Genomic DNA, 56,752 nt, shown 5'->3' with positions numbered 1-56,752 from the left:
TCTGCATCAAAAAGCGGTGTGCCGTTGACGGTAATCCGGCCGGATACCGGGCGGATGAGACCGGCGATCATGTTGGTCAAGCTGGTTTTTCCAGCCCCCGACTGACCAAACAGGGAGGTCACCCCACCCTCGCTCTTGAATCGTGCAGTCAGCGGCAGCGCACCGACCTGGCCCTTGATATCAACGTCAAGCATCCGCGCCTCCAAGACGGTTCCGGAGCCGGCGGGCGAGCAATTCAGAAGCAATCAAGGCGGCAAAGGCAACGACCGTTGCGATAATCGTCAGGCGAAAGGCTGCCAAGTCACCGCTTGGGCTTTGGGTGGCTGTGTAGAGCGCCAAGGCGAGCGTTCGTGTCTCCCCCGGAATGTTGGAGACGAAAGTGATGGTCGCGCCAAATTCACCCATGGCCTTGGCGAACCCCAGAATGGCACCTCCGAGGATGCCCGGGAGAGCAAGCGGCAGTGTCACTGTCAAAAAACTGACCAGCCGCCGCGCACCCAAGGACCGGGCAGCATCCTCCAGTTTGGGATCCACCGCTTCAAAAGAAAGGCGGATCGGTCGGACCATCAGCGGGAACGCCATGACCCCGGCGGCCAGCGCAGCCCCAGTCCAGTTAAAGGCAAACGTGATACCGAAGGTGTCGTATAACACGGACCCGATGGGCCCATTCCGGCCAAAGGCAAGCAATAGAACATAACCGGTGACGACCGGTGGCAGGACCAGCGGCAAATGCACCAGTGCGTTGAGAACACCGTGACCCGGAAATCTGTACCGGGCCAGGCCATAGGCGACCATTACCGCAAGCGGCAGCGCGACAAGCAAGGCCGCCGCTGCAACCCTTAAGGTCAGAAGAAGCGCCTGCCATTCGGCGGGCTGAAGGGTGAGAAATTCCACGCGCGCTCAGATCGGTTTGCCGTTGGACCTTCCTCCGGGAAGGCTATTCTTCCTTATGGGTCACAAAGCCAAAGGAACGCAAGATCTTCACAGCTTCTGGGCCACTCAAGAAGTCCAGAAATGCCACCGCCTGCGGATGATTGGCGTCCGTCGTCAGCGCGGCCGGATATTCAATTCTTGGATGACTGTCTGCCGGTAGTTCCGCCAGCACCCGAACATTCGGCTCAATTGCAGCATCGGTTGCATAGACCAGCGCAAGGGGCGTATCACCGCGCGCTGCCGCGGCCAAGGCAACGCGAACGTTTTCCATCGGCGCTAACCGGCTTTCCACCCCAGGCCAAAGCCCAAGTGCTGTCAGCGCGGCTTTACCATAACGCCCGGCAGGAACAGTATCCGGATCCGCAATTGCCAGCCGTCCGTCGCCCAACCGTGCCGCAATTGCGTCAGCGGACAGATCCAATGGGGCGCTGTCCAGCGCGCCAGCCAGAATTATCCGGTTAGAAGCGATAACCGTTTCGCTTTCTGGCAGAACGGCGCCTCGATCCTTCAAGTAGTCCATCCAGAGCGTGTCGGCAGAGACGAAGACATCAGCGGGCGCGCCGGCCTCAATCTGACGCGCAAGCGTACCGGTCCCTGCAAAGGAAAATGTCACCGCCACGCCGCCCTCAGCTTCAAATGCCGCACCGATCGCACCCATCGCCTCGCTCATGCTCGAGGCAGCAAATACGGTCAGTGGTCTTTCCGCAGCAGCAACAACAGTCTGAGCGAGAACAAAAACGGCAGCCAAAATGAGGCTCAAGCGCACAGCAACGTCCTTTCGCTTTACGGCCTTTGCTATGTACGTTGCCAACCGGTTAGATCATGAAACAGATCATCCCGTCCGCCGGTCGGCCTTGATGAGATCGGCACCCTTTTCCGCAATCATGACGGTCGGGGCATTTGTGTTGCCGGAGGTGATCGTCGGCATCACAGACGCATCAATCACCCGGATATTTTCAAAACCACGCAAACGAAGGCGGTCATCAACTACAGATCTCTCATCGACACCCATCCGGCACGTGCTGACGGGGTGGAAAATCGTAGTGCCGATGTCTCCGGCTGCTTTGATCAACTCGTCTTCGCTGGTGAGATCGGGACCCGGCAGATATTCCTCAGGCTCGAACCGCGCCATAGCCGGGGATGCCATGAGCTTGCGCGTGAGCCGGATACTGTCGGCAGCCACCCGGCGATCGGCTTCTGCCGAGAGGTAATTCGGTTGGATTTCCGGCTGTGCACCTTTATCGGGTGACGTGATGTGAACATGACCCCGGCTTTCAGGGCGCAGATTACAGACACTCGCAGTCATCGCCGGGAAATCATGCAACGGTTCGCCAAACTTGGGCAAAGACAGCGGCTGGACGTGATATTCCACGTTCGCCGTCTCGAACGATGGATCGGTCTTGGCGAACACACCGAGCTGGCTCGGCGCGGACGACATCGGCCCGGATCGCTTGAGGAGATATTCCAGACCAATCTTGGCTTTGCCGGTCCAGGTCTTTGCCATCTTGTTCAGGGATTTTGCGTTCTTCACCTTGAACACGGGACGAAGCTGCAGATGATCCTGCAGGTTTTCTCCAATGGATGGCAACGCGTGCCGTGTTTCAATCCCTGCGTTCGACAGGACCTCCGGATTGCCGATCCCGGAGAGCTCCAGAAGCTGTGGTGATCCAATTGCGCCAGCAGCCACCAAGAGCTCTCCAGAAATCGCAACCGTCGCCGGTTCACCCGCGATCTCCAGATCCAGACCGGAGGCCCGGCCGTTCTCGAAGCGGATCTGGGCCACATGGGCCTCCGTAACGATATTGAGGTTCGGCCGGTTTTGGGCGGGCTTCAAAAACGCTTTTACCCCGTTCCAGCGCATGCCGGATTTCTGGGTCACCTGAAAATAGGCAGACCCGAAATTATCGCCCTTGTTGAAGTCCCGGATCTTGGGAATGCCGTTTTCTTCGCAGGCATCCCGGAAGGCATCTAGCAACTCCCAGGAGATGCGCTGCTCCTCGACCCGCAAATTGCCGCCCTGACCATGAAGTTCATCGTTCCAGGCATAATGATCTTCAGATTTCCGGAAATAGGGCAGAACATCATCCCAGCCCCAACCGGCAAGTCCGAGCTGGCGCCAATGATCATAGTCCCAAGCCTGGCCGCGCATGTAAATCATGCCGTTTATGGACGAACTGCCACCGAGCACCTTGCCGCGCGGATAGACCAGCGACCGGCCGTTCAGCCCCTTGTCGGGCGCGGTCTTGAAGCCCCAATCAACACGCGGATTGCCAATGCAATAAAGATAGCCAACGGGAATGTGGACCCAGATGTAATTGTCGCGCTTTCCCGCTTCCAGAAGCAGAACCTTGACGCTTGGATCCTCTGACAATCGGTTGGCCAGAACACACCCGGCCGTTCCGGCGCCAACAATTACATAATCCCAATCACCCAGGTCGCGCATCGTTCCTCCCACACTTTTATTTGAGCATGATGGAGACACGGTCTGACCAACTGGTCAAGCCAGCCAGAGGGTATAAGTAGCGCCTGACTGCGGAACGGCCGCAAACCTTACGTTTACGTATTTCTCACAAGTCCGACCTAAGCTGCAGGCTGCTTTCATCTGAAGGGGCCCTGCGTGTCTAATCCTGCTCAACGCCTTTTGGAACAGAGCTTTCTGTTTTGTTTCAAAAAATCCAATGCGCTCTATCGACCAGTGCGTCAGTCGATTGGCGCTTTGGTCCTTGTGGTCTTTATCGCCATGACCACGGCTGTTGTGCATGTTTTTCCGGGCTCCAATTGGGACATGTTCGCTTACACCGCCAGTGTTCTGGAACCGTCCATTGACGACACTGCGGAATTGCACCGGCAAAGCTATGATTTCGTTGAAAAGAATGTTTCGCCTGGCGAATATCTGATCCTGACACAAGACCGGGATTACCGGATCCATCAGGCAGAAAACCCTGACGCCTTCATGACCATGCTTGGGTTCTATCGTCTAAAGATCCTTTACATCGAAACAGCAAGACTACTGACCGGCTTCATGGATCCGGTCCAGGCGCTGCGGCTTATTTCCAAGGCATCCATACTTGCCATTGGGGGGCTCTTGCTCGTCTGGATGGCCCGCAATCAGGCACTGGCGTATGGTTTGCCGGTCGCGGTGCTGCTGACCCTCTCCGGTTTCACGGAGGCGGCACAATTGGTGACACCAGACCTTTATTGCACCGTCTTCCTGCTTCTTGCAGCCATGAGCTATCTGGAGAAGCTCGATTGGTTGGCAGCTATTAGCCTTTTATGTGCCTTTCTGGTCCGCCCGGATCACCTGGCCTTCATCGGCGTCTTTTTCGTATTCGCAGCGATCTACGGCCCGGGACGATGGTGGATGACCGGCTGTTTTGCAGTGTGCTTCAGTCTTTATATCTGGCTGACGAAAGGCGCAAACCACCCCGGCTGGTGGGTGCATATGTGGTTTTCGCACATTGAATTCGTTCCAACGCTCGAAGGCTTTGACCCGCCGTTTTCAATAACCGCTTATGTCCAGATGCTCGTTCGCGCGACGGTGCGGTCACTGATGGGAGAAACCTGGCTCGCAGTCTTGATCGCGCAGGTTCTGTTTTTTGCAAAACTCATTCGGGTGACAGAGACGGCAGAACGGACCCGTGTGTTGCTCTATGCGGTTTTCGTATCAATATGCGCCAAGTATCTCGTGTTCCCACACTATGAGACACGGTTCTATGTGCCGTACCTCATCATTATGGGAATGATCCTGCTGATCTCCTGGCACAAGCAAAGCCAGAGCGATTCTCTCGTTGGCGCAGGTCGAACGTGACACCACTGAACACAGCTTAAGTGCTCCAGATTTGAGTGTTCTGGCCTGATCTCAACCTTTGTTGATGTCGCCTGAGCCCATTGCGCCTTGCTGTTAGACCATCATGAGACCCATTCTTCAGACATAAACGCATGATTCCCGGGGTATATTTTGACATTTGAGATTAAGAACCAAGTCCCAGAGCCCGAGACCTATTTGCTACTTCGCAAAAACTGCGGCCTTGGTGGTTATGAATTGAAAGCCGCAGAACTCGGACTGAAGAACAGCCTGCATGCCGTGATGGTGTTTGATGGTGATGATCCAATCGGCATGGGGCGTCTTGTCGGAGATGGCGGACTGTTTGTTCAGGTTACAGATATCGCCGTGTTGCCTGCATACCAGGGCAAAGGCTTGGGCCGATTGATCTTGGAAAGTCTGATGTCCTGGGCTGAGGCAGAACTGCCCGTATCGGCTTATATGAGCCTGATCGCGGATGTGCCGGCAAACAAGCTCTATGAGAAATTCGGCTTTGACGAGACAGCGCCGCGGTCTGTGGGAATGGCGCGCCGTGTTGGAACGTATCCCTGATACTGTTTCTCCAGTCTAGGGATGCCGGTTTCGCATTCTCGCAAATCGGGTCGTCTCCGGTAGCACCGCCGCCTATCGTCCTTCCAACAACAACGGAGGACGAGGTCCATGTTTCAAATCCATCCACTACAAGCTGAACATTTCTCCGGCCTGAATGGTCTTTCTGACGCAGAATTGTCGAAGCGCGGCGTTCAGGTTCATATCTCAGATGGCGGCTTTCCCTGCCGTGTGTCCCTTGAAGACGTTACGGCGGGCGAGCGTGTGTTTCTTCTGAATTTCGAGCACCAGCCGGGAAACTCACCCTATCGATCCCGGCACGCGATCTTCGTGAAAGAAGGCGCTGAAGAAGCGCATCCGGACCAAGGCGACATCCCGGCCTCAATCACAAGCCGGCTTTTGTCCGTCCGCGCCTTTAACGAAGCGCACGAAATCGTGGATGCGGAAATCATCGAGGGAACCGAGGTGCAAGATCTGATCGCGAAGTTCTTTGAAAATACCGCTGTAGACTACATCCATCTGCATTATGCACGCCGCGGATGTTTCGCGGCCCGCGTTGTCCGCCCAGAACCAAAGGCATAGGCCCTCAATGACCGGCGTTGCGTTTAGATAATCCGGCAGATGTCACGTTCGTTTTTTCGATGTTGGGCTATACTCAGAATCAAAATGCTTTGGGAGAACACTGATGGTCACTGCTGCGCAACGCCGGTCCGCCTTCAAGGCCCTTCATGTGAAGGGCAAAGCCTTTTTGATGCCCAACCCATTCGACATTGGTTCCGCCCGAATTCTGGACGGCATGCGCTTCGATGCGTTGGCAACCTCCAGTGCCGGGTTCGCCTGGGCCCGGGGGGTTCGGGATGCTGAAGGTCTGATTGGGCGGGATGATGCGTTGGCTCATGCTGCTGATATCATTTCGGTGACCAGCCTGCCGGTCAATGGCGACCTTGAAAACGGGTTTGGCGACAGCCCCGAAGACGTGGTTGAAACAATCAAGGGTGCAATCGAAGTTGGTCTTGCCGGATGCTCCATCGAGGATTATTCGCAGGACCCCAAAATCCCTTTTTACCCGCTGGACTTGGCCGTTGAACGGATCAAGGCGGCCAGCGCCTACGTCAAGGAAAACGCGCCTGAGTTTGTCCTGACTGCCCGCAGTGAAGGCCCGGTAAAATCGGAGCATGAGTTGGAACAGACAATCAAACGCCTCAATGCCTTCAAAGACGCAGGCGCTGATTGCGTTTACGCCCCGATGCTAAAAGACAAGACAAAAATTACCAAAGTTCTGGAGACAGTCGATGCCCCATTGAACATCCTGGCCGGCCGCCCGAATTTCCATCTCACGCGCAAGGAACTCGGTGATCTCGGTGTTGCCCGGATCTCGATTGGCGCAGGCTTGGCGCGCCTTGCTTACGGCGCCTTCACGGCCGCGGCAGAAGACATGAAGGATGGCGGCTCGTTCGGTTGCTTCGATCGGGACCCAAGTGCGGAAATGCCGGTCGATTTCGAAGACTTCATGAAGGCAAAGCCCTGATCTTTCCGCTCATGCTGCCCAATAGGTCAGTACAAGCGGCAGCGTGAGCAATGTCATCAGCGTTGACAGGAAAATGAACCCTGCAACAGCGGCTGCGTCGTCAGGACGATGTTGCGAAACCGCCAGATAGGTCGCAACGGATGGCGGCATGAAGCAGAGCAGAATGATTGCGTTTTGCTGTGCTCCGCTGAACGGAAATACGCTGGTGAGTGCCAAAGCGGCAATCACGGAAAAGCAGATATGGATCACGGATAGTGTGGCTGCGCGGCCGAGATTGCCGAATTTCAGCGTCGCAAGACTGTGGCCCAGCGTCAGCAGCATGATGGGAACGGCAAGCCCGGCGAGAATGCTGAGGCTCTGATCCACCGGGCCTGGCAAGCTCCAACCCGTCTCCATGAGAACCAAAGCCACCATGACGGCATAAATCACCGGTTGCTTGGCAAGGGTTTTGAAGTCGGGTTTGCCGATCGGTAGTGCAACCCCAATGGTGAAGATCGCAGCCAGCACCACGACCACGAAACCCAGTGCGACCGCCGCACCTTCGGCCCCGAAGGCCAGCGTCGTAACCGGCAAACCGATGTTCCCGACATTCGACAGCATCATGGGAGACAAATAGGCCTGAACCGGCAAACGCAACAGCTTCAGGACCCCAAACCCCAAAACACCGAAAATCAATATCATGCAGGCGGCGGCCAGCAGCACATTCAAAAAGGCGCCGAGCTCGATGTGGTCTTTGGCAAGATGAGACAGGATCAAAGCCGGGTAGCCGACATTGGCGACAAGGCCGCCAAACATTTTCCGGTCAAACGGTGCTTTCAGAGCCGCCAGGCCATATCCGAGCAGCACGCACAAAAGCACGGGCAGCATTACGGTGACGACATGTCCGAAGATTACGTCCAAGACAGCACCCGTTCCGGCGAATCCAACAATTTCGCGAGCTTAGCCGTGGAAGCCGTAGCTATACAATCGAATAGCCATCAGCTATCGCGAATTCCAACATAGGTTGCGCGAGGCCGGATCTGTTCTTGCGCGCCGTATTGTTCCAGCGCATGCGCAATCCAACCCGCCATCCGTCCGGCGCAAAAAATGATCTTCCCGCTGTCTTTCGGCAGATCATAGGTCTTCTGCATGGCAGCGAGCGCAAAGTCGATGTTTGGAAAAAGTCCAAAGAGATCATGGCCTGCCTTCAGGATTACCGGCAATTTCTGGACGAAGGGATGATCCGGTTCTGAAGCCATCAGGTTGGTGATCAGCCAGTGGCCGCGCGGATCCTTGTCGACATAGATCTTATGGCCGAACCCTGGAAGAGTTTCACCGCGCCCCAGCCGGTCGGCAATCAAGGCCTCAACATCCGTATCCGCATCGATTTCGGCCATCCATGCATTCGCCCGGCCGGACGCCGCACCATGGCGAGGACCTGTGAACGCCCCCAGGCCGGACAAGAGCGCTGCATGCAAAGGCGCCCGCGTGGACGCTGCGCAGCGCGCCGCGAAGGTGCTTGTGTTCAGCTCGTGATCCGCGGAAAGAACAAGCGCTGCCCGGATCAGGTTCTTCGCCCGCGATGAAACGTCAAAGGCTTGTGCGATCTGGATGTGAACGGGGATGGTTTGCGGTTCGGTTTCAAGAAGAGCGGCAACGCCGTAGCGCAGCAGCGCTGCCCCTTTTGTCCGCAGCAGTTTCACGGCCTGCGTATGGGCAGCCCGGTCCTGCAGAGGCCAGGCTGCCAGCGCCATCATAACCCTGTCCAGCGGCCCGAGCCCGTTGGGGAGTTCGGGCGGCGCAAAGGGCGCAAGTTCCGCAAAGGGATCATCATCGCAATCCCAAAGAAGTGTGGCGACGCTTTCCAAAGTAGCATTTTCGGCTAGATCAACAGCCGGACGCCCGCGGTAGATAGCGCCCTCCTGAGAAATCATCGTGAGCTCGGTTTCCAGCACCGGGTCACCGGTTAACGGGCGGCTTCCGGAGACCTCCTCCGTTGTTCTCCGGCCCTTAAGACGGCGCACGTCAGCGGCATCGTAGCGCCTTTGTTTTCCCGGCCCGGCGACAGACTCAATCAACCCTCGGCTGACATAGGCATAAAGGGTGGCCGGCTGAACGCCGAGTTCAGCGGCAGCTTCTTTCGCGGAGAGATAGATCGGCGTGTTCATATATTGATTGTATTTATCAAGATTGATCAATGCAATGACTTCTTCTTAGGTGCTTTCGAGAAAAAGGAGATGATAATGACAAAAGCGCCCGATCCCGGAACCCTGACCGCAGACCCGGCCTCAGGTCTGGAAGGTGTTGTCGCGGCCCACACAGGCCTGAGCGATGTGGATGGTCAGAACGGCCAGCTGGTTCTGCGCGGCAAACGGATCGAAGGCCTCGCCGGCAATGTCTGGTTCGAGGACGCCATCCTTCATCTCTGGCACAGTTATGTCTTTTGCGATGCCGATGAAATCAAAAAGGCATTGGGCGCGGCACGTTCAGCTGCTTATTCCAGTGTGCCGTTGATCGAGGCATCTTCCGGAAAGTTGAGTATCTATGAACGGATACAACTCGGCCTTGCCGCTTTGCCGCTTGATCCGGACCACCCGCAAGCCATAACAATTAGCGGTGCCCTGCCGGTGTTTCTTGCAGCCGCCTTCCGTGTTTCTGAAGGTGAACACCCGATCGCACCAGATCCGAACCTCACGACAGCGGAAGATCTGTTGCGCATGATGGGAGACGAGGAGCCGGACGCAGAGCACATTGCTGCGCTTGACCGGTATCTGGTCACCATTTTGGATCACGGATTGAACGCGTCAACATTCACCGCCCGGGTCATAGGCTCGACGGAAGCCGACATGAAACAAGCCGTGCTTGGCGCTATGGGGGCCTTGAGCGGCCCGCTTCATGGCGGCGCACCGGGACCGGTGCTCGATATGATTGATGCCATTGGAGCCCCGGAAAACGCAGCAGATTGGATTTCCGAAGCCTTGAAACGCAAGGAGCGCCTGATGGGGTTTGGACACCGGATCTACCGGACACGGGACCCACGTGCAGATGTCTTGAAGGCGGGTCTCAAAACACTTCAGGCTAGAAATCCAAAAGTTAGCCTTGCCGAAAAGATCGAGGAAGCCGCCTTGACCGCTCTGCGCAAGGCCAAGCCGGACCGGGCGCTGGATACCAATGTTGAGTTTTATACAGCAGTCCTGCTTGATGCGATTGGAATAGACCGCAAGCTGTTCACGCCACTCTTTGCCGTTGGACGCACGCCGGGCTGGTGCGCCCATGTCATGGAACAGCAGGCAACCGGAAAACTGATCCGGCCTGCGTCCCTGTACGTTGGTCCGAAGCCAGCGTGACGTAAGCCCGCCAGGCACTGCCGGACGGTTCGTCAGATCAGTTAAGCCAAGCCTGCAATTGCCGAGGAAAAATCCTTGGCCGAGAATGGCTCGAGATCCTCAACGCCTTCACCAACCCCGATGAAGTGGACCGGCAGGCCATGCTTGGCGGCAATGGCCACCAGAATGCCGCCGCGGGCCGTGCCGTCCAGCTTGGTCATGACAAGGCCGGTGACGCCTGCGACCTTGCCGAAGATCTCGACCTGATTGAGCGCATTTTGCCCGGTTGTCGCATCCAGGGTAAGGAGACAGGTGTGCGGGGCGTCCGGGTCATGCTTCTTGATCACGCGGATGACCTTTTCCAGTTCATCCATCAGCTCGGCCTTGTTCTGAAGGCGACCGGCGGTGTCGATCAGAAGGACATCGACTTGTTTTTCGGTCGCTTCCTTCATGGCGTCAAAGGCAAGGCCGGCGGCATCCGCTCCGGTATCGCGGGCAATGACTTCAGCGCCGGTGCGCTCACCCCAGATCTTGAGCTGTTCGACAGCAGCCGCGCGGAATGTATCGCCAGCGGCCAGCATGACCGTCTTGCCCTCTTCGCGCAGCTTCTTGGAGAGTTTGCCGATGGTGGTTGTCTTGCCGGTGCCGTTGACGCCGACCATCAAGACCACGTGCGGTTTCTTGCCCGAATTCAGATCCAGCGGCTCGGCAACAGATGCCAGAACCTTCTCGACTTCCTCTGAGAGGATCTCGCGAACCTCTTCCGGTGAAATTTCCTTGTCGTAACGGCCATCGGACAGGCGCTCTGTGATCGCCATCGCCGTATCAACACCGAGATCCGCCTGGATCAAGATGTCTTCCAGCTCTTCGAGCATCGCCGCATCAAGCTTGCGCTTGGTGAAGATTGACGAGATGCCGTCCGTGAGCGCGGACGATGAGCGCGAGAGACCCTTTTTCAGCCGCTGGAACCAGGAGAGTTTTTCTTCTTCAACTGGCGCTGGAGCAGGCGTTGCCGCGATCGGCACGGTAGGTGCAGATGTCTCTGCTTCCGGTTCAATCTCCGCCGGTTCTTCGACCGTCTCGACTGGTTCCTGAACTTCCGATGCCTTTTCGGCCGCTGTTTCGTCCGAGGAGCTTTCAAACGGCGCGTCTGGGAGGTCGGGCTCTATTTTATCTGTGCCAAGGTCGGCCGAAATATCGACCTCAGGCAGGACCGGCGGAACGGTTGGAGCGATCTGCGGCGACAAATCCGGGCCGGTCTGTGCAGACAGGACACTTGGCTCGCTGCCCATTGCGGCAACGGGCGCAACTTCCATCTCAACCGGGGTCGGCGTGTCGTCTGGCGTTTCCGCGTCCGGAGACGTGTCCTCCGGAGCCTCTACAGCTGGGGTTTCAGGCGCGTCCGGCGCATCCTTGCCACCAAAGAGCCGTCCAAAAAACCCGCGCTTTTTCTCGCTCATAAATCCGCCTTAAAAACTCGGCCGCCGCTCAAGCCGCCTTGGAAAGGGCTTCGCCCAACAGATGGCGTCCGGTATGGCCGATAATTCTCGTTTCGACAATGTCTCCGGCCGTTCCGCCTGCAAGTTCGACCTGGGTGAACTGTTCCGTGCGGCCAAGGCCTTCCTTCTCGATGAGAACGGGCCGGACCTTACCGACTTCCATCGCCAAGTGCTGGGCAAGGACTTGCGCGCCCTTTTCACGCAAACGCGCACCACGTTCCTTGATGATGCTCCGGTCAAGCTGCGGCATACGCGCTGCCGGTGTGCCCGGACGCGGCGAAAACGGGAAGACGTGAAGGTGTGTCAAACCGCACTCATCGACGATCTTGAGTGAATTCAAGAACATCTCTTCGGTTTCTGTCGGAAACCCGGCGATGATATCGGCGCCAAACACGACATCCGGGCGCATCTTGCGGACATCTTCGCAAAACTTGATCGTATCCCCGCGCAAATGGCGGCGCTTCATCCGCTTCAGGATCATGTCATCGCCCGCCTGAAGGGACAGATGAAAATGCGGCATCAAGCGGTGATCATCGGCAATCACCTGCATCAGATCCTCATCCGCCTCGATGGAGTCGATCGAGGACAGGCGCAACCGCTTGAGATCCGGCACCATCTTCAGGATCTTTGCCGTCAAGGTGCCGAGCTTGGGTTCACCCGGCAGATCCGCGCCGTAAGACGTGATATCGACGCCGGTGAGAACGATTTCATTGTAGCCGTTGTCAACCAGCCGCTTGATCTGGTCGATCACAACGCCCATCGGCACGGAGCGGGAATTGCCGCGGCCATAGGGGATGATGCAGAAGGTGCAGCGGTGATCGCAGCCGTTCTGGACCTGAACAAACGCCCGGGCCCGGCCCGTCAGACCGTCGATCAGGTGGCCAGCCGTTTCCTCGACACTCATGATGTCGTTGACGCGCACCTTCTCAGTCTCGGAGATGCCAAACGCTGCTACATCAGCGTAGGACTTGCGCTCCAGCTTCTCGGTGTTGCCGAGCACCAGATCGACCTCGTCCATCTCCGAAAACGTATCGGTTTCGGTTTGGGCCGCGCAGCCAGTGACAATGACCTTGGCGTCCGGATTGTCACGCTTGGCCTTGCGCACAGCCTGGCGCGCCTGACGCACGGCTTCGTTCGTCACGGCGCAGGTGTTAATGAGGATGGCGTCCTTGAGACCTGCAGCCTCGGCTTCACGCTTCATCACCTCCGACTCATAGGAATTGAGCCGGCAGCCAAAGGTTACAACGTCGATGGTCATGACGCGGCCCCAGCTTCCAGGGGAGCGTCGCCGCCTGCCGTCTTGCGCCACGTAAGCGTCTCAATATCGACTTCGCCTTCGAATTCGACTTCCGTCAGGCCCGTCATCAGCACATGACCATCACCTTCCCGCCACTCAATGCCGATCGGACCGCCAGGCAAGTGAATAGTAGTTTTGCGGCCAGTCTTGTCGTCCCGCGCGGCTGCAACCCCGACAGCACACGCGGCTGTGCCGCAGGCCAGTGTCAGACCGGCACCGCGTTCCCAGACCTTCACACGGATCTGGTTGTCATCGAAGATATGCGCCAAAGAGATGTTCGCGCCTTCCGGAAAGACCGGATGACGCTCCAAAAGTGGACCAACCCGCGCCAGGTCATAGGCTTCGACATCCTTGACCCAGAAGATCGCGTGCGGATTGCCCATGTTGACGACGGCCGGCGTGTGCAGGATCGGCTCATCAATCGGGCCGATCTGCAGCTCAATCGCCCGTGTATCGGCGAATTCTTCAGCCAACGGGATCTGGTCCCAATTGAGGCGCGGCTTGCCCATGTCGACGGTCACATTCCGCAGACCGGCAGCGTCAAAGGCATGCAAAAGGCCGGCATTGGTCTCGATGGTGACGAGATCCTTCGCGTTTTCCTCCATCAGGAGGCGGCCAATGCAACGCGTGGCGTTGCCGCAGGCGTCGACCTGACCGCCATCACTGTTGTGAATGCGCATGAAGGCATCGACACCGCAGGTGGAGCGCTCAACCGTGATCATCTGATCAAAGCCTATGCCATGCTCCCGATCGCCCAGTTTGGCAATCTGATCCTTGGTCAGGCGCAGCGGTTTTTCCCGCGCGTCCCAGACCACGAAATCATTGCCAAGGCCGTTCATCTTCAAAAAGGGTCTGGTTTCAGACGCCATACCGGGTGCACTTTATCTTTTGGGTGTTGAAATCCAGGCGCATTTCATCGCCATAATGAGCCTTATATGGCGGATTTGTGAAGAAATTACCAGATCTCTCCACCCAAAGGGTTCGCAGTACAGACGTGCAATGACGGCATGGCAGTGCTGAAACGTTAAGCCTTCCTAATGCGCCTCATCCCAGTTGTCCGCGGCGCGGGCGTCGACCTGGAGCGGCACCGAAAATTTCAGCGCGGGATCGCAGGCGTTTTCCATGACGTCCTTGATGAGGGGTATTGTCGCCTCAACCTGATCCTCCGGTACTTCGAAAATCAGTTCGTCATGTACCTGAAGCAACATTTGCGCGTCCAGCTTTGAGGCGGTCAGACGGTCTTCCATGCGCACCATGGCCCGGCGCAGGATATCTGCCGCCGAGCCCTGGATCGGCGCATTGATCGCGGCGCGCTCATAGAACGCCCGCATGTTCGGGTTCTTGGTGTTCACCTCCGGATAATGCGCCTTGCGGCCAAAGATCGTGGTGACATAGCCGTCCGCGTGCACCTGTTTCTTGACCGCTTCCATGTAGTCCTTGATACCCGGGAAACGCTGGAAATAGGTCTTGATATAGTCGCCCGCCTCGCCGCGTGAGATGCCCAGCTGATTGGCAAGACCAAATGCCGAAATGCCATAGATGATGCCGAAGTTGATGGCCTTGGCCTGACGGCGGACCATCGGGTCCATGCCCTCAATCGGCGTACCGAACATTTCACTTGCCGTCATCGCGTGAATGTCGAGCCCGTCCTCAAATGCCTTTTTCAGCTGCGGAATGTCCGCCATATGGGCCAGCACACGCAGCTCGATCTGGCTGTAGTCGGCCGAAATCAGCTTCTGACCCTTTTCAGCAATAAAGGCCTGGCGGATCTTGCGGCCAGCCTCTGTTCTGACCGGTATGTTTTGAAGGTTCGGCTCTGAGGAGGACAGCCGTCCGGTGGTTGTCGCCGCGAGCGAATAGGACGTGTGCACGCGTTTCGTTTCCGGGTTGATATAACCCGGCAAGGCATCCGTATACGTCGATTTCAGCTTCGACAGCTGCCGCCATTCAACGATTTTCGACGGCAGCGGGTGGCCTTCGGCTGCAAGATCTTCCAGAACCTGGGCAGAGGTCGACCAGGCCCCGGTCTTGGTCTTCTTGCCGCCGGGAAGACCCATCTTGCCGAACAGAATATCGCCGAGCTGTTTTGGCGAACCGACATTGAAGGTTTCACCGGCGAGTTCATAGATCTCGCTTTCCAGAGCCGCCGCGCCTTGGGCAAAATCACCGGACAGGCGGGACAGCATTTGACGATCGACGGAAATGCCGCGCTTTTCCATTCGGGCCAGCACCGGCACCATCGGCCGTTCTAGCGTTTCATAGACAGTTGCCATGTGATCGCTGGCAAGACGCGGCTTCAGGGTCAGCCACAGGCGCAGGGTGACATCAGCATCCTCGGCGGCATAAGCGGTTGCCTTGTCGATCGCGACCTTGTCGAAGGTGATCATCGACTTGCCCGAGCCGCAGACCTCCTTGAACGGGATCGGCTTGTGGCCGAGCCAGCGCTCCGACAGCTCGTCCATGCCGTTGCCACCCTTGCCCGCATCCACGGTGTAAGAGAGCAGCATGGTGTCGTCATAAGGGTCGACGTCAACGCCATGGCGTGTCATCACCAGCCAGTCATATTTGAGGTTTTGCGCGATCTTCAGGATGCCGCGGTCCTCCAGCATCGGTTTCAGCGCTTTCAGCGCATCGTCCAGCGGGATCTGGTCCGGCAAAAGTCCGCCACCGCCGAGAAGATCGCCTTCGCCGTCCTTGTGGGTCAGCGGAATGTAGCAGGCCTTGCCCGGTTTGCAGCTTAGGGAAATGCCGACAAGCTCGGCCTGCATGGCATCGAGCGAGGTGGTTTCCGTATCAAAGGCGACATAGCCCTTTTCATAGGCCGCATCGATCCAGGGCTGAAGCTGTTCCAGCGTTGTTACGGTCTCATAGGCACTGGAATCGACCGGGATTGCGCCGATCCTGGCCGCACGCTCATCAGCCACGGTCTGCGGCACCATCAGTCCATCAGGCGCAGGACTGTCTCCGCTGTTGTTGTCAGCATCAGGCGCGGCCATGCCGCCCGGGCGGTCCATCATCCGGCCCTTGTGGTCCGGCACATCCCAGCCCGGAACCTCAAGGTCCGTCGCCTCTACATTGGCAACGTCCGCGCCGGTGGTCTCCGCAACGCGCTTTGTCAGCGTCGTAAAGCCCATGGCTTTCAGGAAGCCGACCGCTTTTGGCCCATCAATCTCGCAGACCGAGAGATCTCCAACCGGTATTACCACCGGCACATCCTGCTTCAAAGTCACCAGCTCTTTGGAGATGCGCGCCTGGTCGGCAAACTCGATCAGGTTTTCCCGGCGCTTCTTCTGCTTGATGGTGGCGGCTTGGGCGAGCAGTGTTTCCAGATCGCTGAACTCATTGATCAAAAGGGCAGCAGTTTTCAGACCGATGCCCGGCACGCCCGGCACGTTGTCGACGCTGTCGCCGGCGAGGGATTGCACCTCGATGACCTTATCCGGGCCGACACCAAACTTTTCAAAGACTTCCGGCTCTCCGAAGGTCTTGTTCTTCATGGTGTCGATCATGCCGATCTTCGGCCCGATCAGCTGCATCAGATCCTTGTCGCCGGAGACAATGGTGACGCGCGCACCCTGTTCAGCGGCTTGCCGGGCATAGGTCGCGATCAGATCGTCGGCTTCAAAGCCTTCCTGCTCGATGCAATGGGTGGAAAACGCGCGGGTAGCTTCCCGGATCAGGCCGAACTGCGGCACCAGATCTTCCGGCGGGGGCGGGCGCTGCGCCTTGTATTCCGGATAAATCTCGGACCGGAACGTTTGTGCGGAATGATCGAAAATCACCGCAAAATGGGTCGGCTCATCGCCTTCTTCCGGGGTTAGCCCTTCCTGCAGCAGCTTCCACAGCATGTTGCAGAACCCGGAAACAGCGCCGACCGGCAAGCCGTCGGGCTTGCGCGTCAAGGGTGGCAGCGCGTGATAGGCGCGAAAAATAAAGGTCGAGCCATCAACCAGAATGAGATGGTCGTCAGCGGTGAGGGCGGCGGAATTTTCTTGTGTCGACATGGCGCGGACGATGCCCTTGAACGCGCTGTTGAGCAATAGCCTATTTTAAATTTCCAGAATGGGTGTATGTTTCAAATATACAATTAAAGATCGAAGTTCGATGGATAAAACTGCATCAATTCCCGCGCCTTTATCAAAGAGCGATTTTGGATTTTCTATTCTAGTTGCTTCGGGCGTCTATGTTTTCTTGTTTGACATAAAAGCGTTTGAATTCACCACAGCATTTAGCGTTCTCCTCCTATCCCTTTTATGGGTTGCGATACTTCGCGTGTTGAACAGGTACGCGGTTATGATCGAAAAACTCGAAGAAGCTAGGTCTGACCGGGAATGGATATCTCTCCTTAAAGCGTATTCATACCGCGCTTTAACGGCTGCATTTTTGGCAATTTCGATCTTAATGTTCATGGCAATCAAGAGCGATAGCTATGATCTCATTAGTAAGATCGGCCCTGCGGCTTTGCTTCTTTTTGTTTGCTTGTTTTTTCTAGACCACTTTTTGTTCGGTCCATATCGCAAGGCACCTAGGCTTGAAAGGGCCAAGGCCTCTAAGCCTAAGAATTGAAGGGTGCGAAAATTCTCCTGTCACTCCGCCGCTTGGGGTGCCGTTTTCCGGCCGTAGGTGCCGCCGAGATAGGCCCATTCCGGCCGTTTGAACAAGAACCAGCCAATGCCGGTTTTCTCGATGACCCACAACAGGATCACCGGCGCAATGACGGCGACGATATTCACGATCAGCGACACGGTGCCGATGTCAAGAATATCGAGTTTCAGCAGGATCACCCGCGTGAGACCCATCGGGAAGAAGAACGCCAGATAGATCACGATAGAGTTTGCGCCGAAGTGGCGCAGGAAATCCATGCTGCCGGCTTTGACGATGAGCGCGCTGGTGAGAATGATCGCACACGCGCCGGCTGCTCCGAGTGCCAGCGACACGAGTGGCAATTCAGACCAGCCAATAAAGACCAGACCACCGTTGATGACGCCCCAGACGAGTAGCAGCGCGAGGCTCAGGCTGACCCGGTCCCGCGCCCACTCTGCAAGCTCAAAGATTTTTGGCGCGAAAATGTAGCCAGCATAAAAATAAACGAAGCGCGATGCGAACTCATCAACCAAAAGCCAGCCGGTATGGATCGGCGCGATCTGCAAAAGAGCCGCGATACCCAGCATGATTTGCCAGGGCACCCCTTTGTCATACGCAAATTTGCAGACAACAAAGAAGATCGGAAGCATGTAAATGAACCACAACGTGCCAAAGGGCTGAAAGAAGCTAACCAGATAGAACTGAAACGCCCCGGCCCAGCCCATTTCACCGGCAAAGACCGGCGCCTTCACGGCGAACTGAATGGTCATCCAGAGCACATAAAAGTAAGCGAAATGAACGACTTTCCGGTCGAGATAGAGCTTCCAGTCCCGGGTGATGACGTTAGCCAGAAAGAGCCCGGAGATCAGAAAGAAATCCGGCATCCGGAAGGGGGCGGCAAAGGCGATGACCGCATGCATCCAACCGGTTTCTCCCGCCGCAGCCTCAACACCCAGAACGGCATGCATCATGACGACAAAGACAATGCAAATGCCTTTAGCCGTATCAACCCAATCGACGCGCGGAGCCTGTACCATATCCGTTACCTGCTGCGGAAATCCCCAATTCGGGCAGGTCTAGCGCGCAACCGGTAAAAATTACGCATAAAGCAAAGTCACGTTTCGGTGATTTCTTGCGGAATTGGCAAACAATCTATGAGTTCGGTTTTTCCGACCCATCGTTCCAAGGACTGATGCGCGGCTGACCGGGCGTTTGGCTTCCGGCGTCCGGACCATGATCGGTCTCTTTCCAGTCGTCCGCATCCAGATCCACAACACCGTCCTCGTTCCGCGGACGCATGGTTCCGCCCTCCATGATCACAACGTTGGAGCGCGCAATTATGAACTTCGCAAGACTTTCGCGGACCGGCGGAATAAACAGCAGCAAACCGATGGCGTCCGTGACAAACCCCGGGATCAAAAGCAGGATACTCGCCAGCACAATCATAGCGCCTTGCATAACCTCGTTGCCCGGTGCCCGCCCGCCATCGAGTTCCTTTTGCATACGCATCAAGAGCGACAGCCCCTGCTGACGCAGCATGAGTGTGCCGGCCATGGCCGTCAGCACGGTCAAAAGGATCGTCGGCAGAACCCCAAGAAGCTCGCCAACCCAAATGAAAACCGAGATTTCGATCAGAGGCAGGAGTATTATGCCTGCTATGATATAAAGTCCCACGGAGGCTCCATCGTCTGGTAGGGTGAAAATCTGTACTATCTGATCCAAGATGTAGACACTCTGTCACAAAAATGCGAGCGGCCGGTCGCAAGGAATGTGCACTTCGATCAAATTCAGTCTTGCTCTTGGGTCTGGATGCTGGTTGAAGAACCCACTAAATAGAACATATCTGACCTAAACGTGCATCGCACGGGCCTTGCAAAACAAGTCAGGGGCAGCCTACCAGCCTCTGAAAGGGTAGCCGGAATAGAAGATGAATGAAATTTTTGATCCCCTAAATCTGCTGCTTCTTGGACTGGCGGTGTTCATTTTGTTCCGGTTGCGCTCTGTTCTCGGCAAACGCACCGGCGAGGAACGCCCACCGTTTGACCCCTATTCAAAGCCAGAGCAGCAAAATGGTCAGGCCAACGGCCAGGACAACGTCATTCCGCTGCCACATCAAGGGCAACAATCGCCGGAAGGTTACGACGACATGGCTCCGGCGCGTCAGGAAGAAGATGGTGAAGTTGTCATCGACAAGGTTGCACCGGCCGGGTCTGCGCTGAACAATGCGCTGAAGCAAATTCTGTCGGTTGACCGCAGCTTTGAGCCGGAGCCGTTCATCCAAGGCGCCAAAGCGGCTTACGAAATGATCGTGATGGCGTTTGCCGATGGCGACAAGAAGGCTCTCAAAAATCTTCTGTCCCGTGATGTGTTCGAAGGCTTTAGCGCGGCGATCGACGATCGTGAAAAACGCGGTGAGACGATCGAGTCCACGTTCGTTGGCATCGACAAAGCGGAAATCGTGGAAGCGGCTCTTAAAGACACCACTGCGCAAGTCACTGTACGGATCCACAGCCAGCTGATCTCTGCAACGCGCGACAAGGGCGGTGAAGTTGTTGATGGTGATCCGGCCAAGGTTACGGAAGTCATAGACATCTGGACCTTCGCACGTGACACCGCTACGCGGGATCCGAACTGGAAGCTGGTCGCGACCGAATCTGCCGAGTAAATCCGTGAGCGCCCCGGCAGGCATGCGCGGATCAACGCGGCCGTCTGGTTTGGCAATATTATTTAAGGGCGCGGCTTTTGCCGCGTCTCTTTTTGTTGCAGGACCTTTAACTGCCATGGCACAAGGCCCGATCCAATCTGCCGATCTGACACCAGTCCAATTTGCCGATCTCATCGGTTGGTCAACGGATCAGCACGCAGACGCACTTGTCGCGTTCAAGCGGTTCTGTGGGTCTGGTGCACCGTCAGATGCAAACCGGGGACCATTCCAGCTTTCCAAAGACCATCGCAACGCGCTGTGCAAGGCGGCCCAAGCGTCAAAGGATGCGCGCTCGTTTTTTGAAATCCATTTCGAGCCTTTTCAGGTTCGTGAGCCGGGGTTCGTAACTGGGTATTTCGAACCTGAAGTGGCCGGGTCCCGCGAAAAAACAGCCGAATTCAACGTCCCGCTTCTGAAAAAACCGGATGGGCTGGTTCACGTCCCAGCAAAGGCCCGTCCTTCTGGTTGGCCAAGGCACCTGACACATGGCCGCAAGATCAACGGCCAAGTCATCGAAATGCCAGACCGCGGGGCCATCATGGATGGCGCCCTTGATGGCGAGGATCTGGAACTGGTCTGGCTCCGCAGTCCGATCGACGCTTACTTCATCCATGTCCAGGGCTCGGCGCGATTGAAACTATCTGACGGCACAACGATGCGGGTCGGGTATGCCGGAAAAACCGGCCACCCCTACACCGGAATTGCCCGGTTGTTGGTTCAACGTGGTGAGGGCTCCCCGGAAGACTTCACAATGTCCGGCTTGCGCCGCTGGCTGGAACAAAACCCGGATGAACGGGACCTGCTTTTCAAGGAGAACCGGTCCTACATTTTCTTCCGGGAAGTTACTGAAGCTGCAACAAACGAAGGACCAATCGGCGCAGCCGGACTGCCTCTCGTACCCGGCCGAAGTCTGGCAATCGACGACAGCGTAATGCCGTATGGGGTGCCTGTATTTGTTTCTGCGGAGTTTGAAGATCTGCAGCGGCCCGGTAATCAATACCGCCGCCTGATGGTGGCCGACGACACGGGCTCCGCGATCAAGGGTCAATCCCGAGGCGACATCTTTGTCGGCTCCGGAGACGATGCCGGACGCATTGCCGGTGAGATCCGGCATGGAGCCACCTTTACTGTGTTGCTGCCCAGGCGCTCAACTGGCCTCGGGAACTGACGGCATGAGCAAGCGCGGCAGAAAGGGCATGCTGTCTCCCGAAGACCGGGAGCTCTGGGGCAAGGTCGCCAAAACAGCCACACCGCTTGATGCAGAGCGCGCCAAGGCTCAAATGGCGGAGCTGGAGCAGTTCATAGATGCAACACCCAAGGCGGCTGCAAAATCTCCCAAAACATCAACCGCTATCCATGCGCCCGAACCGGCGAAACCCGTGGCACCGCCGCCATTGCGGCAGCTTGAGCACCGGTACCGCAAGAAACTTGTGCGCGGTGTAAAGCAGATCGACGCCCGCATCGACCTGCACGGACTGACGCAGGACAGAGCCCACGATCGCTTGCGCGGATTTCTCTATGAAGCCCAGGCGCGGGGACACAAGGTCGTGCTGGTGATTACCGGAAAGGGCGGCGGGCCCGGCTATGCCTATATGGACGAACGCGGAGTTTTGCGCAGAATGGTACCGCAATGGCTGGCAATGCCGGATGTGCGCCATCTTGTCGTGGGCTATGAAGAAGCCCATACAACCCACGGCGGCTCTGGTGCGCTGTATGTGCGAATAAGAAGACGCAGGTAGGAACGTGACACCTCTTGGGGCTAAAATCCGTGAACTCAGAACAAAACAGGGCGTTTCCTTGAAGGAAATGGCAGCGGCCCTGTCCGTCTCCAGCGCCTATCTCTCCGCACTGGAACATGGCAAGCGGGGCAAACCGACCTGGTTTTTGGTGCAAAGGATCATTGCCTACTTCAATGTGATCTGGGACGAGGCAGAGGAGATCCAGCGTCTTGCCGAGCTCTCCGATCCCCGCATCACTATCGACACCGCAGGCATGAACCCCAAGGCAACAGAACTTGCCAATCAACTCGCCCTGAAAATCGGCGGCCTTTCCGATGCCTCTCTCGAAGGGCTGCTGCACCAACTGCGCGTTGCCGCCGTAAAAGACGACATCTGACGTGCATCGGTATTTACACGTCCTTATTATGAAAGCGCTATAAACCGCGCGCTCGCCGCAATTCGGCAATGACCTTTTTTGGAAGTTTGAGATCGGTATGACATCCACCCAAGACGACCACTCCGGATTGATCGACGCCGATGCACTGCGAGCACGCCTGACGGCGCTGACTGAGGCAACCGATGGTGAAGGTTCTGATCCCAAGGTCCGCAACGCTGTTCTGGGCGAGTTGAAAACTGCGGTTCGGGATGCCCGGAAAATTGCCGAAGACAAACTGGCCGATGATGGTGGTGGACTTCTGTGTGCCCAGCGCCTGTCTTTCATCCAGGATGAAATCATCCGGGTTATCTACGATTTCGCCTTGTACCACATCTACCGGATCAAGAACCCGTCGGCCGCCGAACGCATGTCGGTTGTCGCTGTTGGCGGATACGGACGCGGCACACTGGCGCCTGGTTCAGATATCGATCTGTTGTTCGTCCTGCCTTACAAGCAGACCCCATGGGGTGAGCAGATTGTCGAATACATCCTCTACATGCTCTGGGATCTGGGCTTCAAGGTCGGCCACGCAACACGAAACATCGACGAATGCATCCGGCTTTCAAAGACGGACATGACGATCCGCACAGCAATTTTGGAAGCCCGGCACATCTGGGGCGACGAAGATTTGTTCGAAAACCTCGTTGCGCGCTTCCAAAAGGAAGTCGTGGAAGGCACCAGCTCCGAATTCATTGCGGCCAAGCTGCAGGAACGTGACGAACGGCACCGCCGCCAAGGCACATCCCGTTATCTCGTTGAACCAAATATCAAGGAGGGCAAGGGCGGCCTTCGGGATCTCAACACGTTGTTCTGGATCGCCAAATATCACTACCAGGTGTCGAGCCAGTCGGAACTGGTGAAAATCGGCGTTTTGAAACGGGCCGAAAGAACCCGTTTCCGCCGCGCAGAGGACTTTCTCTGGGCGGTTCGTTGCCACTTGCATTTCTTGACCGGCCGCCCGGAAGAACGTCTGTCGTTCGATGTTCAGCGCGAGATCGCAGTGCGGCTCGGCTACACCCAGCATCCGGGCATGAAGGATGTCGAGCGCTTCATGAAGCACTACTTCCTGATCGCCAAGGAAGTCGGTGACTTGACGCGCATCCTGTGTGCCGCTCTGGAAGACGAACACGTAAAAGACCCGCGCGGGCGAGGCATTTCCGGCATCATGCGGCGCTTTCGTGTCGGCCGGTCGGACAACACTGCACCGCAGCCCGTCAAGGGCGCACCCGGATTCGTCGTTGAAAACAACCGGCTGAGTGTAACTGCGGACACGATCTTTGAGACCGACCCGGTCAATCTTCTCAGAGTGTTTCAGCTTGCAGACAAGTATGATTACAACATGCATCCGCGCCTGACCCGGCTCATCCGCCATTCGCTGAAACTGATCAACAACGACGTTCGCAAGGACCCCGAAGCGAACAGATTGTTCTTGTCCGTGCTCACATCGCGCAATCATCCGGAAAAGATCTTGCGGAAGATGAACGAGACAGGCGTCCTCGGCCGGTTCGTACCCGAGTTCGGCAAGGTCGTCGCGATGATGCAGTTCAACATGTACCACCACTACACGGTCGACGAACACCTGATCCGGTCGATCGGCGTTCTGGCCGAGATCGAGCGCGGCGACTCTGGCGAAGATCATCCGCTGTCCACGGATCTGATCCGCACGCTTCAGAACCGGAAACTGCTTTATGTCACGATGTTCCTGCATGACATCGCCAAGGGACGCCCGGAAGACCACTCCATTGCGGGTGCAAAGGTGGCGCGCAAGCTGTGCCCACGGTTCGGGTTGAACGACGCGGAAACCGAAACGGTCGCCTGGCTGATTGAACACCATCTCGATATGAGCACGATCGCCCAGTCGCGCGATTTATCGGACCGCAGAACCATCACCGATTTTGCACATACGGTCCAATCTCATGAGCGTTTGAAGCTGCTCCTGATCCTGACAGTCGCGGACATTCGCGCCGTTGGACCCGGTGTTTTCAATGGCTGGAAGGGGCAGCTGCTCAGAACGCTTTACTACGCCACCGAACCGCACCTGACCGGCGGACATTCCAAGATGTCCCACGGTCAGGCCATCACCCAGGCCAAGGAAGAACTTGTCTCGCGGCTCGGGCACTGGACGGACAAAGACCGCAAGGCCTATTTGAACCGTCATTATCCGGCGTATTGGCTGCGAACAGAACCGGATCGGCTGGAGACCCACGCCGAACTGCTTCACAAGGCAGACAAAAATGGCGAACAACTCTCGTTCGATGTGACGCCGCGGGCATTTGAAGGGGTCACCGAACTTACCATCCTGGCGCAGGACCATCCGCGTCTTCTCTCGGTGATTGCCGGCGCTTGCTATTCGACCGGGGCCAATATCGTTGATGCACAGATCGATACGACAACGGACGGCTTTGCCCTTGATACGATTTTCATTGGCCGCGAGCTGCCGGGCGATGATGACGAACGCCGCCGCGGCGAGCGCATTACCGCATTGATCGAGAGAACTCTGCGCGGCGACGAACAGATTCCGGAACCGGTTGCGAAGAAAGGATCGGTCAGAGGCCGGATGAAGGCCTTCAAGGTGGCGAGCGAAGTGCTGTTGAACAACACCTTGTCCGATGACTACACAGTTCTGGAGGTATCCGGCCTCGATCGTCCGGGTCTGCTTTACGACCTCACCCGGTCCATCGCGACGCTCAATCTCAACATCGGTTCGGCGCATATTTCCACATTCGGTGAAAAGGTAGTCGACGTGTTTTATGTGACCGATCTGACAGGCCAGAAAATCGCTAATATCGGGCGCCAGGAGATCATTCGCGAACGCTTGTCAGCTGCCGTTGAAGGCCAGGTCGAGCTGGATCCGGCAGCACCTGTTGCACGCAAAGTCCGCCGTCAGGCGTCCTGAGCGGCTACCTCAGAAAGAAGTACACCGTGTCTGGAGCCCCGCTGGCATGAACCTGGTTCGAAATTTCGCAACTGTCGGCGGCGCCACCCTGATGAGCCGTGTTCTCGGTTTTGTGCGGGACGTACTGCTCGCCGCCGCAGTCGGCGCAGGTCCGGTGGCCGACGCCTTCGTGGTCGCCTTCCGTTTGCCGAATCTATTCCGACGCTTGTTTGCCGAGGGCGCGTTCAACTCTGCCTTCATTCCCCTTTTTGGGCGCGCAGTTGAAGAAGACGGCGAGGAGAGCGCCCGGCGTTTTGCCGGTGAAATTGGTTCCGCCTTGCTGTTTTGCCTTCTGGCGCTGACCGCACTCGCTCAGATCTTCATGCCCTTTGTTGTGTGGGCTTTGGCCCCGGGCTTCGTGTCTGACCCAGAAAAGTTCGATCTGACGGTTTTGATGTCGCGGATCGCCTTTCCGTACCTGATTTTCATGTCGATGCTCGCCTTCATTGGCGGCATCTTGAACACTTATCAGCGCTTTGCTGCTGCCGCCTTTGCGCCGGTCATGCTGAATGTGGTCATGGTGCTGGTGCTCGGCGGTGTTTTGTTCTGGGGCGTTGAGGACAGCACAACTCTTGGCATCATCCTGACACTCGGCATCACCTTCGGCGGCATCGTGCAGCTGAGCGTGGTGGTCATTGATCTGAAGCGCCTCGGCTTCCGCGTACCCGTTTACCGGCCGCGCTATACGAAATCCGCCAAACGCCTGCTGGTGCTTGGCATTCCAGGTGTGATTGCGGGAGGCGTCACACAGATCAACATCGCGGTCGGCCAGGTGATTGCATCAATGCAGGACGGGGCGAATGCTTTGCTCTATTACGCTGACCGGCTGTATCAGTTGCCGCTTGGTGTCATCGGCATTGCCTTCGGTGTGGTGCTTCTTCCAAGTCTGACCCGGCAGCTCCGCTCCGGCGAAACAGCCGCCTACCAAAAGACCCTGAACCGTTCCCTGGAATTCTCTCTTGTTCTGACTTTGCCCGCAGCTGTCGCGCTGGCCGTCATCCCTGACGAGATCGTCTCGGTCTTGTTCCAAAGGGTCCGGTTCGATGAGGCCGCCGTTGAAGGAACGGCAGCTGCCTTGATGGCATTTTCCTTCGGCCTGCCCGCCTTTGTCCTGAACAAGGTGTTCTCGCCAGGCTATTTTGCCCGTGAAGACACCAAAACTCCGATGAAGTTCGCGGCGATTGGCATGGTGGTCAATGTCGCCTTGTCGATCGCCTTCTTTCCGTACCTGCAGCATGTCGGGATCGCGCTGGCAACCACGATTGCTGGTTGGGTGAACACCGGCTTCCTGGTCATCGTGCTTTGGAAGCGGGGACACTTCGCACCAGACGCCACTGTCTTGAGAAAACTGATGCTAGTGCTTCTGGCAAGCCTGTTGATGGGTCTTGTCATTCATTTCGCTGCAGATGCCCTTGCGCCTTACCTGAAGGATGGATGGCTTCTGATAAGGGTCGCCAGCCTCGGGGCCCTGGTGCTGATCGGCATTGCCGTATTCGGGCTTTTTGCGCAGATCAGCGGCGGCAGTGATCTGGTTGGTCTCGCTAAATCGTTGAAGCGGCGCAACACCTGACGCGCAAACGCTTGTCCGAACGGCATCTTTGCTTGCATCGAAGCACGGTCAGGCCTAAACCCGTCGCGCCCAAAACATTCACAGCGCCCTTCCAACCGGCCGCACCAATAAGGGATATGAAATGACGGCGTTCCAGCCCCGTGTCTTTTCCGGCGTTCAGCCCACAGGCAATCTCCACCTTGGCAACTACCTTGGCGCCGTGTCGCGCTGGGTTCCGCTGCAAGATCAGATGCCTGCGATCTTCTGTGTCGTGGACTCCCACGCGATCACAGCAGGTTTTCCGGACCCGAGCGAACTGACAAACGCAACGCGTGAAGTGACAGCCGCTTACATGGCGGCCGGGATCGATCCCAAGAAATCGATCATCTTCAACCAATCCCAGGTCCGTGAGCACATGGAACTGGCCTGGATCTTCAACTGCGTTGCCCGGATGGGCTGGCTCAACCGCATGACCCAGTTCAAGGAAAAGGCCGGCAAGAACAAGGAAAACGCCTCTGTTGGCCTGTTCGCCTACCCCAACCTGATGGCGGCCGACATTCTGGCTTATCGTGCGACCCACGTTCCGGTGGGCGATGACCAGAAGCAGCACTTGGAGCTGACCCGTGACATCGCGGCAAAGTTCAACAACGACTTTGGCGCTCGGATCAAGGAACTGGGCATAGGCGTTCCAAACCCGACACCTTCTCCTGAATTGCCAGAAGAGCTTTATTTCCCGTTGACCGAACCGATGATCGCTGGCCCGGCCACCCGGATCATGTCCCTGCGCGACGGCACGAAGAAGATGTCGAAATCCGATCCTTCGGATCTTTCGCGCATCAATCTGAAGGATGATGCGGACGCGATTGCAAAGAAGATCAAAAAAGCCAAAACCGATCCAGACGCGTTGCCCAGCGAAACCGATGGTCTGGAAGGCCGGCCAGAAGCTGATAACCTTGTTGGTATCTATGCGGCGCTCAACGGCATGTCCAAAGACGACGTCCTGAAAGAGTATGGCGGACAGCAGTTCTCCGCGTTCAAGCCAGCGCTTTCAGATCTCGCAGTTGCCAAGCTTGCTCCGATGACAGACGAAATGCGGCGGCTGACCGGCGATCCGGCCCAGATCGATGCGATCTTGAAAGAGGGCGCGGAAAACGCCTCCGCGATTGCCGAGCCCGTTTTGAAGGACGTGCGCAAGATCATTGGTTTTCTGGACGTCCGGTAAAATCACTTGAACTCAAGAAAAGGGCCGGGTTCGCATCGAACACCGGCCCTTTATCATTTTCCAATGCTGGGGATCCTAGTAAGAACACGGCTCCAGCGTTATGCCGTCAGGCAGCTTAGTATTTTCATCTCCGCAAGCATCGATGATCCGGCTTGGATCGAGATTGGAAGCCCCTGTCAAATCCGCGCCTTTCAGCCGTGTCCGCCGTAACAGCGCGCCATCAAAATCGACATCTGTAAGGTTGGCTCCGCTCAAATTGGTGCTGACGAGACGCGCTCCTGTAAGATCAGCGCCCGAAAAGTCTGCATTAACAGCCTGAGCGCGGTCGAGCTTGACATTGCGCATGCGCGCGCCCTGAAAGACGGAGTTCAGAAGATCCATCCGCTCCAGGTTGGCATTGTCCAATTTGGCGGATTTGAACGATGTGTTCTGAGCAACAGCGCGGATCAACGTCACATTACGCAGGTCCGCACCCTCAAATGTCGACCCGGTCATGACAGCTGCATTCAAGTCTGCATCACGAAGATCTGCATCCCGGAAAATCGAACTGTTGAGGTTTGATTTCTCCAGATCCACGGCCCGCATCGACGCACCAGCAAAATCACTGGCCGAAAAATCGGCCCGTTCGGCCTCAGTGCGCCGGAAATCCGATCGTTCAAAATTCGATCTGGGCATAACAGCTTCTTTGAGGTCGACCTCACGCAAATTGGTCCGATGAAAGTCCGCGCCCTCCAGCTTCATCCCACGCAAGGTCGCAAGGGACAGGTCACACCGCGGGCAGCCACCGTCTTCAAGAATTTGTGGAACACGCGGGTCCAACTCCATCGCACGGGTCTGCGGCGCCAAGGTAACGATGACCGCGCCTGCTGCCAAAAAGCTGAAAACCGACTTTTTCATAACCGATCCTTTTCTCATAACCCTTGACATAAGTGCGATCTGCGGCGGTTCAAAGACCAAGTATGCCACGATCTTTAAAACCGGGATCGTAAGGTGGGATCACTAAAACCGAAAATCATGAAGATTGTGTGCGAAGAGCATCCCTGACGGGAGCCAAAAAATTGCAACGGAAGAAACAGGCGGGGTCGCAGGTGCCTGCTTCTTCCATTCACAATGTCGCTGACGACGCACTACCTGACAATCAGCGTGCCAAATAAGGAGCAAAAGGCTTGCCAATTGGTTTCTTTGTTCAAACACGCAAGATCTAGAAACTGCGGTATTTGCAACCACAAAATACTGAATTTGTTTAGATATTGTTCAGATCTCGCGCATTGCATTATGCAAGGCGAGTTGCAAACATCCTAAACGAGGGATTAACAGACCAATGGCGGCGCCTCACCAGAGATCAAGCGAATTCTTTGCGCAGATCAATGGTGGAGCGCTCGCCGATGTCGTCAAAGTGCCGGTCGAGCCATTCTTTTGCTGTCTGGCGGCCAACGTCACGCAAATGCGTCAGAAAATCCCACTCTGCATTCATCTTGGAGGAAGCCTGAAGAGGTTTCAGTTCTTCGGCCGCGATCCGGTGCAGATGCACTTTAGTATATTCCTTGCGGTCCAGCTTTCCCTCTTCAATCAGGCGCGTAACGAAATCAATCGCCCTGAGTTCTCTCAAAAGCGTGGAGTTGAAGGTGATTTCATTGAGGCGGTTGACGATTTCGCGAGCCGTCCGGGGCACTTCGCGCCGCTCGATCGGGTTGATCTGGATAAGGACGACATCCGATGTTTCGGTTTCATAAAACAGCGGATAGAGCGGCGGATTGCCCATAAACCCACCGTCCCAATAAGGCTCCCCATCGATCTCCACGGCCTGGTAAAGCTGCGGCAGGCACGCCGAGGCCATCACCGCATCAAGCGTCACTTCCTTCTCGCTGAAGACCCGGATCTTGCCGGTAAAGACATTGGTGGCTGCGATGAACAGCTTCAAACCGGAGCAGCAGTGCACTTTTTCAAAATCGACCGTCCGTTCCACGATGTCGCGGAGTGGATTGAAATTCAGTGGGTTGAATTCATACGGCGAAGCGAACCGCGAGAGCACATCGAAATAGAGGTAACTCGGTGAATAATCGAGGCTCCAATGGCCCAGGAGCACATCCAGCGGCGAGCGTTGGATCGGACTGGTACGCGCCTCGGCGCTAACTTCGCGCCAGAAGGCTTCCAGCGTTGCACGCGCGCCCTCTTCCCCGCCAGCCTCCAGGCCGCTGGCCAACACAACCGCATTCATCGCCCCGGCAGATGTCCCGGTGATCCCGTCGAGTTCGAACCGGCTGTCTTCCAGGAACCAATCGAGCACTCCCCAGGTGAAGGCGCCATGCGCGCCTCCCCCTTGCAAAGCCAGATTGATCTTCTTTGGATCTGACATGGCTCTTTTCGCTCCTGCGGGCTTGAGTCTATTGGCTTACTGGGCTGTCCAGCCGCCATCCATCGTCATGATGGCACCGGTAATCGAAGACGCCGTGTCAGAGCACAAGAAGACAGCGTAACCGGCGACTTGTTCGATGGTGACGAATTTCTTGGTCGGCTGGGCCTTCAAAAGCACATCTTTCTTGACCTCTTCCTCGGTCATGTTCCGTGCTTTCATCGTGTCCGGGATCTGAGCTTCAACCAGCGGCGTCCAGACGTAACCTGGGCAGATCGCATTCACGGTGATGCCTTGCTCGGCCACTTCAAGCGCGACAGTTTTGGTCAGGCCGGCAATGCCGTGCTTGGCGGCAACGTAAGCGGATTTATACGGGGACGCGACGAGGGCGTGCGCGGAGGCTGTATTGATGATCCGGCCCCAACCGTTTTCTTTCATTCCCGGTACCGCCGCGCGGATAGCATGGAAGGCAGAAGACAGATTGATCGCAATGATGGCGTCCCATTTGTCGATCGGGAACTCATCGACCGGGGAAACGTATTGGATGCCCGCGTTGTTCACGAGGATGTCGACAGACCCGAATTCCTTCTGGGTGTCGGAGATCATTTCCGCGATTTCATCGCCTTTCAGCATGTTGGCCGGCGAGTAGACACACTTCACGCCAAAATCAGCTTCAATGCCTGCGCGGGTCTTTTCAATTTCATCGGCATCGCCGAGGCCATTGATGACCACGTTGGCGCCTTTTTCAGCGAAGGCGCGGGCACATCCGAGGCCAATCCCGGACGTTGACCCAGTCACAACTGCTGTCTTATTGGCGAGCATCAGAAAATCCTCCCGTAATGAATGAAACGTCTGGCGGGACTTTTGACCAGTTACCGCCGCACTGCAACATGAGAATCGAAATTCGCGCCTTAAACAGCTGACTTCGGTCTATCACGTTCAACGGCGGCGCATTTTTTGCGCCCCGGCAAGAGCCTTGCGCGCCTTTGACCGCGTTTTTTCATCAGCGGCGTTGCGGGTTTCTTCAACCTGCTTCAAATCTTCGGCCCGCAAGCCAATACGGGCAGCAAACCGTTCACGGACCATGCCATAAAACGTTGCATGGAGATTGGCGAAGACCCACACCGTGATCAGCATTGTCGCCATCGGAAATGCGGCCGACCGGATCTGCTGCCAGAACACATTGGCGGCAAGAAAATTTTCCATCAGGCTCAAGATCAGACCGACGCCGGCAACGAGAACTGCAGCAAGCAAACTCATAACGAGCGCTGCAAAAGCCATCGGCCAACCAAGCCCGTTGGTGGCACGCCAGCTTTCCTTGAAAGTGAGGGGATCATCAACGGCAGCAGCCGGCAGAACGAGCGAGAACTTCTGGGTCACCATCAGCGCGATGAAGGGCGCCGCGAGAAACGCGATTGCGCCCAAGCCACCTGTAATCGCAGCGAGGATGCTGGCGGCAATTCCGAGCGGGATAAGAGATAAAAACCCGATCAGGTTCAAAACAATCATGTTGATGATCACCTTGAACGTTCGGGGTCCCACAAACAGAGGGAAGTCGCGCGCATCAATCAGGAGCTTCCGCACATAGGCAATGGCAATCGAGAACCCGACCAAAAGGTTTGCAAGGGCTGCAAGCGCCCTCAGCGCTCCTTCGTCCACTGTCTCAACCGGTTCGGTCATATATGAAATGGTGCTGAACCCGCCGCTCGGCATCAAAGAAGACCCGATCGCGAAGTTAAGCGCGACAAGCACCAGAATGTAGGCCCAGCCGGTCTTGAACAGCGTTCCAATATTATGCTGCGCCAGCGACAGCGACCGTTCCAGAACGGTGATAAACATTGGCTCCCCTCGAATTCCGGTTCTCACCCAAGATAGGTCTTTTCGAGCGATCCGCTAGCTTTGCGCCGATTGCGTCTGTCTTTCCATTGCCATGCGGTATCCTGCAGTGATCACCGAAATGCCAAGCACGGTCACGATTATCTGCAGTAAAACATTCAAGATCATCACCTTGATCTGGATGAACAAGGCAGGCAGGCCGATCGAAACAACCGTAAGTGCCCACTGAAGCCCCATTGTCACGAGAACAAACGGCAGGGACAGAACCACGATTGCCAACAGCATCCGCCAACCGAGCCCTTTGCCGATCCGAAGGGCTTCGCCGAATCCTATTGGCCGCTCGATCGCAGTCGCTGGCAGCACCAGATTAAGCCGCATAAGAAACGGCATGATGACGAGGGCAAAGCCCAAAACAAGCGCAATGATTGCCAGACCAGATGCCGATTCCGACGGCATGAACGCGACAAAAACGAGGGGCAGGGAAACGGCGAACCCAAACAGGCCGATCAGAAGCATCCGCCAGATGAACTGGATCTCAATTCTACCAAAGCGCAAATAGATATTGCCAACCCTTTCACCAAGAAGGCCGAACCGGTGCCAAGCAACGGATATGGATGCCGACGAGATCAGGGCGACAAGAGTGCTCGTCATCAACAACAAGCCTGCAGCTGGCGGCAGTGTTTCGGCATCGGCTGGAACACCGGTGGTCGCAGTCAGGATCAGAATTGAAATCACAAACTGGATCAAAAACCAGGCTCCGCAGACCTTGAAGACCGTTTCCAGATGTCCAAAGACCAGTGATGCTGCATCACTCAGCAACCGTTTGAGCATTGTCGAACCCGCCACTTTACTATTGTTGAGACCAGTGCCCCGCTAAAATCTCGCTTGTCATATGGGGCAAACGGCACGCGCGCAATGACAACAAGCGCAAGTTCCGCCCGCACCGAACGCGCTGCCATTGCCCTTTTTTTGAAGACACCCTATTGATGCGCTGGAAAACACAGGCACACTCCCACATATGGGACGCATGAACGACAACCGGTTGGCCTTGCCATGATTGATGATTTCGCAACTCCCCTGCCACGCCGCAAATCAGTTGGGGTGAAAGTCGGCTCAGTGATGGTCGGAGGCGGCGCGCCGGTCGTGGTTCAGTCCATGACCAACACGGATACCGCAGACGCGGATTCAACGGTCGCGCAAGTGTCGGCACTCGCGCGGGCAGGCTCGGAAGTCGTTCGGATCACTGTCGACCGCGCGGAAGCTGCCGCCCAGGTTCCGCATATCAAGGAACGTTTGGATCGGATTGGCGTGGACGTTCCTCTGGTAGGCGACTTTCACTATATCGGCCACAAGCTCCTCACAGACTATCCAGACTGCGCCGCAGCTCTCGACAAATACCGCATCAACCCGGGAAATGTCGGTTTCAAGGCCAAACGTGACACGCAGTTTTCGCAGATCATCGATATCGCGCAAATGCACGACAAACCTGTGCGGATCGGTGTGAACTGGGGTTCGCTTGACCAGGAACTTCTGACAAAGCTGATGGACGAGAACGCAGAGAGCGCTTCCCCCGTCTCGGCAAACGCCGTCATGCGTGAAGCCATTATCCAGTCCGCGCTCTTGTCGGCAGAACGCGCAGAAAACCTCGGTATGGGCCGCGACAAGATCCTGTTGTCGGCCAAGGTCAGCCAGGTGCAAGACCTGATCGCCGTTTATTCCGACCTTGCCCGCCGCTGCGACTACGCCTTGCATCTCGGCCTGACGGAAGCGGGAATGGGAACCAAGGGCATCGTATCCTCCGCAGCGTCGATGGGTATTTTGCTGCAACAAGGCATCGGCGACACGATCCGTGTGTCCCTGACGCCAGAGCCGGGCGGTGACCGGACTCGTGAAGTCCAGGTCGCCCAGGAACTCCTGCAGGTCATGGGCTTCCGCGCATTTGTGCCGGTGGTGGCGGCGTGTCCGGGTTGCGGCCGCACGACCTCCACGGTCTTCCAGGAACTCGCGCAGGACATTCAGGACCACATTCGGGTCTCAATGCCCAAGTGGCGCGAACAGTATCCGGGTGTTGAAAGCCTGAACGTTGCCGTGATGGGCTGCATCGTGAATGGCCCGGGTGAATCCAAGCACGCCGATATCGGCATTTCGCTTCCCGGAACAGGCGAAACACCCTCAGCACCCGTCTTCATCGACGGCGAAAAGGCAACCACGCTGCGAGGCGAGGGCATCGCGGACGAGTTCAAGCAAATGGTGCTGGAATACATCGAAAAGCGCTATGGTGACGGCAAAACAACCAGCACCGATGCCGCCTGATCGCCAATCCGGCGAAACCTCAGTTGAAAGCCGCCTATGACGCAGCCGCCTGCCGGATTTGAACCGGCGACAAAACCGATCCTTGTCATCACATCTCAAGTGGTGCGTGGCGGCATTTCCGGCCGCGGTCTGACGTTTGCGCTGGAGCGGAACGGTCATGATGTCTGGTTCCTTCCGACCATCTTGCTGCCTTGGCACCCGGGGCACGGCAAGGGAACGCGGATCGTGCCGCCAACCGCTGATTTTTCCGCAATCGCCTCCGACCTGGCGGGATCGGCGAAGGTTAGCGAGATTGGTGGTATCATCTCCGGGTATCTCGGCAGCCCGGATCAGGCTCCGGCAATTGCGGATCTGATCAAGACGGTCAAAACCGCCAACCCCGATGCGCCTTATCTGTGCGATCCGGTCATGGGCGATCACACATCTGCTTCAGGTGGTGGACTTTACGTTCCTGAAGCGACTGCAGAAGCCATTCGGGACCATCTGGTTCCGCTGGCCGATATCGTCACCCCAAACAGCTTTGAGCTTGGCTGGTTGACCGGCAGAGAGATCTCCAGCGAGCTGGAGGCTCTGTCGGCGGCTCGGGAATTGGGCGCCGAGCGCGTCCTGGTGACGTCGGCGCCGGCCTTGCGCCGCAACGCTATCTCAAATCTGCTCGCCGGCCCAAGGGGCGCCGTTGCCGCGGAACACGCAGCCATTGCCAACCCGCCGCATGGCACGGGTGATCTGATGGCCGGTTTACTTTTGATCAACCGGCTCGCTGGATTGGATGATGAGGAGGCCGTAAAACGCGCTTCGGCCTCTGTTTTTGAACTTGTCGCGCGCAGCGTCAAAAAAGGAGCGGATGAGCTCCTCTTCGCCGATGAACAGCAGTCCGTGGTCCGGGCCATGGCGCTTGTCACTTCCCGGCGTGTTATGGAAGCCAAAGTCCGTGCCTGAGAGCGCCGGGACCTGGGTCGCCGGTGTTGACGGCTGCCGGGCCGGCTGGATCGCAGTTCTACGAAACCTGAGCGACCCCAAAAATCTCAAACTTCAGCTCTTTGAACACTTTGCGGATTTTCTTTCCTTCCTGCCCGAGTTGAAGATCATTGCGGTCGACATGCCGATCGGGCTTCCAAACCTCCTTGGACCGGATGGCAGGGGGGCTGAAAAAGCTGCTAGAAAGCACCTTGGAATGCGTCAGTCTTCCGTGTTCTCTGTGCCGTCGCGTGCTGCGGTCTACGAGGAGGATTACAGGGCTTCGTGTGAAACGTCGCTTAAAACCTCAAGTCCACCCCGCAAGGTCTCAAAACAATGCTTTTATCTGTTCCCCAAGATCCGTGAAATCGACGACCTGATGACGCCCGAGTTGGAAAGCCGGATCTACGAGGTGCATCCGGAACTCGCCTTTTGGCGCCTGAACGGGGAGGCGGAAATGAGCATGCCCAAAAAGGTGAAAAGCCGCGCGAACCCATCCGGCCTTGATCTGCGCCGCGATCTGCTTGTTTCCAAAGGTTTGCCAAAACCCTTCCTGGATCAAAAGCCTCCAAGGGGGTGTGGCCGCGACGATCTCCTAGATGCGGCGGCCAACAGTTTGATTGCAGAGCGGATTTTCAACCGGCAGGCCGAACCGTTTCCTGAAAACTATCAGCGAGACGGCAAAGGTCTGCGCATGGCGATTTGGGCCTGACACACCCTCTAATTCAATCAATGATTGTATTTGGTGACATTTTCAAATTTCTTATATCTTAAGTTGATGAAAATTCGATATCACGTTTAAATGCCGGGCGAGTTCCTATGTTTTTTTGGAGTGAACCATGGCCAAAAAACGCAAGACTACAGGTAAATCCGATACAGAATCCACCCAGCAAATACTGCGCAAATTCATAAGAACGCGCGGCAGCGACTACCTTGACGATCCGAACGTCACATCCATCGGAATAGGCCGGAAGAACAACACCGGCGAAGTCAGTGTTGTGTTCACAGTTGGTCAGAAAACAGAAGTGTCGGGGCTGGAAGCCCTGGGCACAAAGGAACTGCCAAAAGCAATCGCTTTTGAAGGCATTACAATCCCGACCGATGTCGTGGAACGCGGGTTCAAGCCGTCCTATCAAGTTATCAGTCCGGAGACCCAGTCCGACTTGAAAACAAGACTCGATCCAGTTGTCCCGGGGGCAAGCGTTTCACACGTTGATGGCACCGCGGGCACACTGGGCATGATCGTATTCGACGACGAAACCGGGGCGCCGTGTATTCTCTCCAACTGGCACGTTCTTCACGGACCAACGGGTGAGATCGGTGACCCGATCGTTCAGCCTGGGCCCCATGACGACAACAACATCGCGGACAACTACTGCGGTGACTTGGAAAGGAGTCATCTTGGGATCGCTGGCGATTGCGCCATCTCGCGGCTGAGGGACCGCGAATTTGATCCAGAGATCCATAACCTTGGCGTTGCACCGCAGAGAATGGCAGCAGTTGAGCTCGACGACAAAGTCGTCAAGACGGGACGCACGACCAATACGACCCACGGCATAGTCAGGCGGACCGACGTCATCGCGAAAATCAATTACGGCGGTCTTGTGGGCGAAAAGGCAATCGGTTGTTTTGAAATTGCACCGGATCCCAAAAAACCCGCACCGAACAACGAGATCAGCATGGGCGGCGACTCCGGCAGTGCATGGATGATCACCGACAAACAAAAAGCGACTGACATCTTCGCAGGGCTCCACTTTGCGGGCGAGACCGGCGACAACCCGGACGAACATGCGCTTGCCTGTTACCCGGCCTCCATCATGAACAAGCTCCGGTTTTCACTGAAACCCCCGGAAACAATTCTCGTTCCAGGTGATGCGCCGGAAGCCTTTGGAGCCCGCTCTGGATACGATTCCGACTTCCTCGGCTTCCACGCACCAATGCCCGGCATGTCGACCGCCATCAAACGGGACGCGGTGAATTTTGGCCGCAAGCAGACAATTCCCTATACCCACTTCTCCGTATGCCTGAGCGCAAAACGGCGCATGGCCCGCTTTGTGGCGTGGAACGTCGACGGCGCGCGAAAAGTGACCTTGGGCAGTCACAGCTTCAAGGAAGATCCAAGAATCGAGAGTGGTCTGCAGTGGAACAACAGTCTTTATGAAGACAACAAGCTGGATCGCGGGCACATCGCGCGAAGGGCGGATTTGGCCTGGGGGCCAGTGCCCGAAGCACGCCAGGCCAACAAGGATTCCTATTACTACACAAACATTGCCCCTCAACATGAGCGCTACAATCGCTCCAGCCTTGGCGGGCTTTGGGGGCGGCTTGAAAACATAATCCTGGAACAGGCTGCCGATCTGGACATTCGCGTGTCTGTGATTTCAGGACCGGTCTTTTCTGACGAGGACATTGAGTATCGTGGCGCCCGGATCCCACGGGAATATTGGAAACTGGTCGCCTATCGTGGTACCGATGGCAACCCGACAGCCGCCTGCTTCGTGCTTTCCCAGAACGACCTGCTGAGTGATCTGGAAACGCTCGACTTCGATCCATTCCGGTTGTTCCAGATTTCTGTTCATGAGCTGGAAACCCGGACAGACCTTGGCTTTGACGCATATGCGGACGCGGATATCACCCAAAACGAGGCGCTTCTATCGACTTTGAGTGTTGAAAGCCTTGGAGGGAAGACAATCAAGACCATGGTTCGTGAAATAACAAGCGCAACCCAAATCGCGATCTAGGCTTGAAAATACTCTTCGCGGTCGTCCGAAATGTAGGACCGGATCACTGATTGGGGCCTTCTAACCAGAATGAACCAAGAGTATCCGGTCCAGCTTTGTCGGCATCTCAACCGGTGCCGGAATCAAAGTCTCTTCCCTTTTCGCTCAAGCCTGTTATAAGGCGCGCCGCTTGCTTCAAAGGCAGGCCACCGGTCGCAGCCTACCCGGTGACGGGCGTTTCAACGAACGTCCACAGCGAAAACAAGGGACCAATACGTTGAAAACACTTGTCATCTGTTCCGGCGGAATGGATTCCGTCACCCTTGCGCACAAAATCGCGCAAGAAAACGAGCTGATCGGCCTGATCTCCTTCGACTATGGCCAGCGCCACAAAAAGGAGCTGGACTATGCCAAAGCCTGTGCCGATGCGCTCAACACCGAGCACATCCTGATCGACATCACGAACATCGGCCGCCAGCTAACCGGCTCGGCGCTGACCGATAACATTGATGTGCCCGACGGCCACTATGCCGAAGACACCATGAAGATCACTGTGGTGCCCAACCGCAACGCGATCATGCTGACCATTGCCTATGGAATTGCCTCTGCTCGCGGCGCCGAGGCGGTCGCAACAGCCGTTCATGGCGGCGATCATTTCATCTATCCGGATTGCCGGCCCGCCTTCACCGAGAGCTTTGAGGAAATGCAGCGCAATGCTTTGGAAGGAATGGGCGAGATCAAGCTTTACACGCCGTATGTGCGTGTCAGCAAAGCCGATATCGCAGCCGAGGGCGCAAAGCTGGGCGTAGATCACACCAAATCCTGGTCTTGCTACAAAGGCGGTGACATTCACTGCGGACGCTGTGGCACCTGTGTTGAACGGCGGGAAGCCTTCCATCTGGCTGGCGTGGACGATCCAACAACCTATGCCGACCCCAACTTCTGGAAAGGGGCCTGTAATGTATAGGATCACCAAGGAATTTCATTTCTCCGCGTCGCACCAGCTGATCGGCCTTCCGGACGATCATCCCTGCGCCCGGTTTCACGGCCACAACTACGTGGTCGAAGTTGAACTGGCGTCTTCTGAGCTCAATCAAATCGGTTTTGTCCGGGACTACAATGAGCTGAAATCCCTGAAGACCTATATCGACGACACACTCGATCACCGGCATCTCAATGACGTGCTCGGCGATGACTGTGTCACTGCGGAGCGGCTCGCCAAGCATCTTTTCGACTGGTGCGCTCAAAAATGGCCAGAGACGACGGCTGTCCGGGTGAAGGAAACGCCCAAAACATGCGCCGAGTACCGGCCGCTGACCTATATCCCCGCGGAGGCCCGCCAATGAGCATCGGACAAATCCGGGTCAACGAGATTTTCGGTCCAACGATTCAGGGTGAAGGTGCCCTGATTGGTCAGCCAACCGTCTTTGTGCGCACCGGCGGTTGCGACTATCGCTGCAGCTGGTGCGATACACTGCACGCCGTCGACAGCGCCTACCGGGACGACTGGCACCCGATGACGCCGCAGGCGATCCTGATGCAGATCGAAATCCTAAGCGGTGGCAAGCCTTTGATGGTCTCGCTGTCAGGGGGCAATCCGGCGATACAGCCACTTGGATCTTTAATAGAACTCGGCAAACGGGAAGGCTATCGTTTTGCCCTGGAGACGCAGGGGAGCATCGCCAAGGACTGGTTTGCGGCACTCGATGTCCTGACCTTGAGCCCCAAGCCGCCCTCCAGCGGCATGGACACGGATTGGCAAAAACTCGCGGAATGTGTCGAGGCGGCCGGATCCGAGACCCAGACAGTCTTGAAAACCGTGATCTTCGATGACGCGGACTACGACTATGCCAAGGATCTTGCTGCGCGCTACCCGGAGCTGCCGCTTTATCTGCAGCCTGGCAATCACACGCCACCGTCACCGGCCACAGCAGATGCTCCGATCGACATGCCCGGTATCATGGACCGGATGCGCTGGCTGGTGGACAAAGTGGCCGGTGACCGGTGGTATACACCAACGGTCCTACCGCAGCTACATACCCTGATCTGGGGCAACTTGAGAGGCGTTTGAGATGAGCGACAAATCCATATACGAAAACCTCACCCAGCTCGGCGCATCGACAGAGCTGCCCGACAGCCCGGAAAACGCTGTTCTGGAAAAGGTTCCAAACCCGCAAGCCGGCACAAAATACATGGTGCGCTTTGTGTCACCAGAGTTTACCTCGCTGTGCCCTCTGACCAGCGCGCCGGATTTTGCGCATCTCGTCATCGACTACGTGCCCAAGGACTTCCTGGTCGAAAGCAAGTCCCTGAAACTTTTCCTGGGGTCTTTCCGCAATCACGGCGCGTTCCATGAAGACTGCACGGTCTCAATCGGCAAGCGCCTCGTTGATCTGCTCGATCCTGAGTGGTTGCGGATCGGCGGATACTGGTATCCGCGCGGCGGGATTCCAATCGACGTTTTTTACCAGACCGGCCCAGCCCCGGAGGAGGTCTGGATCCCCGAGCAAGGGGTACAGCCATACCGGGGCCGCGGATAGTCCGGCAACACCTTAAGAAATCGATCGGCAGACTTGACCGGCCTGCGCTTTAATTTGCAGGCAGGCCGGTGTGCGCAAGGACATCGCGGATCGTTGCAACGACCTCAGCGCAAGCCTTCGGATCCATTCCTGACGGATGCGGGTCCGCGAAGCGTCCGGAATCATTATCAAAATAAGCTCCAGACCGGCCGGCGAACTCCTCAGACAAGGAGGCCCGCATCAAAATGTCGACGCCGACACCGATGTCACTACCGGACACACCGAACCCCTCTTTCACCATCTTGGTGCCAAGAAGGGAGGCCGGATTGACAGCCACGATGACTGGCCCGTCGGAGCCCAACTCGCGTGCCAAATCCCGTGTCCACATGGTGATGGCAAGCTTACTCTGCGCATAAGCCTCCATGTCAGAGGCCCCTTGTTGACCGGCCAAGGCCTTCAGGTTGACTGGCGCCTGAGCAGCCGAAGACAAGTTGACCACCCGGCCTGCATTCCCCATCAGCGGCAACAGCTTCCGCGTGAGGAGATACGGCGCGATCGTATTGACCACAAAGCGGACATCCATGCCGTCTTTGTTCAAAGGATCCTGGGTGCGGAGGATCCCGGCGTTATTGATCAGAACGTCCAGATGATTGCGGTGGCTGCGAATGGTGTCCGCCAGACTGTTCACATCGGCCAGATCTGAAAAATCAGCCACATACGCCTCAACCTCACCGGCGCCCGGAAGAGCCTCCAGATCAGCCTTCACCCTGTCCAGCTTGTCCGGGTTTCGTCCGTGAATCAACAGCGTGTGGCCGTCCGCGGCAAGCCGTTTCGCTGTTTCCAGCCCGATACCATCGGTGGCCCCGGTGAGAAGAATTGTCTTTTGCATCAGTAACCTCACGCGTGAAAGTTGGGCAGCAGCTCATCGGCGAGCCGGGCCAAGGTGTTTTCAGTGTTTGCTTGATTGAATCGAAGATTCAGGGCCACGTGGTTCACACCGATTTCTTCAAGGGACACCAGATAGCGGTTCAGAGCCCGAACCCCAAACCGGAAGCCGAGATGGATCGGCTGTGGCGGAGCATCCTTGTCTTCAAGCAAGTCGACATAGAGCGGTTGCATGACCGGTTTGTCCGCCAAACCCGCGGCAGCGACGCGCCGCCGGTAGTCCTCGATCACCTCGGCTTGGTGCGAAACGTTTCGGGGATAGGTCATCCAACCATCTGCATTATGGGCAATCCAGTCCGGCTCCTGTTGGCTGCCACCTGTAATCAGTATCGGCAACCGATCTGCAACTGGTTTTGGCAGCATGTTCATCCCTCCGGATGGTGCGCCAAGCGGGCTGTTGAAAGCCGGAGTAGGGTCAGCCATGCGGCGAATGTAGTCATAGCTTTCACGAAACGCATTGCCGCGGGTTTCAAATGAAACATTCAACGCAGGGAATTCCGCCGGCCTGTCTCCAGACGCAATCCCGAGCAGCAAACGGCCGCCAGAAAGCACATCCGCTGTCGCCGCCGCCTTTGCAACATGTGCCGGATGCCGAAGCGGCAGGATAATGCTGGAAACGCCCAGCGCGATGCGGTCAGTGACGGCCGCCAGGGTTCCCAGATAGACAAACGGGTCAAAGGTCTGCCCCGCATCCCCGAAAGACGGGACATCGAACGGTACATCGCGCAACCAAACAGCAGCAAAACCCAGTTTATCCGCCAACTTTACCCGATCCAAATGATCCTGCATCGTCGGCACGGCGCTATTGGCATAGTTTTCAATTGGAACGACGAGACCGATGCTCATCCTGTTCTGCCGGAAAGTGGCATTGTACGCGGTATTCAATGACTGAAAACCGCCGTCTGAGGTGCGTTTCAGCATGACGTGGATCCTCGCCCATGGTGTGTTTGTTCAAACTGAAGATATTTCTTTTATTCTCTCCATAAACAGAATATTTGAGACTTCACTATTCTGAAATTCGGGATAATAAAATGGATACCGAATGCCTGCGCCTGTTTGTTTTGGCCGCCGAAAAAAGCAACATCAGTGCAGCCGGCAAGGTGTTGGGGCTTGCCCCTTCCATTGCAAGTGCACGGCTAGCCAAACTGGAACGCTCTCTCGGCTCGGATCTCTTGCACCGCTCCACGCGCAAAGTCTCGCTATCGCAAGAAGGGGCGGAGTTTCTTCCCTATGCCCGGGAAATCCTGGCGCAGGAGGACGCGGCACGCGCGGCACTCGGGCATGGCAAACCGGAGGCGACCGGAACATTGCGTTTTACCGCGCCAAGCACCTTTGCCCAGCTTTACATCGTTCCGATGTTGCCAGAGTTCATGGAACGGCATCCCGGCATCCGCCTCGATCTGCGATTATCAGACGTCAAATATGACTTGATTGACGGGAGTTTCGATCTTGCACTCCGAAACTCGGCTATGGAAGACACCAGCCTGAAGGGCCGGAAACTCGCGGATGACACGCGCATCCTATGCGCTTCCCCGGGATATCTTGCAGCTCATGGCGTACCCAAGGCTCCAGACGAGCTTCAGCAACACCAACTGATCGGTTTTGCCGCCCGCACCGCGAAACCGCTGATGAGCCCAACAGGTCCGGAAGGCGTGTTCGATACCCGGGGTCACAACGCCCGTTTAACGATGGACAACGGTCTCTCTCAAAAGCTCGCCACTCTCGCCGGAGCCGGTATTTCGGCCAATTCTCTCTGGAGTGTGCATCAGGAGCTGAAAATAGGAACACTCATTCGGGTACTGCCGGACCACATCGTCGATGATCCCTCCATGCTCTGGCTGATATACCCGAAGTCAAATGTCCTGACTGCAAAAGTGCGTGTTTTCATTGATTTTCTGCTTGAGAAAATCGGCAAGGCGCCGCCGTGGCTGAAGCCTTGAGACCTCCTCGGCAACGGAGAAAAATCGCAAACTTCAATAGCTGGTTTTACCGCCGGCCCGCATCGCCATGAGCAATGCTCTTTCCGGCCATCCGCCCCGGCCCCCACGTGCCCGGATCTCGCGGAGTTGGCCGATCGCTCCAGCTTTGTCGCCGCGCTCAAACAACCCCATCCCCATGTATGATCGCGTCATCAAGCTGTCCGGATCCGCAGCGAGTGCTGCAAGGTAATATTTTTCAGCTTGCGGCCAATCCCCGGCCTTCCGCGCAAGAAATCCCCGATAGGTGAGAACGCGAGGGCGGTCTTGCTCCCAAATAGCATCCAACGCCTGCGCTGACGCCGTCAGGCGTCCCGCATAGGCGAGTTCACGCGCGGCTAGGAACCTGTCATTGTCGTCAAAGAGATCCGATTTGATATCAATGCAGCGGTTGCTCTCTTTATCCCAGGCCTTCCCGTCCGGACATTCGGTCGAGGTCTGTGTCGGCTTGGGTGGCAGGTCCTCAGTGTCGGAGGGCACCGCGAAAGCTGCGCCGTTCAGACCCAAGACAATCAAAACCGCCAAAGACGCTCCGCGCGTTTCCATCAAAAGCCCCTCGTAAACCGCACCAGACTTATCGCCAGACCATAGGTACCGCAGCCGTCGCCTTTGACAACTCTTCGCGATCAGTTCGACCGAAAGACGCCTTTTCAATTCAGGCTCGGCCAGTTTTGATTGGCCTTGGAAATAAATCCGGGAACGTCGCGGCTCCAGGTGCGCTGAACCGAACGCGAGTAATTCACATAAAGCTTTCCATCGACGACCTTATAGGCCAGCGGGTCGACGCCCACCTTATAGCCGCGGGCAACACCATAGGCGCAGTAACCATCATATTGAGGGGCGAAACGGCTGGGATTGGCTGCAAACGCATCCCGGTTTTGAGCGCTCGAAAACTGATACGTCTTGCCGCGATGTTGTGCAGTGAATTCTGAAGACCCCTTTGCTGGGGCGCGGCCGGAAAAATAGGACACCGGATCATAACCGGTCAGGGCCAACGGATCTTTTGCAAAAGCCGGGTCGGATGGAAGCGCGATCGCCGCAACGCCGGCAGCTGCGAGGCCAAGAACAATACGCCGGTTCATCATGCTGAATCTCCCAAGTGTCTCCTCTTGTAGGAGATGTTTGGCCTACCGCTAACGTTCAATCCACAATCTTGTGAGGTCATCTCAACAGCACGTCCCGTGAGGCGGATTTAATCCCAGCGGCTTGCCGGTGCGGTGGATTCGCGGACAATTAGCGAGCCGCGGACGGCATGATCCGAGGGCGCCTCCATCTTGGCGACAATGCGATCAACGGCGACCGAAGCAATGTCCTCGATTGGCTGGCGCAGGGTCGTGAGACGCGGAACAACAAGAGATGCCAAGGTGATGTCGTCGAAGCCGATCACGGAGACATCCTGCGGAACGTGCACACCAAGGTCACGCGCGCACCGCAGAACACCGATTGCCTGCTGGTCGCTTGCCGTTGCTATGGCGGTGATGCGAAAGCCTCTGCGCAACTGCAGGAGAATGTTTCGGGCAACAGCCTCGCCGGATGCAAAATCAAATTCACCGGTGTGAACGGTCAGATCAATCTCATCATCCGGCGTGGAAAGCTCATTGACCCGCTCAATGAACCCGTCGCGCCGCTCGCGGGCGACCTCCAGGTTTTCCGGCCCGGCTATATAGGCGATGATCCGGTGCCCCAGACCATGCAGATGATCGACGACCTTGCGCGCGCCATCCCGCTGATCGGTCGCAACCAGGGGATATGTGCCGTAACGGCGATCAAGGGATATGATCGGCAGCTCCGCGGAATAGGATCGGCTGGCATCAGAACCGGCCACCACGATGATCCCCGTGACGGGCCATTCGTGCATAGCCCGAACCTGTTTGAGCTCAATGCCCGGATCGTCATGGGAGTTGGCAAGCATCACCATGCCGCCCCGCGAAGCAACTTCCATCTCGATGCTTTTTGCCAATTGAGCAAAGAACGGATTGGTGATGTCAGGTACGATCAAGCCAATGACCACGCCTCTGGCACTTTGTTGCGCCTCAGCTGCCAAGTCAGTCATGGACGGTGACCCCACATCAAGAATTTACCCTTGGGAATTTTCAAGCACCTCTCACCTGGATAATCAAGGAATTCCGAATGATGTCACCAAACAGCTCTACGCCCGATCAGAAATACCGACATGTTTTGCAACCCTGGTGCACATATCAGCAACTCATCGATATACGACCCATCATGAGTTGTGTTGACCCCATTCATGATTTGGACCGTTGGTGCAAAATCCTGCCGATTGTGTTCATGAGAATTTGTGCGGCCAAAACACTTGTGACACCGGCGGGATCATAGTCCGGAGCAACTTCAACAAGATCCATCCCGACAATCTCCCCCTGTTTCGCAAGCCCGTCGATCAGCTCCAGAATTTCATAATAAAGAAACCCGCCATGGCTCGGCGTACCCGTGCCCGGCGCGATGGATGGATCAAAAGCATCAATGTCGAGCGTCAGATAGTAACGTTTGCCTTTCGGGATCTTGGCAAGAAGCACGTCTATGCCCAGTTTCCGTGCCTGTCTGACAGATACGATGTCCGAGCCCATCTGGCGTGCCGCCTCATAACCGTCGCGGGCCGTTGACGAAACGTTGCGGATGCCGATTTGGGTGAGGCCGGTCACATAAGACTTTTCAGCCGCCCGGCGCATGGGATTGCCATGGCCGTATCGCACACCATGTCGCTCATCGACAAAATCAAGGTGGGCATCAATCTGCACCACATGGATTGGCTCTTCACCATCGAAAGCATTGATGCAGGGAATATTGATCGAATGATCTCCCCCTAGCACGACTGGCAAGGCTCCGGCCTCAAGTATTTTACGAACACCAAACTCGATGCGTTTGTGGCTCTCGATCGTGTCTGTGTGAACGATATCTGCATCACCAATGTCAACAATCTGCGTGGTTTCCGCAGGCAGGTAGGTAATGTCATCTTCGAAATCATAGGCCCCGGCGTGGCCGAAGGAGAACAGTGTTGATGCCTCCCGGATCGCCCTTGGCCCCATTCGAGCTCCAGAGCGCCATTGGGTTCCGAAATCAAACGGCGCTCCAAGAACGGCGACATCTGCGTCAATGGCATCCCAATCCGGCTGGTACGGATACTTTCCAAATGTGCAAATTCCGACAAAGGGCAGGTTGAGCCGCCCGCTTTCATATCCGTGAGATGTCATGAAACGCTCCAGGTTAGTCTTTCAACTGAAAGCTTCCAGTGCGGATCTGGCGTCGTCAAGCGGCTTGCAACGGCTTTTCCATGCGCGTCGCAGATGAGAAACCGAAAATGTATTTGAACGGTCCTGTTTCCTCAGTGCCTGCCGGCACAAACCCCGACCGCTCATAAAGCGCCCTTGCCCGCAGGTTGGTATCGATAACATCCAGCCGAACCCGGGAGCAGCCGCGCGCAACGGCAGCCGAGCAGATTGCATTCAAAAGGGCCGTGCCAACGCCAAGACCGCGTGCTTCGGCACTCACAAAAATTCCGTCCATCAACAAAAGTCCGGGCTCTGGCTCTCTCTCCAGGAGATCCAGCACAATCCCGCGCCACAGCCCTCCAAACAGACCATAGACGGTTGTCATGTCCGACAGGCTGCCAGAAACCAGCGCGCCGTCCTTGGTCTTGAACCCGGCCATTCCTATAAGCCCGCCGTCTTTATCCAGCGCACTGATTGCGAAGTCAGAATCAAGGAGACGGGCAATCAAGGAGAGCGCCTTGTCATCCGGGGCCAGGATCTTGCCGAGCTTTCCGGAAAACGCTTGCCAAAACAAGGCAGCTGCCGTCTCCCGTTGATCTTCGGGAAAGCCGGACACAATCTGAAACTGTTGATCTACGGGATCCGTCATCAGCGCATTGTGACAGCGGTACCGGTCGCACTCACCATCAGCATGGAGCCGTTCTGGCCCACAGTTTCATAATCGATATCAACTCCGATTACAGCATTACCGCCAAGCCGTTGTGCCTGTTGGCACATTTCTTCAACTGCGATCTGGCGGGCCTTGGAAAGCTCTTCTTCGTAGGCTGCAGACCGGCCGCCCACGATGTCGCGGATACCGGCGAAAATGTCCTTGAACAAGTTCGCGCCGAGGATGGCCTCGCCGGTCACCAGGCCCTTGTAATCGAGATCCTTGCCTTGAATGGTCGGCGTTGTTGTCACCAGCATGCGTCATCCTCCGAATTTGAGTGCAAGGCATGACATGGGACGGTGTCCGGACGAATACAAGGAACGTCAGCCGGTTCGGTTACGCTGCCCGCCGTGAGAGATCCTGGCCGCGATAACTGAGCGCTTCAGCCAAGTGGATCCGGGCAACGGTCTCGAGACCGTCAAGATCGGCGAGGGTCCGGGCAAGTTTCAGCACCCGATGGTAGCCCCGAGCTGAAAGCTGCAGTGTCTCAGCAGCTTCACGCAAGAAGGCGAGACCCTTGTCATCTGGTTGCGCCATCTTTTCGACCACCGAGGCCGGGGCTTGCGCATTGGTCCGCGCCGCAACCCCAAGATCAAAAAAACGCTGTTCCTGAAGTTTGCGGGCCACCAGAACCCGCTTGGCGACCTCTGAAGACGGCTCACTTTCTGCCGGGCCGATCAGATCGGCTGCCGTGACCGCAGGGACCTCAATCCTCAGATCAATGCGGTCCAGAAACGGCCCCGATATCCGGGCTTGGTATTCTGTCACACATCGTTCTCCGCGCCGGCATTGGTGTCCCGGTTCCCCAGCATGACCGCACCGGCAGGGGTTCATCGCCGCCACCATCTGAATGCGAGCCGGGTAAGTCACCCGGTGATTGGCCCGCGCAATAATGGCCTCACCCGTTTCCAACGGCTGACGCAGACTGTCGAGCACCTGGGGATTGAATTCGGGGAGCTCGTCCAGAAAAAGAACCCCGTTGTGAGCCAGCGAGACTTCACCAGGTTTGGCCCGCAAGCCACCGCCGACTAGGGCCGCCATGGAGGCCGAGTGATGCGGTGCGCGAAACGGGCGGCGGTCGGACAGTTTGCCATCCGCAAGTTCCCCTGCAAGCGAGGCGATCATGGAGACTTCAAGTAGTTCGCGCGGGGTGAGCGGCGGCAGAATAGAGGGCAAGCGGCTAGCCAGCATGGATTTGCCGGATCCCGGCGGTCCGACCATCAGCAGGTTATGACCACCAGCCGCCGCGATTTCCAAAGCGCGTTTGGCACTTTCCTGACCCTTTACATCTGCAAGGTCCGGAATGCCAACCGGATCGCCCCGGAGTTTGGCTGCGGGCCTGGAGAGGACCTGCGTTCCCTTGAAATGATTGGCGAGCTGGATCAGGGACCGCGGCGCCAGAATGTCCATTTCACCGTCTGCCCAGGCGGCTTCTCCGCCACATTCGAAAGGACAGATGAGTCCTTTTTCCAGTGCGTTTGCGCTCATGGCGGCAGGCAAGACGCCTGCGACTGGAGCAAGGGTGCCATCCAACGCCAACTCGCCCAGAATGACATAGTTCTCCAGAAACTCGGCCGGTATTGCGCCAATTGCCGCCATCACCCCGAGTGCAATCGGCAGATCGTAATGGGATCCCTCCTTTGGAAGGTCCGCTGGCGCCAAATTGACCGTGACACGCTTTGCAGGCAACGCAAGACCTGAGGCAGACAGAGCCGCGCGGACCCGCTCCCGGCTTTCTGCCACCGCCTTGTCCGGCAAGCCCACGATCGTAAAGGCGACCATGCCCGGCCCGACATGCACTTGGACATCGACCGGAACTGCCTCAATACCTTGAAAGGCCACTGTGGTCACGCGGCTGACCATCAAACTCCCCTTTAGATTTAACGAAACGCTATTGCAATTTATAGGCGAGAGCAAGGTGCGTGTTTGGATCGCCACGGACGCCGCCGATTGTCACCTTTCCAAAAAGTCACTTGCCGAAGCTCCTGGCCGCTCGCACAGTGGGTGTAATCCCAACGCGGAACCGGAGGACAAATCCATGTGCGATCTGTGTGTTATCAAGTCGGTGAAGGAGAAAATGCTGTCCCGGCGCGATGTTTTCAGGGCCGCGGCGGCCGGAGCCGGCGTTGCCGCAGCGACCTCTATTGCAGGCACTTTGCCGGCAATGGCGCAGACACCTGCTCAAGTTCTGGATCTTACGCACGAACTCTCGGAAGACTTTCCAACATTTGGGGGTGAGCCTGGATACCGGGTGGAGAAAATCTTTGACTTCGCCAAGGACGGGTACAATCTCTACAGCCTTTCAATCGATGAGCATTCGGGCACCCATCTAGACGCGCCGCTGCACTTTTCCGCAGATGGTCAATCCGTTGCCGAGATCCCCGTCGACAAACTGGTTACGCCGCTCTGCATCATCGATATCAAGGAACGCGCCGCTGATAACTCGGATGCGCAAGTCACTCCGGAGGATCTCAAGGCGTGGGTCGCGGCACACGGAGACATTCCCAACGGAGCGTGCGTTGCCATGAACTCTGGCTGGAGTGCACATGCATCTTCAGACATGTTTCGCAATGCAGATGCAAATGGCGTGATGCATTTTCCCGGCTTTCATATCGAAGCGGTTCAGATGCTGATGGAAGAAGCCGACGTCGCCGGGCTTGCCGTTGACAGCCTGTCACTCGATCATGGGATTTCGAAGGATTTTGCCGCCCATTACGCCTGGCTTCCGTCTGGCCGCTGGGGTCTGGAATGCATCGCCAATCTTGATGCGTTGCCACCGAGCGGCGCGACACTCATTGTGGGTGCCCCGAAAAACCGTGGCGGCACTGGCGGCCCAAGCCGGGTCATGGCGATGGTATAAAACACGAGGTAAAAGCGGGCTCAGCCCTCTTCTTTTGCCCGGCGCTCTGCATTGAGCTGTTCCAGTTCGGCCATTTTATCGCCGATGGGCTTCAGACGGCCCATGGTTGTACGGAACCGGGCGGCCCGCTGATCGAACAGACGCTGCGCAAGTTCCGGATATTCGGACACCATGCGTTTGAAGAGAGCTCTGCGGATGCGGATGATCCGGACCGGTTCGGCAGCTTCTGCGCGGCAGGGACGCTTGGTTTCCACCAGCAGCGCGCTTTCGCCCAACAGTGTTCCCGGGCCGACCTTGTCGACTTCTTCAAAGCCGTCTTCGCCGCGCGTTGACAGCGTCACCATACCATCGGTGATCACAAGTCCGCCGTCCGCCCGCTCATCCTGATCGAAGAGGCGCAGACCGGCGCTGAAATCCATGCTCTCGGCACTGAAGGCGAGCAGTCGGAGCTGATCGTCCTGAAAGTCCGAAAACATCGGTATCTTTTTGAGAATCGCTATGTCTTGGGCAAGGCTCATGCCCAAGATTTACGCTGATTGATCGTGTCTGTCCAAGCGAATATGCGCGTCACAAACAAGTCTGTGGCTTAAGGGACGAGCTTGTAGCCGCCCGCCTCAGTCACCAGAAGCTCGGCATTGGACGGGTCCCGCTCGATCTTCTGACGCAACCGGTAGATATGCGTTTCCAAAGTGTGGGTCGTGACACCAGAGTTGTAGCCCCACACTTCGTGCAAAAGCACATCCCTCGTGACCGGCTTTTCGCCGGCTCGGTACAGGAACTTCAGGATCGAAGTTTCCTTTTCCGTTAGGCGCACCTTTGAGCCGTTGTCTTCCTGCATGACCTTTGCAGCCGGGCGGAAGGAATAGCGGCCGATTGCGAATGTCGCATCCTCGCTCTGCTCGTGCTGGCGCAAATGGGCGCGGACCCGGGCGAGCAGCACTGCAAACTTGAAAGGCTTGGTAACATAATCGTTGGCGCCAGCCTCAAGGCCAAGAATCGTGTCACTGTCCCCGTCGTGGCCGGTGAGCATGATGATCGGAGCCTTGAACCCGTTTTTGCGCAGCAGCTTCACTGCTTCTCGGCCATCAATATCCGGCAAGCCGACGTCCATCAAAAGAAGGTCGATGTGCTCTTCCTTGGCCATGCCAATTCCGGAAGTCGCCGTGTCGGCCTGAAGGGTCTCAAACTCGTCGTAAAGGGACAATTGTTCGACAAGCGCTTCGCGCAGTTCAGTATCATCATCGACAATCAAAATGGTGCGGGCGGTCATCTTGTCGGGTCCTCGCCAAAAATCTTCAGTGTTCACGCGGGTTTGTGCAATCTACACAAGCGCGTTGCCGTCTCTATGTGCGCGGGAAAGTGTCGCCTTACAAGCAGGGTTCCGTCAATTCTTCTTCACGCGGGCTTTAGCTCCGGTTTATCAAGACCTTTCACGGTACCGAACAAACAAGCGGGACAATCCATGCGGGAGAGCACAAAACCGGCAGATATCCTCGAGGTTCACGCGTTACCGCGCGACCGGACGAAGGGTCTTCTACGATGCGGATCGATCACGGTTCCGTGTGCGTTGGGCCGTTCCGGCATCACCACACGCAAGCGGGAAGGGGACGGAGCGACCCCGACCGGGACATTCGAGCTACTGCATGTCTACTATCGCGCTGACAAAGGCCGAACGCCGCAAACGGTTCTTCCACTTGAAGTTTTGAAGCCTGAACTCGGCTGGTGCGATGATCCGGGCCATCCCCGCTACAATCGTCTGGTGAATTTGCCGTTTCAGGCCAGTCACGAGAAAATGTGGCGTGATGACCGGTTGTACGACATCGTTGTCGTCCTGGATTGCAACATGTATCCGCCGATCAAGGGCAAGGGCAGTGCCATCTTCTTCCATGTCGCCCGGGAGGATTACCGGCCAACGGAAGGCTGCGTCGCGGTCGCTCCGCACCACATGCGGCTTATTCTCTCAAAGGTATCCCCAGGTTGCCAGATGGAGATACGAAGTTAGAGCATTGCTCGCTCCAACAAAAAGCCCGGCGCAGGGCACCGGGCTTATGGATTTGAGTAGACCAGATGGCGCTTAGACCCAGGGGCGGCTCTCACCCATCTTGTCTTCAAACGTATCGATCTGACCGGCCTTTTCCATGGTCAGGCCGATGTCGTCGAGACCATTGATCAGGCAATGTTTGCGGAATTGGTCGATCTTGAAAGCAATATCGCCGCTCTCCAGCCCCTTGATCTCCTGGTTTTCCAGATCGATCGTCAGGGTGAAATTGGCGCCGCGCTCAGACGCATGCATCAGCGTTTCCAGCTCGTCCTCAGACACCTGGATCGGCAATATGCCGTTCTTGAAGCAGTTGTTATAGAAAATGTCGGCAAAGGACGTGGAGATCACGCAGCGGATACCGAAATCAAGCAACGCCCACGGAGCGTGTTCCCGGGACGAGCCGCAACCGAAGTTGTCGCCGGCGATCAAGATCTTGGCATCGCGGTATGCAGCCTTGTTCAAGACGAAATCGGCGTTCTCAGACCCGTCGTCATTGGTGCGCATTTCATGAAACAGCGCGGTGCCGAGACCGGTGCGCTTGATCGTCTTCAAGAACTGCTTCGGGATGATCATATCCGTATCGATATTGACGATCGGCATCGGTGCTGCGACCCCGGTGAGGGTCTCGAATTTTTCCATGGTTTCCTCTCCTGAAAACGGGTTCCGGCCCGATCACCTCAAGCAGCAAGACTTGTGGTCTGATCGACACCGAGCATGAGATTGAGGTTCTGCACGGCTGCGCCCGACGCGCCTTTGCCGAGATTGTCGTAAACGGCAATGATGGCAGCCTGGGCCCGCGCATCGTTGGCAAAAACGTGCAGCCGCAACCGGTTGGTATCGTTCAACGCCTGCGGATCCAGATCATCTGAGCGCTCCAGACCATCCAGTGGCGCAACATCCACAAAACCGCCAGGGGCAGCTGCGAAGTGGTCGGCCAAGGCAGCGTGGATCTGCTCGCCAGTCGGGACCTTGTCCAGGCGCGCAAGATTGAGCGGCACCACAGTCAGCATTCCCTTATAATAGTTGCCGACAGCTGGGGTGAACAAAGGCACATTGTCCAAAAGACCATATTCGGTCATTTCCGGCAGGTGCTTATGGTTGAAGCCCAGCGCATACGGGGCAAACATATTGGCGCTTGCTCCTTTCGCGTCATAATCCGCGATCATGCCCTTGCCGCCGCCGGAATAACCGGAAATCCCGTTCACGGTGGCCGGGAATTCGGCCGAGAGGAGACCACCGGCAATCAGCGGGCGCACAGCAGCAATAAGCCCCTGCGGCCAGCAGCCCGGATTGGCAACGCGCATCGCCGCTGCAATGATGTCAGCCTGGTCGGCGTCCATCTCGGCGAAACCGTAAGCCCAGCCATCGGCGACCCGATGGGCGCTGGATGCATCAATCACGCGTGTCGTGTCATTCTCGATGAGCGCGACACTTTCCTTCGCCGCCGCATCCGGCAGGCACAGAATCGCGACATCTGCCTTGTTCAGGTAGTCTTTCCGGGCAGCCGGATCCTTCCGGCTGTCTTCCGGAATGGAAAGGAGCTCTATGTCGCGGCGCATGGCGAGGCGCTCGCGGATTTGCAAACCCGTCGTGCCAGCTTCACCATCAATAAATACGCGCGCGGTCATGACCCGCTCCTCTCCTCAAGCTCGAGAATTGAAAAACGACTGGGTCATACACCCAATCGTGGGATTTGTCACCGGTTCGGCACAGCCCAAGACCTCAACGGGCCATTGAGTGATACTCATCATTCGGCCGCATGTCGCTGGCCGCGGCAACCCGGTTGGTCATATTGAAGAATGCGGCAACGGAGGCAATATCCCAGATGTCACGGTCACTGAACCCGGCATCCCGCAAGCCCTGCCGGTCACTTTCCAGGATTTCCGCCGGCTTTTCAGTCAGCTTAACAGCAAAATCGAGCATGGCTCGCTGGCGGACTGTCAAATCAGCGACACGATAGTTCATCACCATGAGTTCGCCGAGTACCGGATCGCCGGACAACTCGCGCACAGCCGCACCATGAGCTGTGAGGCAATAAAAACAGCGATTGACGGAGGATACCGCAACGGCAATCATCTCTCTCTCAAGCTTGCTCAGTCCGCAGTCAGCAAGCATGAGGTCGTTGTACATGTCGGTGAAAGCGCGCAGCTTGGCGTCATCAAAGGCATAAGCTTGGAGCACATTCGGAACCAGGCCGAGCTTTTCCTGACACAAATCGAAATAGGCCTGCGTTTTTTCACTTAATGTTACATTTGAATCGATTTGCAAGGCAGTGACTTTACTTGACAATTCGGGCCTCCCGTCCTGAAACAATTGTGTCGCGAATATAAAACGATAGCACGCGGCTGAGCCAAACCAAATGACCGCCCAAGGGGAAAAAAATGCCCGACAAGCACGACGTCGAAAAACTCAAGCTGATCGACGCGGTCCACAAGAAACTCTCCAAGAAAGATCCCAATCTCGCTGAATTCGTCAACGCCTTTTATGATCGGGGCGCGGCCGAAGATCTGGTGACCTATTCGGCGGAGGAGCTGACCGGGTTTGCCATGGATGCCTGGCAAGACTTCCAGTCCCACGATCTGGGCACTCATCGGGTGAGCATGTCCGATCCGAGTTTCAAAACGAAGGGCGGCAAAGCCAAAAACCTTACCGTAATCGAGATCGTCAACGACAACATGCCGTTCCTTGTCGACTCGGTGATGGACGAACTGCAGGACAGCAAGCTGGAAGTTCACCTGGTCCTGCATCCGATTTTCATCGTTGAGCGGGACGAGAAGGGCGCTCTGATCTCTGCCATCGGCCGGAAAAAGCCAGCGAAGCGGAAGGACCGGCAGGAAAGCCTAATCCACATTCACGTCACCCGCATAGACGATGCCGAACAGCGTGAGGCCCTCGAAGCCCGGCTCAACACCGTCTTGAACGACGTTCGCGCGGTTGTGAATGATTTCAAGCCAATGCAGGAACGGCTCGGCGAGGCGATCGACACTTACAAAACAACACAGCTTCTTGGCAGCAGTGACGAGTTATGGGAAGCCATCCATTTCCTGGAATGGATGGAGAAAGACAACTTCATCTTCCTCGGCATGCGGGAATACAAGTTCGAGGGCGGCGTTGAAGAAGGTGAGCTCTCTCCCCACGAGGGCACCGGCCTCGGCCTTCTCACCGATCCGGAAGTTCGCGTGCTGCGCCGCGGTTCGGAATTCGTTCAAATCACGCCGGAAATCCGGGAATTCCTGAAAAAACCGGAACCTTTGATCATTGCAAAGGCCAATGTGAAGAGCACGGTGCACCGCCGGGTTCACATGGATTACGTCGGAGCAAAGCTTTACGACGACGACGGCAACATGATCGGAGAACTCCGCATTGTGGGCCTGTTTGCATCAACCGCCTATACGGAACCGGTCAGCACTATTCCGTTCCTGCGCCGTAAGGTCGCCGCCGTCTTGGCCCAGGCCGGATACCATTCGGAGAGCCATTCCGGCCGCGCGCTGCGAAATGTGCTGGAAGCATTTCCGCGCGATGAGCTTTTCCAGATCGACCGCGACCGGCTCTACGAGTTTTCAACCGCAATTCTCCAACTGGACGAGCGGCCGCGCATCCGCGTTCTGTCCCGTCCGGACAAGTTTGATCGCTATGTGTCGATCCTGGTCTTTGTCCCTCGGGACCGTTACACCACCGAAGTCCGGCTGAATGTCGGGACGTATCTGGCCTCGGTGTACGAGGGCCGTCTATCTGCCTGGTACGTAACCTATCCTGAAGGCCCATTGGCCCGGGTGCACTACATCATCGGACGCGACAAGGGCGAAACGCCAGCTCCTCCGCAAGAGGAACTGGAGGCAGCCGTTGCAGATATGGTCAGAAACTGGCCGGACGCGGTGCGCGAGGCACTTGCTGCAGAGTTTGCACCTGCTCAGGCCCGCCAGCTGGCTGACCGGTACGCACTCGCTTTCCATGGCGGCTACAAGGAAGTCTACAATGCCCAGTCCGCGCTGTTCGACATCGTTCAGCTTGAAACCCTGAGCGACACTCGCAGCACCACGATTACCTTCCACCGTCCGGTTGGCACAAAGGACAACCGGCTGGCGCTGAAGGTGTATCACCGAGGTGCCCCGATCCCGCTGTCCGCCCGTGTTCCACTGCTGGAGAACATGGGTTTTAAGGTCATCAACGAGCGGACGTACCGGATCACTCCGACAAACGCACCATTCTCGTAC

Annotated in this window: 56 protein-coding genes (2 of these 56 only partly in view); 25 read left to right on the top strand and 31 right to left on the bottom strand. The window is 56.7% G+C overall.

The window, feature by feature from the left end; translation table 11 throughout:
* From modC to SADFL11_RS18300, 4 genes are all read right to left on the bottom strand, one after another.
* A protein-coding gene (modC, locus tag SADFL11_RS18315; RefSeq protein ID WP_008188654.1) for a molybdenum ABC transporter ATP-binding protein crosses the window boundary here: on the bottom strand, nt 1-194 show its 5' end (the start). It extends 898 nt beyond the left edge of the window; only the first 194 of its 1,092 coding nucleotides appear in the window; it begins with the start codon at nt 192-194; the stop codon falls past the left edge of the window.
* On the bottom strand, nt 187-894 hold the full coding sequence (gene modB / locus SADFL11_RS18310; RefSeq protein ID WP_008194937.1) for a molybdate ABC transporter permease subunit: 708 nt from the start codon (nt 892-894) through the stop codon (nt 187-189). The genes modC and modB overlap by 8 nt, the downstream gene beginning before the upstream one ends.
* 43 nt (nt 895-937) lie before the next feature.
* Entirely contained in the window at nt 938-1,699 is a 762-nt protein-coding gene (gene modA / locus SADFL11_RS18305) for a molybdate ABC transporter substrate-binding protein (protein WP_050776163.1), read from the bottom strand.
* Nucleotides 1,700-1,765: 66 nt separating this feature from the next.
* A complete protein-coding gene (locus tag SADFL11_RS18300) occupies nt 1,766-3,376 on the bottom strand; it encodes a GMC family oxidoreductase (RefSeq protein ID WP_008193283.1) in 1,611 nt (536 codons plus the stop codon).
* Nucleotides 3,377-3,550: 174 nt separating this feature from the next.
* Here SADFL11_RS18300 and SADFL11_RS18295 point away from each other — a divergent pair, with 174 nt between their 5' ends.
* The 4 genes from SADFL11_RS18295 (at nt 3,551) to SADFL11_RS18280 (ending at nt 6,833) form a co-directional block, all read left to right on the top strand.
* Nucleotides 3,551-4,741, top strand: a complete 1,191-nt coding sequence (locus SADFL11_RS18295; RefSeq protein ID WP_008196883.1) for a hypothetical protein — start codon at nt 3,551-3,553, stop codon at nt 4,739-4,741.
* Between the two features lie 150 nt (nt 4,742-4,891).
* Complete coding sequence (locus SADFL11_RS18290; RefSeq protein ID WP_040451164.1) at nt 4,892-5,308, top strand: GNAT family N-acetyltransferase; 417 nt, start codon at nt 4,892-4,894, stop codon at nt 5,306-5,308.
* 108 nt (nt 5,309-5,416) lie between these two features.
* A complete protein-coding gene (locus SADFL11_RS18285) occupies nt 5,417-5,887 on the top strand; it encodes a DUF1203 domain-containing protein (protein ID WP_008189974.1) in 471 nt (156 codons plus the stop codon).
* Between the two features lie 103 nt (nt 5,888-5,990).
* Nucleotides 5,991-6,833, top strand: coding sequence for an isocitrate lyase/PEP mutase family protein (locus SADFL11_RS18280; protein ID WP_008190646.1), 843 nt, complete (start codon nt 5,991-5,993; stop codon nt 6,831-6,833).
* Between the two features lie 9 nt (nt 6,834-6,842).
* Here the strand turns inward: SADFL11_RS18280 and SADFL11_RS18275 are convergent, their stop codons facing one another.
* Together SADFL11_RS18275 and SADFL11_RS18270 are read right to left on the bottom strand one after the other, a co-directional pair.
* Nucleotides 6,843-7,733 (bottom strand): AEC family transporter, encoded by an 891-nt coding sequence (locus tag SADFL11_RS18275; RefSeq protein ID WP_134853079.1) that lies wholly within the window; start codon nt 7,731-7,733, stop codon nt 6,843-6,845.
* Between the two features lie 77 nt (nt 7,734-7,810).
* On the bottom strand, nt 7,811-9,010 hold the full coding sequence (locus SADFL11_RS18270; RefSeq protein ID WP_209002647.1) for a citrate/2-methylcitrate synthase: 1,200 nt from the start codon (nt 9,008-9,010) through the stop codon (nt 7,811-7,813).
* A gap of 45 nt (nt 9,011-9,055) precedes the next feature.
* Between SADFL11_RS18270 and SADFL11_RS18265 the strand changes: the two genes are divergently transcribed.
* A complete protein-coding gene (locus tag SADFL11_RS18265; protein WP_050776164.1) occupies nt 9,056-10,159 on the top strand; it encodes a citrate synthase/methylcitrate synthase in 1,104 nt (367 codons plus the stop codon).
* A 41-nt stretch (nt 10,160-10,200) separates the two neighbouring features.
* On the opposite strand, the gene ftsY is transcribed toward SADFL11_RS18265, so the two are convergent.
* The 4 genes from ftsY to polA form a co-directional block, all read right to left on the bottom strand.
* The gene (ftsY, locus tag SADFL11_RS18260) at nt 10,201-11,598 is read right to left on the bottom strand and encodes a signal recognition particle-docking protein FtsY (RefSeq protein ID WP_008196720.1); all 1,398 of its coding nucleotides are present in this window, start codon (nt 11,596-11,598) and stop codon (nt 10,201-10,203) included.
* A 28-nt stretch (nt 11,599-11,626) separates the two neighbouring features.
* Nucleotides 11,627-12,895 carry a tRNA (N(6)-L-threonylcarbamoyladenosine(37)-C(2))-methylthiotransferase MtaB gene (mtaB, locus tag SADFL11_RS18255; protein ID WP_008191381.1) on the bottom strand — a complete coding sequence of 423 codons (1,269 nt, stop codon included), beginning with the start codon at nt 12,893-12,895 and terminating at the stop codon, nt 11,627-11,629.
* Nucleotides 12,892-13,803 carry a diaminopimelate epimerase gene (dapF, locus tag SADFL11_RS18250; RefSeq protein WP_040451166.1) on the bottom strand — a complete coding sequence of 304 codons (912 nt, stop codon included), beginning with the start codon at nt 13,801-13,803 and terminating at the stop codon, nt 12,892-12,894. The genes mtaB and dapF overlap by 4 nt, the downstream gene beginning before the upstream one ends.
* Nucleotides 13,804-13,968: 165 nt before the next feature.
* Complete coding sequence (gene polA, locus SADFL11_RS18245; RefSeq protein ID WP_050776165.1) at nt 13,969-16,938, bottom strand: DNA polymerase I; 2,970 nt, start codon at nt 16,936-16,938, stop codon at nt 13,969-13,971.
* Nucleotides 16,939-17,038: 100 nt separating this feature from the next.
* Here polA and SADFL11_RS18240 point away from each other — a divergent pair, with 100 nt between their 5' ends.
* The gene (locus SADFL11_RS18240; protein ID WP_040451168.1) at nt 17,039-17,500 is read left to right on the top strand and encodes a hypothetical protein; all 462 of its coding nucleotides are present in this window, start codon (nt 17,039-17,041) and stop codon (nt 17,498-17,500) included.
* Nucleotides 17,501-17,520: 20 nt separating this feature from the next.
* On the opposite strand, the gene SADFL11_RS18235 is transcribed toward SADFL11_RS18240, so the two are convergent.
* Both SADFL11_RS18235 and SADFL11_RS18230 read right to left on the bottom strand, forming a co-directional pair.
* Nucleotides 17,521-18,555 carry an acyltransferase family protein gene (locus tag SADFL11_RS18235; RefSeq protein ID WP_008191949.1) on the bottom strand — a complete coding sequence of 345 codons (1,035 nt, stop codon included), beginning with the start codon at nt 18,553-18,555 and terminating at the stop codon, nt 17,521-17,523.
* Between the two features lie 115 nt (nt 18,556-18,670).
* Entirely contained in the window at nt 18,671-19,192 is a 522-nt protein-coding gene (locus SADFL11_RS18230; RefSeq protein WP_040451169.1) for an FxsA family protein, read from the bottom strand.
* A gap of 253 nt (nt 19,193-19,445) precedes the next feature.
* Here SADFL11_RS18230 and SADFL11_RS18225 point away from each other — a divergent pair, with 253 nt between their 5' ends.
* From SADFL11_RS18225 to trpS, 7 genes are all read left to right on the top strand, one after another.
* Nucleotides 19,446-20,183 carry a Tim44/TimA family putative adaptor protein gene (locus SADFL11_RS18225; protein WP_008188612.1) on the top strand — a complete coding sequence of 246 codons (738 nt, stop codon included), beginning with the start codon at nt 19,446-19,448 and terminating at the stop codon, nt 20,181-20,183.
* 115 nt (nt 20,184-20,298) lie between these two features.
* Nucleotides 20,299-21,390, top strand: a complete 1,092-nt coding sequence (gene mltA, locus SADFL11_RS18220; RefSeq protein ID WP_008197315.1) for a murein transglycosylase A — start codon at nt 20,299-20,301, stop codon at nt 21,388-21,390.
* A 4-nt stretch (nt 21,391-21,394) separates the two neighbouring features.
* A complete protein-coding gene (locus SADFL11_RS18215) occupies nt 21,395-21,961 on the top strand; it encodes a Smr/MutS family protein (protein WP_008195139.1) in 567 nt (188 codons plus the stop codon).
* 4 nt (nt 21,962-21,965) lie between these two features.
* On the top strand, nt 21,966-22,337 hold the full coding sequence (locus tag SADFL11_RS18210; protein ID WP_008192375.1) for a helix-turn-helix domain-containing protein: 372 nt from the start codon (nt 21,966-21,968) through the stop codon (nt 22,335-22,337).
* A 97-nt stretch (nt 22,338-22,434) separates the two neighbouring features.
* Nucleotides 22,435-25,272 carry a [protein-PII] uridylyltransferase gene (locus SADFL11_RS18205; RefSeq protein ID WP_008191432.1) on the top strand — a complete coding sequence of 946 codons (2,838 nt, stop codon included), beginning with the start codon at nt 22,435-22,437 and terminating at the stop codon, nt 25,270-25,272.
* Nucleotides 25,273-25,318: 46 nt separating this feature from the next.
* Complete coding sequence (gene murJ / locus SADFL11_RS18200) at nt 25,319-26,881, top strand: murein biosynthesis integral membrane protein MurJ (protein ID WP_008189143.1); 1,563 nt, start codon at nt 25,319-25,321, stop codon at nt 26,879-26,881.
* A gap of 121 nt (nt 26,882-27,002) precedes the next feature.
* Nucleotides 27,003-28,082, top strand: coding sequence for a tryptophan--tRNA ligase (gene trpS / locus SADFL11_RS18195; protein ID WP_040451170.1), 1,080 nt, complete (start codon nt 27,003-27,005; stop codon nt 28,080-28,082).
* A 75-nt stretch (nt 28,083-28,157) separates the two neighbouring features.
* On the opposite strand, the gene SADFL11_RS18190 is transcribed toward trpS, so the two are convergent.
* The 5 genes from SADFL11_RS18190 to SADFL11_RS18170 all read right to left on the bottom strand — a co-directional run bounded on the left by SADFL11_RS18190 (nt 28,158) and on the right by SADFL11_RS18170 (nt 33,102).
* Nucleotides 28,158-28,979 (bottom strand): pentapeptide repeat-containing protein, encoded by an 822-nt coding sequence (locus SADFL11_RS18190; RefSeq protein WP_040452658.1) that lies wholly within the window; start codon nt 28,977-28,979, stop codon nt 28,158-28,160.
* 445 nt (nt 28,980-29,424) lie between these two features.
* Nucleotides 29,425-30,438, bottom strand: a complete 1,014-nt coding sequence (locus SADFL11_RS18185) for a patatin-like phospholipase family protein (protein ID WP_008191599.1) — start codon at nt 30,436-30,438, stop codon at nt 29,425-29,427.
* A 36-nt stretch (nt 30,439-30,474) separates the two neighbouring features.
* On the bottom strand, nt 30,475-31,257 hold the full coding sequence (locus tag SADFL11_RS18180; RefSeq protein ID WP_008189001.1) for a 3-hydroxybutyrate dehydrogenase: 783 nt from the start codon (nt 31,255-31,257) through the stop codon (nt 30,475-30,477).
* Nucleotides 31,258-31,374: 117 nt separating this feature from the next.
* Nucleotides 31,375-32,274, bottom strand: a complete 900-nt coding sequence (locus SADFL11_RS18175) for a hypothetical protein (RefSeq protein WP_008196603.1) — start codon at nt 32,272-32,274, stop codon at nt 31,375-31,377.
* A gap of 54 nt (nt 32,275-32,328) precedes the next feature.
* The gene (locus tag SADFL11_RS18170) at nt 32,329-33,102 is read right to left on the bottom strand and encodes a hypothetical protein (protein ID WP_008195209.1); all 774 of its coding nucleotides are present in this window, start codon (nt 33,100-33,102) and stop codon (nt 32,329-32,331) included.
* 222 nt (nt 33,103-33,324) lie between these two features.
* On the opposite strand from SADFL11_RS18170, the gene ispG reads away from it, so the two are divergent.
* The 8 genes from ispG (at nt 33,325) to queF (ending at nt 40,801) form a co-directional block, all read left to right on the top strand.
* Complete coding sequence (gene ispG / locus SADFL11_RS18165; protein ID WP_008197101.1) at nt 33,325-34,584, top strand: flavodoxin-dependent (E)-4-hydroxy-3-methylbut-2-enyl-diphosphate synthase; 1,260 nt, start codon at nt 33,325-33,327, stop codon at nt 34,582-34,584.
* Nucleotides 34,585-34,620: 36 nt separating this feature from the next.
* Nucleotides 34,621-35,523, top strand: a complete 903-nt coding sequence (gene pdxY / locus SADFL11_RS18160) for a pyridoxal kinase (protein ID WP_008196082.1) — start codon at nt 34,621-34,623, stop codon at nt 35,521-35,523.
* Entirely contained in the window at nt 35,516-36,253 is a 738-nt protein-coding gene (locus tag SADFL11_RS18155; RefSeq protein WP_040451172.1) for a DUF429 domain-containing protein, read from the top strand. Before pdxY ends, SADFL11_RS18155 begins: the two co-directional genes overlap by 8 nt.
* A gap of 127 nt (nt 36,254-36,380) precedes the next feature.
* Nucleotides 36,381-38,282 carry a DNA/RNA non-specific endonuclease gene (locus SADFL11_RS18150; protein ID WP_008196284.1) on the top strand — a complete coding sequence of 634 codons (1,902 nt, stop codon included), beginning with the start codon at nt 36,381-36,383 and terminating at the stop codon, nt 38,280-38,282.
* 256 nt (nt 38,283-38,538) lie between these two features.
* A complete protein-coding gene (queC, locus tag SADFL11_RS18145; protein ID WP_081450630.1) occupies nt 38,539-39,228 on the top strand; it encodes a 7-cyano-7-deazaguanine synthase QueC in 690 nt (229 codons plus the stop codon).
* Complete coding sequence (gene queD, locus SADFL11_RS18140) at nt 39,221-39,607, top strand: 6-carboxytetrahydropterin synthase QueD (RefSeq protein ID WP_040451173.1); 387 nt, start codon at nt 39,221-39,223, stop codon at nt 39,605-39,607. Before queC ends, queD begins: the two co-directional genes overlap by 8 nt.
* Nucleotides 39,604-40,332: a 7-carboxy-7-deazaguanine synthase QueE gene (gene queE / locus SADFL11_RS18135; protein ID WP_008195671.1), complete on the top strand. Its 729-nt coding sequence runs from the start codon at nt 39,604-39,606 to the stop codon at nt 40,330-40,332. The genes queD and queE overlap by 4 nt, the downstream gene beginning before the upstream one ends.
* 1 nt (nt 40,333) lies before the next feature.
* Entirely contained in the window at nt 40,334-40,801 is a 468-nt protein-coding gene (gene queF, locus SADFL11_RS18130) for a preQ(1) synthase (protein ID WP_008189010.1), read from the top strand.
* 49 nt (nt 40,802-40,850) lie between these two features.
* Here the strand turns inward: queF and SADFL11_RS18125 are convergent, their stop codons facing one another.
* Both SADFL11_RS18125 and SADFL11_RS18120 read right to left on the bottom strand, forming a co-directional pair.
* Nucleotides 40,851-41,669 (bottom strand): SDR family NAD(P)-dependent oxidoreductase, encoded by an 819-nt coding sequence (locus SADFL11_RS18125; protein WP_008194996.1) that lies wholly within the window; start codon nt 41,667-41,669, stop codon nt 40,851-40,853.
* An 8-nt stretch (nt 41,670-41,677) separates the two neighbouring features.
* Nucleotides 41,678-42,646 (bottom strand): LLM class oxidoreductase, encoded by a 969-nt coding sequence (locus tag SADFL11_RS18120; protein WP_008195002.1) that lies wholly within the window; start codon nt 42,644-42,646, stop codon nt 41,678-41,680.
* 110 nt (nt 42,647-42,756) lie between these two features.
* Here SADFL11_RS18120 and SADFL11_RS18115 point away from each other — a divergent pair, with 110 nt between their 5' ends.
* A complete protein-coding gene (locus tag SADFL11_RS18115; RefSeq protein ID WP_008193681.1) occupies nt 42,757-43,665 on the top strand; it encodes a LysR family transcriptional regulator in 909 nt (302 codons plus the stop codon).
* 33 nt (nt 43,666-43,698) lie between these two features.
* Here the strand turns inward: SADFL11_RS18115 and SADFL11_RS18110 are convergent, their stop codons facing one another.
* The 7 genes from SADFL11_RS18110 to SADFL11_RS18080 form a co-directional block, all read right to left on the bottom strand.
* Nucleotides 43,699-44,247 (bottom strand): tetratricopeptide repeat protein, encoded by a 549-nt coding sequence (locus tag SADFL11_RS18110; RefSeq protein ID WP_040451174.1) that lies wholly within the window; start codon nt 44,245-44,247, stop codon nt 43,699-43,701.
* Nucleotides 44,248-44,351: 104 nt separating this feature from the next.
* Nucleotides 44,352-44,786: a YHS domain-containing (seleno)protein gene (locus tag SADFL11_RS18105; protein ID WP_040451176.1), complete on the bottom strand. Its 435-nt coding sequence runs from the start codon at nt 44,784-44,786 to the stop codon at nt 44,352-44,354.
* 107 nt (nt 44,787-44,893) lie between these two features.
* A complete protein-coding gene (locus SADFL11_RS18100) occupies nt 44,894-45,754 on the bottom strand; it encodes a LacI family DNA-binding transcriptional regulator (RefSeq protein WP_134853078.1) in 861 nt (286 codons plus the stop codon).
* Nucleotides 45,755-45,947: 193 nt separating this feature from the next.
* Complete coding sequence (speB, locus tag SADFL11_RS18095) at nt 45,948-46,910, bottom strand: agmatinase (RefSeq protein ID WP_008193240.1); 963 nt, start codon at nt 46,908-46,910, stop codon at nt 45,948-45,950.
* A 55-nt stretch (nt 46,911-46,965) separates the two neighbouring features.
* Nucleotides 46,966-47,577, bottom strand: coding sequence for a GNAT family N-acetyltransferase (locus SADFL11_RS18090; RefSeq protein WP_008195781.1), 612 nt, complete (start codon nt 47,575-47,577; stop codon nt 46,966-46,968).
* Nucleotides 47,577-47,894, bottom strand: coding sequence for a heavy metal-binding domain-containing protein (locus SADFL11_RS18085; protein WP_008190235.1), 318 nt, complete (start codon nt 47,892-47,894; stop codon nt 47,577-47,579). Before SADFL11_RS18085 ends, SADFL11_RS18090 begins: the two co-directional genes overlap by 1 nt.
* Before the next feature lie 79 nt (nt 47,895-47,973).
* Nucleotides 47,974-49,500: a YifB family Mg chelatase-like AAA ATPase gene (locus SADFL11_RS18080; RefSeq protein ID WP_008193721.1), complete on the bottom strand. Its 1,527-nt coding sequence runs from the start codon at nt 49,498-49,500 to the stop codon at nt 47,974-47,976.
* Nucleotides 49,501-49,675: 175 nt separating this feature from the next.
* On the opposite strand from SADFL11_RS18080, the gene SADFL11_RS18075 reads away from it, so the two are divergent.
* Nucleotides 49,676-50,497 carry a cyclase family protein gene (locus SADFL11_RS18075; RefSeq protein WP_040452660.1) on the top strand — a complete coding sequence of 274 codons (822 nt, stop codon included), beginning with the start codon at nt 49,676-49,678 and terminating at the stop codon, nt 50,495-50,497.
* A 20-nt stretch (nt 50,498-50,517) separates the two neighbouring features.
* On the opposite strand, the gene SADFL11_RS18070 is transcribed toward SADFL11_RS18075, so the two are convergent.
* Both SADFL11_RS18070 and SADFL11_RS18065 read right to left on the bottom strand, forming a co-directional pair.
* Complete coding sequence (locus SADFL11_RS18070; RefSeq protein ID WP_208981429.1) at nt 50,518-50,973, bottom strand: Crp/Fnr family transcriptional regulator; 456 nt, start codon at nt 50,971-50,973, stop codon at nt 50,518-50,520.
* Between the two features lie 110 nt (nt 50,974-51,083).
* The gene (locus SADFL11_RS18065; RefSeq protein ID WP_008195291.1) at nt 51,084-51,767 is read right to left on the bottom strand and encodes a response regulator transcription factor; all 684 of its coding nucleotides are present in this window, start codon (nt 51,765-51,767) and stop codon (nt 51,084-51,086) included.
* A gap of 192 nt (nt 51,768-51,959) precedes the next feature.
* Here SADFL11_RS18065 and SADFL11_RS18060 point away from each other — a divergent pair, with 192 nt between their 5' ends.
* On the top strand, nt 51,960-52,499 hold the full coding sequence (locus SADFL11_RS18060; RefSeq protein ID WP_040451180.1) for a L,D-transpeptidase family protein: 540 nt from the start codon (nt 51,960-51,962) through the stop codon (nt 52,497-52,499).
* A 72-nt stretch (nt 52,500-52,571) separates the two neighbouring features.
* Here the strand turns inward: SADFL11_RS18060 and leuD are convergent, their stop codons facing one another.
* The 3 genes from leuD to SADFL11_RS18045 all read right to left on the bottom strand — a co-directional run bounded on the left by leuD (nt 52,572) and on the right by SADFL11_RS18045 (nt 54,827).
* Entirely contained in the window at nt 52,572-53,177 is a 606-nt protein-coding gene (leuD, locus tag SADFL11_RS18055; protein ID WP_008193412.1) for a 3-isopropylmalate dehydratase small subunit, read from the bottom strand.
* A 38-nt stretch (nt 53,178-53,215) separates the two neighbouring features.
* Entirely contained in the window at nt 53,216-54,166 is a 951-nt protein-coding gene (gene argC, locus SADFL11_RS18050) for an N-acetyl-gamma-glutamyl-phosphate reductase (protein WP_008188858.1), read from the bottom strand.
* 94 nt (nt 54,167-54,260) lie between these two features.
* Nucleotides 54,261-54,827: a peroxidase-related enzyme gene (locus SADFL11_RS18045; protein ID WP_040451182.1), complete on the bottom strand. Its 567-nt coding sequence runs from the start codon at nt 54,825-54,827 to the stop codon at nt 54,261-54,263.
* Nucleotides 54,828-54,919: 92 nt separating this feature from the next.
* Here SADFL11_RS18045 and SADFL11_RS18040 point away from each other — a divergent pair, with 92 nt between their 5' ends.
* A protein-coding gene (locus SADFL11_RS18040; protein WP_008195932.1) for an NAD-glutamate dehydrogenase crosses the window boundary here: on the top strand, nt 54,920-56,752 show its start. Its footprint extends 2,979 nt past the window's final position; the window shows 1,833 of its 4,812 coding nt (coding positions 1-1,833); it begins with the start codon at nt 54,920-54,922; the stop codon falls past the right edge of the window.

The organism is Roseibium alexandrii DFL-11 (assembly GCF_000158095.2).
Classification (GTDB): Bacteria; Pseudomonadota; Alphaproteobacteria; order Rhizobiales; family Stappiaceae; genus Roseibium; species Roseibium alexandrii.
This window is presented reverse-complemented; position numbering and strand designations above follow the sequence as displayed.

What these genes read in the sequence shown, in the direction of transcription:
- SADFL11_RS18300 (WP_008193283.1), bottom strand. Translation starts at nt 3,376, where the DNA reads ATGCGCGACCTGGGTGATTGGGATTATGTAATTGTTGGCGCCGGAACG.
- SADFL11_RS18285 (WP_008189974.1), top strand. Translation starts at nt 5,417, where the DNA reads ATGTTTCAAATCCATCCACTACAAGCTGAACATTTCTCCGGCCTGAAT.
- SADFL11_RS18280 (WP_008190646.1), top strand. Translation starts at nt 5,991, where the DNA reads ATGGTCACTGCTGCGCAACGCCGGTCCGCCTTCAAGGCCCTTCATGTG.
- SADFL11_RS18265 (WP_050776164.1), top strand. Translation starts at nt 9,056, where the DNA reads ATGACAAAAGCGCCCGATCCCGGAACCCTGACCGCAGACCCGGCCTCA.
- ftsY (WP_008196720.1), bottom strand. Translation starts at nt 11,598, where the DNA reads ATGAGCGAGAAAAAGCGCGGGTTTTTTGGACGGCTCTTTGGTGGCAAG.
- mtaB (WP_008191381.1), bottom strand. Translation starts at nt 12,895, where the DNA reads ATGACCATCGACGTTGTAACCTTTGGCTGCCGGCTCAATTCCTATGAG.
- dapF (WP_040451166.1), bottom strand. Translation starts at nt 13,803, where the DNA reads ATGGCGTCTGAAACCAGACCCTTTTTGAAGATGAACGGCCTTGGCAAT.
- polA (WP_050776165.1), bottom strand. Translation starts at nt 16,938, where the DNA reads ATGTCGACACAAGAAAATTCCGCCGCCCTCACCGCTGACGACCATCTC.
- SADFL11_RS18240 (WP_040451168.1), top strand. Translation starts at nt 17,039, where the DNA reads ATGGATAAAACTGCATCAATTCCCGCGCCTTTATCAAAGAGCGATTTT.
- SADFL11_RS18235 (WP_008191949.1), bottom strand. Translation starts at nt 18,555, where the DNA reads ATGGTACAGGCTCCGCGCGTCGATTGGGTTGATACGGCTAAAGGCATT.
- SADFL11_RS18225 (WP_008188612.1), top strand. Translation starts at nt 19,446, where the DNA reads ATGAATGAAATTTTTGATCCCCTAAATCTGCTGCTTCTTGGACTGGCG.
- mltA (WP_008197315.1), top strand. Translation starts at nt 20,299, where the DNA reads ATGGCACAAGGCCCGATCCAATCTGCCGATCTGACACCAGTCCAATTT.
- SADFL11_RS18215 (WP_008195139.1), top strand. Translation starts at nt 21,395, where the DNA reads ATGAGCAAGCGCGGCAGAAAGGGCATGCTGTCTCCCGAAGACCGGGAG.
- SADFL11_RS18205 (WP_008191432.1), top strand. Translation starts at nt 22,435, where the DNA reads ATGACATCCACCCAAGACGACCACTCCGGATTGATCGACGCCGATGCA.
- murJ (WP_008189143.1), top strand. Translation starts at nt 25,319, where the DNA reads ATGAACCTGGTTCGAAATTTCGCAACTGTCGGCGGCGCCACCCTGATG.
- trpS (WP_040451170.1), top strand. Translation starts at nt 27,003, where the DNA reads ATGACGGCGTTCCAGCCCCGTGTCTTTTCCGGCGTTCAGCCCACAGGC.
- SADFL11_RS18190 (WP_040452658.1), bottom strand. Translation starts at nt 28,979, where the DNA reads ATGAAAAAGTCGGTTTTCAGCTTTTTGGCAGCAGGCGCGGTCATCGTT.
- SADFL11_RS18185 (WP_008191599.1), bottom strand. Translation starts at nt 30,438, where the DNA reads ATGTCAGATCCAAAGAAGATCAATCTGGCTTTGCAAGGGGGAGGCGCG.
- SADFL11_RS18180 (WP_008189001.1), bottom strand. Translation starts at nt 31,257, where the DNA reads ATGCTCGCCAATAAGACAGCAGTTGTGACTGGGTCAACGTCCGGGATT.
- SADFL11_RS18175 (WP_008196603.1), bottom strand. Translation starts at nt 32,274, where the DNA reads ATGTTTATCACCGTTCTGGAACGGTCGCTGTCGCTGGCGCAGCATAAT.
- SADFL11_RS18170 (WP_008195209.1), bottom strand. Translation starts at nt 33,102, where the DNA reads ATGCTCAAACGGTTGCTGAGTGATGCAGCATCACTGGTCTTTGGACAT.
- ispG (WP_008197101.1), top strand. Translation starts at nt 33,325, where the DNA reads ATGATTGATGATTTCGCAACTCCCCTGCCACGCCGCAAATCAGTTGGG.
- pdxY (WP_008196082.1), top strand. Translation starts at nt 34,621, where the DNA reads ATGACGCAGCCGCCTGCCGGATTTGAACCGGCGACAAAACCGATCCTT.
- SADFL11_RS18150 (WP_008196284.1), top strand. Translation starts at nt 36,381, where the DNA reads ATGGCCAAAAAACGCAAGACTACAGGTAAATCCGATACAGAATCCACC.
- queD (WP_040451173.1), top strand. Translation starts at nt 39,221, where the DNA reads ATGTATAGGATCACCAAGGAATTTCATTTCTCCGCGTCGCACCAGCTG.
- queE (WP_008195671.1), top strand. Translation starts at nt 39,604, where the DNA reads ATGAGCATCGGACAAATCCGGGTCAACGAGATTTTCGGTCCAACGATT.
- queF (WP_008189010.1), top strand. Translation starts at nt 40,334, where the DNA reads ATGAGCGACAAATCCATATACGAAAACCTCACCCAGCTCGGCGCATCG.
- SADFL11_RS18125 (WP_008194996.1), bottom strand. Translation starts at nt 41,669, where the DNA reads ATGCAAAAGACAATTCTTCTCACCGGGGCCACCGATGGTATCGGGCTG.
- SADFL11_RS18120 (WP_008195002.1), bottom strand. Translation starts at nt 42,646, where the DNA reads ATGCTGAAACGCACCTCAGACGGCGGTTTTCAGTCATTGAATACCGCG.
- SADFL11_RS18115 (WP_008193681.1), top strand. Translation starts at nt 42,757, where the DNA reads ATGGATACCGAATGCCTGCGCCTGTTTGTTTTGGCCGCCGAAAAAAGC.
- SADFL11_RS18110 (WP_040451174.1), bottom strand. Translation starts at nt 44,247, where the DNA reads ATGGAAACGCGCGGAGCGTCTTTGGCGGTTTTGATTGTCTTGGGTCTG.
- SADFL11_RS18105 (WP_040451176.1), bottom strand. Translation starts at nt 44,786, where the DNA reads ATGATGAACCGGCGTATTGTTCTTGGCCTCGCAGCTGCCGGCGTTGCG.
- SADFL11_RS18100 (WP_134853078.1), bottom strand. Translation starts at nt 45,754, where the DNA reads ATGACTGACTTGGCAGCTGAGGCGCAACAAAGTGCCAGAGGCGTGGTC.
- speB (WP_008193240.1), bottom strand. Translation starts at nt 46,910, where the DNA reads ATGACATCTCACGGATATGAAAGCGGGCGGCTCAACCTGCCCTTTGTC.
- SADFL11_RS18090 (WP_008195781.1), bottom strand. Translation starts at nt 47,577, where the DNA reads ATGACGGATCCCGTAGATCAACAGTTTCAGATTGTGTCCGGCTTTCCC.
- SADFL11_RS18085 (WP_008190235.1), bottom strand. Translation starts at nt 47,894, where the DNA reads ATGCTGGTGACAACAACGCCGACCATTCAAGGCAAGGATCTCGATTAC.
- SADFL11_RS18080 (WP_008193721.1), bottom strand. Translation starts at nt 49,500, where the DNA reads ATGGTCAGCCGCGTGACCACAGTGGCCTTTCAAGGTATTGAGGCAGTT.
- SADFL11_RS18075 (WP_040452660.1), top strand. Translation starts at nt 49,676, where the DNA reads ATGTGCGATCTGTGTGTTATCAAGTCGGTGAAGGAGAAAATGCTGTCC.
- SADFL11_RS18070 (WP_208981429.1), bottom strand. Translation starts at nt 50,973, where the DNA reads ATGTTTTCGGACTTTCAGGACGATCAGCTCCGACTGCTCGCCTTCAGT.
- SADFL11_RS18065 (WP_008195291.1), bottom strand. Translation starts at nt 51,767, where the DNA reads ATGACCGCCCGCACCATTTTGATTGTCGATGATGATACTGAACTGCGC.
- SADFL11_RS18060 (WP_040451180.1), top strand. Translation starts at nt 51,960, where the DNA reads ATGCGGGAGAGCACAAAACCGGCAGATATCCTCGAGGTTCACGCGTTA.
- leuD (WP_008193412.1), bottom strand. Translation starts at nt 53,177, where the DNA reads ATGGAAAAATTCGAGACCCTCACCGGGGTCGCAGCACCGATGCCGATC.
- argC (WP_008188858.1), bottom strand. Translation starts at nt 54,166, where the DNA reads ATGACCGCGCGCGTATTTATTGATGGTGAAGCTGGCACGACGGGTTTG.